This window comes from Streptomyces sp. NPDC041068 (assembly GCF_040647455.1).
Classification (GTDB): domain Bacteria; phylum Actinomycetota; class Actinomycetes; order Streptomycetales; family Streptomycetaceae; genus Streptomyces.
In genome coordinates this window covers 214,262-269,821 of record NZ_JBEZCG010000007.1, presented here as the reverse complement: position 1 = coordinate 269,821, position 55,560 = coordinate 214,262, and the positions used below count along the sequence as shown (strand labels likewise).

The following is a 55,560-nucleotide window of genomic DNA, read 5'->3' as shown; positions in this document are numbered from 1 at the left end:
GCGAGGGCGGCCGCTGGCCGGGCTCACCGAGACGACCGACGCCGTGCGGGCGGTGATGTGCGAGGGCTCGGACGTACCGCTCGCCCTGGTGCGGGACAGGCTCGTGGTCGGGGATGTGCTGGGGGAGGTGCCCGAGGCGGCGCCCGCGGTGCCGTTGCAGCGGGACCTCGCGCGCGTGCAGCGCAGGCTGCGGCTCAAACCGGAGGCGTTGGAAAGGGAGTTGGAGCTGGACCTCCGCAAGGACACGGACGCGGGGCGCAGCAGGCTGCTGCACCGGCTGCGGCTGCTCGGCATCGGGTGGGGCGAGCCGGTGGCGTCCCGGGGGAGCACGGGGACGTTCCGGGAGACGTGGCGGCTGCGGTGGGAGCCGGAGCTGTCCGTGCGGGTCGCGGAGGCGGGGGTGTGGGGGACGACCGTGCTCGGTGCCGCCACGGGCAAGGCGTCTTCCGAGGCGGTCGAGGCGGGGGGTCTCGCGGCTGTCACCGCGCTTGCCGAGCGGTGTCTGTTGGCGGAGTTGCCGGATGCGTTGCCTGTGGTGATGCGGGTGCTCGCGGATCGGGCGGCGTTGGACACGGATGTGGGGCAGCTTGCGCAGGCGCTGCCCGCGTTGGTGAGGGCGCTTCGGTACGGGGATGTTCGGGGGACGGGTACGGAGGCTTTGGGGGAGGTGGCTCTGGGGCTTGCCGAGCGGGTGTTCGTGGGGTTGCCGCCTGCGTGTGTGGGGGTTGACGCGGAGGCGGCGGTGGCTCTGCGGGGGTATGTGGACGGGGTTCATGGGGCGGTGGGGTTGCTCGGGGAGTTTCAGGCAGAGGGTGGCTTCGGGATTGAGGTGACGCCTCGTTCATCGGTACCCGGCAGTGGTGCGTTGTGCCCACCCTTCCCCAAGCTCTCGGCTTCGCTCGAGCAGGGGAGACCCCACTCGCCGTGCGGAACGCCTGCCCACAACGTGGACGGCCAGAAGGACATCCGGGGGCGCTGGGTTTCCGTGTTGAGGGTGCTCGCTCGGCGGGAAGGGGTTGCCGGAGTCGTCCGTGGGCGGGCCGTGCGGTTGTTGCTGGACGGTGGGGAGTTGGGGGATGAGGAAGTCGCTCGGCTCATGGGGCTTGCCCTGTCCCGGGGGAGTGATCCTGCCGAAGGGGCCGCCTGGATCGAGGGGTTCGTCGGGGGCGGGTCCGGGGGCGGGATGCTGCTCGTGCACGACGAGCGGCTGCTCGGCCTTGTCGACGACTGGCTGAGCGGGGTGTCGGACGGCGCCTTCATCGACGTACTGCCGCTGCTGCGCAGGACCTTCTCGGCGTACGAGCCAGGTGTGCGGCGGACGTTGGGGGAACTGGTGCGGCGCGGGAGGGGCGGGGCCGGGAGTCCGGTGGGCGGGGGCGGCGTGCCCGGGTTCGCCGAGGACATCGACGCCGCGCGTGCGGACGCCGTCGAGCCCGTCGTGCGCCTGCTGCTCGGGATGCCGCCGGCGCGGAGCGAGAGCAACGACCTTGTGGGGGTGGCCCGATGAGCGACATGACGGACGAGCGGCTGCGGCGGTGGCGGCTCGTGCTGGGCGGTGACGAAGGCGCCGACGGCACGGGGTGCGCACTCGCGGGGCAGGACGCGGCGATGGACGGCGCGCTCACCGCGCTGTACGGGAGGAGCGACGACAAGGGCGGCCGGGGGCGGGACCGTTCGGCGGGGCTCGGGGGGTCCGCGCCGTCCGTGGCGCGCTGGCTCGGGGACATCCGGACGTACTTCCCCTCGTCCGTCGTCCAGGTCATGCAGCGCGACGCCATCGACCGGCTCGGGCTCTCCACGCTCCTCCTGGAGCCCGAGATGCTGGAGGCCGTCGACGCGGACGTGCACCTGGTGGGCACGCTGCTCTCCCTCAACAAGGCCATGCCGGAGACGACCAAGGAGACCGCGCGTGCCGTCGTGCGCAAGGTCGTCGAGGACCTGGAGAAGCGGCTCGCGACGCGGACCCGCTCCACGCTCACCGGCGCCCTCGACCGCAGCGCCCGCGTCAGCAGGCCGCGCCACCACGACATCGACTGGAACCGCACCATCGCGGCCAACCTCAAGCACTACCTGCCGGAGCACAGGACGATCGTGCCCGAGCGCCTCATCGGGTACGGGCGGGCGTCGCAGTCCGTGAAGAAGGAGGTCATCCTCTGCATCGACCAGTCGGGGTCGATGGCCGCGTCCGTCGTCTACGCCTCGGTGTTCGGCGCGGTGCTCGGGTCCATGCGCTCGCTCAACACGCGGCTCGTGGTCTTCGACACGAACGTCGTCGACCTCACCGACCAGCTCGACGACCCGGTCGACGTCCTCTTCGGCACGCAGTTGGGCGGCGGCACCGACATCAACAGGGCCCTGGCGTACTGCCAGTCGCAGATCACCCGCCCCGCCGACACGATCGTCGTCCTCATCAGCGACCTCTACGAAGGCGGCATACGCAACGAGATGCTGAAGCGGGTCGCGGCGATGAAGGCGTCGGGCGTGCAGTTCGTGACGCTGCTCGCGCTCTCCGACGAAGGGACACCCGCGTACGACCGTGAGCACGCGGCCGCGCTCTCCGCGCTGGACGCACCGGCGTTCGCCTGTACGCCGGACCTCTTCCCGGACGTGATGGCCGCGGCGATCGAAAGGCGCCCTCTTCCCATACCGGACACGAGCGTGGGGAACCGGACATGAATACGCATCGGTAACAGGGGGCTTGCGCACGGGCGGGCATCCCGTGCGAGGATCGTCGCGCCTTGTCGGCGGAGCGATGAGTTCCGCCCCGCCGTCTTCTTCCTCCCCCCGATTCTTCTCCCTTCGATTCGTCTCCCCTCGATTCCTCTCCCTCCGCCCCAGAGGACCTTCTCCGCCTTGAGTTCAGCTTCCGCAGCCGTGCCGTCCGGTACCGCCCCGCGCTTCGTGCGCGCCGCGGCCGGGCGGCGTGCGCTGCAAGTGGTGCTGCTGGTCGGCGGGTTGTTCGTTCTCGGGCTTCTCTTCGGGGAGCGGGCGCAAGCGGCGGACGGGCTGCAGACGGATCCCGTCCGTGAGGTGACGCGGGCCGTGACGAAGGCGCCGGAGGCGCCTGCTGAACCGGTGACGTCTGCTGAACCGGAGGCGCCTGCTGAACCGGAGGCGCCTGCCGAAACGGTGGCGTCTGCTGAACCGGTGACCGAGGTGACCCGGCCGCTCACCCGCACCGTGCGTCCGGTCGTACGTCCCGTCGGCGAGGTCGTGCACGAGGCGACCGGAGCCCTGCGCAAGGCCCAGGACCCCTCCGAGGTGCTCCCCGAGCGGCCGCTGCCGGACTCCGGTGGAGAGCCCGGTCACGGCAGCGGTGCCGAGCCGGAGCCCGCCCCCGCTCACGAGGCCGAGCCGTCGCGTGACGGCGACTCCTCGGCGAGGCGGGAGCATCGCGCCGAGCGGCCGGCCGGGCCGAGGGCCGACTCCTCGTACACGGCCGTCGGTTGGCGCCCGGGGGCGGACCCGGGGCACCGTCACGCGCACGGCGACTCCACCGCGGGCGAGGTCGGCACGGGGCATCCGCCCCTGCCCGCGCCCGGGGAGCCGGGCGGCAGCATCGGCAACGCGACGGCGGGCGACGGCAGTTCCTCCCGGCAGGGCCACGGCGATCTGCACGCCGCCGCGCTCGGCGGCCGTGCGCCGATCCGCCTGGCTTCCGGCCCCGGGCTTTCCCCGGAGCCCGCGCCGACCCGTGACAGACAGCGGGACATCCCCGAATTCCCTGGCTAGGGCAGCCCTTTCCCCGCGACGACCTGCCGCGCGGGGGCGGAACAGGTCTGCCCGCCGGTCCCCGTACATCTGACGTCCGCGGACGTCTCCGAAGGACCGGGTCCACAGTCAGAGCTCGAATTCGAAGGATCCGAACCAGCATGAACAAGAACATCCGCCGTTCCATCGTCATAGCCGCCGGCGTCACCGGCGCCTGGGCGCTCGGCTCCGCCGTCGCCAGCGCGGACGAGCTGCCCCAGCACTCCATCGCCGTGCCGGACCAGGCGTCCGACACCGTCGCGGACGTCAAGGGCGGCGTCGATGACGTCAAGGGGGGCGTCGAGGGCGTCAAGAGTGGCGTCGACGGTGTGGACGTCGCCGACGCGCAGGGCAAGGTCGCCGAGGCCAAGGGCAAGGTGTCCGACGTCCGGGACACGGTCGGGTCCGTCGACCGCGACCAGGTCGGGAATCAGGTGCAGGACCAGGTGCAGGACCAGGTGCAGGACCAGGTCCGGAAGCACGCGCCGCAGCAGACCCAGGTCCAGGACCAGCTCCAGACCCGGCTCCAGGACGGGATCCAGCAGCGCGTCCAGGACCAGGACCTCGGTCAGAAGGACGTCCAGGACCGGCTCCCGGACGTCGACGGCGTCGACGGCGTCGGAGGCCTCGGAGGCGTCGACGACATCGACTACCTCTTCGGCCCTCTCTCCGCCTTCGCCCCGAACCTCGATGGCACCGTCGCGCAGGCCCCCGGCCAGGCCCAGGACGCCACCGCGACGGCCACCGCCGTCGCCACGGGGGCAGCCACGGGTGCCACCACCGCCGCCTCGCCGATCGTCGACGAGACCGCCGCCTCCGTGCTGCCGCCCGTCGCCGCCACCGCCGTCGACGGTGTCCTGCCGGTCGCCGGGCAGGCCGTCGGTGACGTGTCGTACCTCGCGCAGGGCGTCGTCGGTGACGTGCAGCCGTTTGTCCAGACGGTCGTGGGCGATGACGTCCAGCCCTTCGCGGGCGGCGTCGTCGGCTCGGTCACGCCGCTCGTGCAGGGCGTCACCGACCAGGTGCAGCCCGTCGTGCAGGGCGTGGGCGGCAGCGCGTACGGCCTGGCGCAGGGTGTGACAGGTGACGTGCGGCCGTTCGCGCAGGACCTGACCGGCACCGTCGCCCCCGACGCGCAGGCGCTCGCGGGCAACGCGGTCACCGGCGTCCAGGGCGTGACGGGTGACGTGACCCCGGAGTACCTGCCGACGTACGACTCCGTCGCCTCGTACACCCCGTACACCGCCTGATCGCGGGAGCAACCAGAGCAAACGGGCGGCCCCTGAAGCCACAGGGGCCGCCTGCCCGCGGCGGCGGCCGGGGGATTTTGCCGCGGTGACCGCGCGATCTGTGACCGTCATCACCGCCCAAATGTGATCTGCGATTTAGGGACCTACGTCCCACGGCGATAACCTGCGAGACGGACATGCCGCGTACCGGACTCCGTCCTACGCCTCCCTTGTGACAGCGCAGTCACGTTGCCCTCCGCGGCACGCCCACGCAGACAGCTGACACCAAAGCAGCGAGATCGCAGCGAGATCACGGAAAAGGGACGGACGCGCGTGGACCTGTTCGAGTACCAGGCGAGGGACCTCTTCGCCAAGCACGGTGTACCGGTGCTGGCCGGTGAAGTCATCGACACGCCTGAGGCGGCGCGTCAGGCCACCGAGAAGCTGGGCGGCAAGTCGGTCGTCAAGGCGCAGGTGAAGGTCGGTGGCCGCGGCAAGGCCGGCGGCGTGAAGCTGGCGGCGACCCCGGACGAGGCCGTCGCCCGCGCGACGGACATCCTCGGCATGGACATCAAGGGCCACACGGTCCACAAGGTGATGATCGCCGAGCTGTCCCCGGAGATCGAGGCGGAGTACTACGTCTCGTACCTCCTGGACCGCACCAACCGCACCTTCCTGGCCATGGCCTCGGTGCAGGGCGGCATGGACATCGAGGAGGTCGCGGAGAAGACCCCCGAGGCCCTCGCGAAGGTCCCGGTCAACGCCGTCGAGGGCGTCACCATCGAGAAGGCCCGCGAGATCGTGGCCCAGGCGAAGTTCCCGGCCGAGGTGGCCGAGAAGGTCGCCGAGGCCATGGTGACCCTGTGGGAGACCTTCGTCGCCGAGGACGCGCTCCTCGTCGAGGTCAACCCGCTGGTGAAGACCAAGGACGGCCGCATCCTGGCCCTGGACGGCAAGGTGTCCCTGGACGCCAACGCCGATTTCCGCCAGCCCGACCACGAGGCCCTTGAGGACAAGGACGCAGCCAACCCGCTCGAGGCTGCTGCCAAGGCCAAGAACCTCAACTACGTCAAGCTCGACGGCGAGGTCGGCATCATCGGCAACGGCGCGGGTCTCGTCATGAGCACCCTCGACGTCGTCGCGTACGCCGGTGAGAACCACGGCGGCGTGAAGCCCGCCAACTTCCTCGACATCGGTGGCGGCGCCTCCGCCGAGGTCATGGCGAACGGCCTGGAGATCATCCTCGGCGACCCGGACGTCAAGTCCGTCTTCGTCAACGTCTTCGGTGGCATCACCGCGTGCGACGAGGTCGCCAACGGCATCGTGCAGGCCCTGGAGCTGCTCGCCTCGAAGGGCGAGAAGGTCGAGAAGCCGCTGGTCGTGCGCCTCGACGGCAACAACGCGGAGCTGGGTCGCAAGATCCTGAGCGACGCCAACCACCCGCTCGTGCAGCGTGTGGACACCATGGACGGCGCGGCCGACAAGGCCGCCGAGCTCGCGGCCGCGAAGTAAGGGACGAGGGAAAGAACAGCCATGGCTATCTTCCTCAACAAGGACAGCAAGGTCATCGTCCAGGGCATGACCGGTGCCACGGGCATGAAGCACACCAAGCTCATGCTGGGTGACGGCACGAACATCGTCGGCGGCGTGAACCCGCGCAAGGCCGGCACGTCCGTCGACTTCGACGGCACCGAGGTCCCGGTTTTCGGCACCGTCGCCGAGGCGATGGAGAAGACGGGCGCCAACGTCTCCGTCCTCTTCGTGCCGCCGGCCTTCTCCAAGGCCGCCGTGGTCGAGGCGATCGACGCCGAGATCCCGCTCGCCGTCGTCATCACCGAGGGCATCGCCGTCCACGACTCCGCCGCCTTCTGGGCGTACGCGAAGTCGAAGGGCAACAAGACCCGCATCATCGGCCCGAACTGCCCCGGTCTCATCACCCCGGGCCAGTCCAACGCCGGCATCATCCCGGGCGACATCACGAAGCCGGGCCGCATCGGCCTGGTCTCGAAGTCCGGCACGCTGACGTACCAGATGATGTACGAGCTCCGTGACATCGGCTTCTCCTCGGCCGTCGGCATCGGTGGCGACCCGGTCATCGGCACGACGCACATCGACGCCCTCGAGGCGTTCGAGGCCGACCCCGAGACCGACCTGATCGTCATGATCGGCGAGATCGGCGGCGACGCGGAGGAGCGCGCGGCGGACTTCATCAAGGCCAACGTGACGAAGCCGGTCGTCGGCTACGTCGCCGGCTTCACGGCGCCCGAGGGCAAGACCATGGGCCACGCCGGCGCCATCGTCTCCGGCTCCTCCGGCACCGCGCAGGCCAAGAAGGAAGCGCTCGAGGCCGCCGGCGTGAAGGTCGGCAAGACGCCGACCGAGACGGCGAAGCTGGCCAGGGCCATCCTGGCGGGCTGACCTCGCTTCAGCGCTTCAGCGCTTCAGCAGGGTTGAAAGTGGGCCCGCACCTCTCCTGAGGTGCGGGCCCACTCTGTTGTTCGTCCGCGGGTTGCGGGGGTTGTTCGCGCAGTTCCCCGCGCCTCTTTCGGGGGCGCCCACGTGATGCCTAGTTCGGCTGGGGTGTCAGGCGTTCCGGGCCGTTCTGCAGTTCCTCGCGGAGCTTCCTGCGGAGTTCCGTCTCTTCGTACGAGAGCGAGCCCGGCCCCATCCTGGGCGGTACTCCGCTGATCGCCTTACCGGGGGACTGCGGGGGCTCGTAGTGGGTCGGGGCTGTTTTCAGGGTCAGGGCCGTCGCACCGATGATCAGCGTCGTGAACGCGATCGCCGCGCGGGTCCAGAAACGGGCGCGGTGCTCGCTCCCGGTGCGGACCCGGTCCGCCTTCGGCGTGCGCAGCTTCTCCGCCTCGCCGACCTCCCCGAGGCGGCGGTGCAGGGTCTCGGGGTCCGCCAGGTCGGGCAGTTGCTCGGCGATCGCCTCGCGCGCGTGCAGGAGGCGGTTCGCGGCGGCGGGTGTGCTCGCCTCCGTCTCCGCCGCGGTCTCGGGCAGGTCGAGGCCGACGCCGTCGTAGAGCAGCAGGGTGCGGCGCTGCGCAGGCGGCAGGCTCAGAAGTACGTCGAGGAAGGCGCGGTCGGCCGGTTCCGCGGGCGGGGCGTCGGGGTGGCGTTGGCTGGGGCGGAAGCGGTGCCAGGGAGACATCGCGTACTCGTACGCCGCCGCGCGGACCCAGCCTGCGGGGTCGCGGTCCACGGCCACCTCGGGCCAGCGTTGCCAGGCCGTCTGGAAGGCGCGCTCCACGGATTCCTGGGCCAGGGTGCGTCTGCCGGTGAGCAGGTAGGTCTGGCGGACCAGGGTGGGGGCGGTGCGGGCGCAGAGGGCGTCGAAGGCCTGGGCCGGGGTGAGGGGGCGGTCGTTCTCGACCGTGGCCGTGGTGACCGGCACCGTCACCGGCATCGCCACCGGCACCGGACTCCGTGGCTTCGCTGCCTGTTTCGCCGGGGGCTCGGGCCTTGTCTTCGTCGTGCCGCCGTCCGTGGGCACAACGGTTGCGACCACGGGTTCAGCAAGTGCCGGCTCGGCCCTTCCTTCTTGTTCCGCGGCGATCGTGTTCAGGAGTTTCGCGTACGCCTCGCGTTTGCGGCCCCTTGGGTTGGTGCGGCCCGTTTCCCAGGAGCGGACCGTTTCGCGGGTGACGCCCACCTTGGCGGCGAGGTCCGCCTGGCTCAGCGACTTTGCCTCGCGCAGCCTGCGTCGTTCCTTGGGGGACGGCAGCGGGATGGCGGGGATTTGGGTCATGTCTCAGCCGTTCCGCCGTACGAAAAAGTACATAAACGTATATTGAGCGACACATCCGGTATTCGCCTGTTACGAGGAGAAAGCGCGTGTCGTTGGGAGCATGGCCGTGTGACCCAAACGACCGACCACAGCGCCTCGTTGCCGCCCGTGAAGCCGCTGCGCGAACGGGCCCGTGACCGTTCGCCCGGACTGGCCACCTGCGTGGTGGGCGGGGCCGTCGCCGCGGGCCTGGGGCTCGGCTCGTTCGCGGTCCTGGTGATGGTGCTGTGGATCAGCTCGCCGTATCCGGACAGCGGGCCCGGCGGCGCGCTGCACGTCGCGGCGGGGCTGTGGCTCCTCGCGCACGGCACGGAGCTGATCAGGACGGACACGCTCTCGGGGGCGCCCGCGCCGGTCGGCGTGACGCCGCTGCTGCTCGTCGCGCTGCCCGCATGGCTGCTGCACCGCGCGGCGCGCGACGCGGCGGCTCCCGAAGGGCGCGGGCACTCCGTGCGGACGGCGTGGTGCGGGGTGGTCACCGGGTATCTGCTGTGCGGCGCGGCCGCGGCGCTGTACGCGGCGGGCGGCGAGCTGCGGCCCGACTGGGTCGGCGCGGCCGTCCATGTGCCGCTGCTCGCGGTGGGTGCGGCCGGGTTCGGGGTGTGGACGGCGCACGGGCGTCCGCGCGGGCCGCTGCCGGGGTTCCTGCGGCGGACCTTGACCGCGCTGCCCGGCGGGGCGCGGGCCTTGTTCGTACGGGGGTTCTTCGTGCGCCGCAGGGCGCTGGCCGTCGCACGGGCCGGGGCGGCGGGGACGGCGGTGCTCGTCGGCGGGGGCGCGCTGCTCGTCGCGGTGTCGCTCGTGCTGCACGCGGGAGCGGCGCAGGCGTCGTTCGCGCAGGTCACGGACGTGTGGTCGGGGCGGCTCGCGGTGCTTCTGCTGGCCCTCGCGCTGGTGCCGAACGCGGCGGTGTGGGGCGCGGCCTATGGCCTCGGTCCCGGCTTCGCCCTCGGCACGGCGACCGTCGCGGGGCCTCTCGCCGTGGACGCGGGACCCCTGCTGCCGCCCTTCCCGCTGTTCGCGGCGGTGCCGCCGGCGGGGCCCGGGTCGCCGCTGAGCTGGGCCGCGGGGGCGGTGCCCGTGGTGGCGGGCCTGGTGGTGGCGTGGTGCGCGGTGCAGGCGGCGGCGCCCGCCTTCGGGGAGCGGGACGAGGCGTGGTCGCGGGGTCGGACGGCCGCGGGCGTCGCGGGGGCGGCGGTGCTGTGCGGGGCGGCGATGGCGGGGCTCGCGGCGCTGGCGGGCGGGCCGATGGGCGTGGCGGTGCTCGCCGATTTCGGCCCGGTGTGGTGGCAGGTGGGGGCGGCGGCGGTGGCCTGGGTGGCGCTGGTCGGGGTCCCCGCGGCGCTGGGGCTGCGGGCGTGGCGGCTGCGGGAGCCGCCCGGAGCGGGGCGGTGGGCGTGGCTGCCGCGCGTCGCGCTGCCGAAGCTGCGGGTGCCGAAACTGTGGGTGCCGAGGCCGAGGCTGCCGCGTCCCCGGCTGCCGAGGGTGCCGCTTCCGTGGTCCGGGCGGAAGACGGCTGCGGGGGTCGCGGCCACGGAAGCCCCGGAGCCGCCCGAAGCACCGGGCTTCGAGCCGTACGACTTCCTGCCACCGCCCGAGCGCGACGCCGCGGCCCCGACCTGGTACGACGACGCGTCCCGAGAGGCCCGCTGGCAGGCACTGAAGGAGGCGGGCGAAGGCCGCCCACCGGAGCCGTCCTGAGCGGGGGACTCGGCTCTGTTCACCTTGCGGCGCGGGTGGCTGTGCCATGCCCGACGGCTCCGCCGAGCGGGCGCCCCGAAGGGGCGCGGGGAACTGCGCGAGCAGCCACGACGCTCCCGCACCCGGCACACCACACCAGCGCAACGAACAGGCTCCGCCCCCCGACGTACCCGCACCCGGCACCCCCGCGGCAGCGCAACGCACAGGCCCCGTCCCCCGCACCCCGCGGCAGCACAACGCAGCGCAACGCAACGCAAAGACCCCGTCCCCCGCAGCGCGCGGTGAACGGGGCCCGAGGCGTAGCAGAAGGGCTAGTCGTCCTGCTCGCCCAGCAGCGGGCGCAGCTGCTTCGGCAGGAGGTCCTCGCAGTTCTGCTTCGACGCGCTGGTCAGCGCGTCGTCCACGCACGTGTAGTAGTCGCGGTAGACCAGCTGGGCCGTGAACGTGCCCGCCACCATGACCAGCGCGAGCGCCCCCGTCACCAGGCCGCTGACCGCGGCCGTCGTCTGCGGACGCGTGGACGAGGGGCCGGACTGCGGCGCGCCGCCCTTGGCCACGGCCGGTGCCGGGGCCGTCGGATCCGGCGTGCGCGGCTTGGCGCGCAGCGACTGGACGGCCCACATCGTCGCGAGCGCGCCGAGCAGCAGCGCCACGTAGCGCCAGCCGAACAGGGCGAAGAAGAAGGCCCACATGCCGGAGAGCAGGGCGTAGCGCGCGCGGCGCTGGGCGGGGTCCGTCGGGTCCCAGCGCAGGCCGCCGCCGGGTCCTGAGGGCCCCTCCTGGCCGGGGCCGCCCTGCTGGCCGGGGCGTTCGCCGAAGCTGCCCGGGGAGCGGCCGGGCTGGCGGTCGCTCCACTGGTTGCCCCAGGGGGAGCCGTGCTCACCGCCCTGGGAACCGTCCGGGGAGGAGTCGCCCGAGGGGCGGCGCGGCTGCCACGGCCGGTCCGGTGTCCCCTCCGGCGGTGGCGCGAAGGGGTTGTCGTCGTCCTTGCCCGTTCCCTGGGCACCCGAGCCCCGGGACTCCGGCCCCTGGGAATCGGAGTCCTGCGGTGGAGACGAAGGGCGGCTACGGTCCGGCATCAGGTGTGCGTCTTCCCCTTGGTTGGGCCGTGGCGGAGCGGCTCGAAGGCTCTGCGGTACGGCGTTCGTCGGTATTCAGGCGCGTTTCCCCAGACGCTACCTCCCGCCCGCGCCCCCGTCCCGTGAGGGGCGGTTCCGTGTGCCGGTATCGTTGCTGACGGTCGGCCGCTTCGTAGAGTTCCCCGTATCGCGGGGCTCGAAGCCTTCGTACGACCGTACAAAGACGCACCTTCCGAGAAAGGGCCCCGCTGTGGCCGAGAGCGCTGTGGTCGCGCGCCCCAAGCGACTCGTCGTGCTGGTCTCCGGGTCGGGCACGAATCTTCAGGCCCTGATCGACACCATCCATGCCGAGGGCCCCGGGGCCTACGGCGCCGAGATCGTCGCGGTCGGCGCCGACCGCGCGGACATCGCGGGCCTGGAGCGCGCCGAGCGCGCCGGGATCCCGACCTTTGTGTGCCGGGTGAAGGACCACGAGACCCGTGACGAGTGGGACGCCGCCCTGGCGGAGGCGACCGCCGCGCACGAGCCCGACCTGGTGGTCTCCGCCGGGTTCATGAAGATCGTGGGGAAGGAGTTCCTCGCGCGCTTCGGCGGGCGGTTCGTGAACACGCACCCCGCGCTGCTGCCCAGTTTTCCGGGGGCCCACGGCGCACGTGACGCGCTCGCGTACGGCGTGAAGGTCACCGGCTGCACCGTCCACTTCGTCGACGACGGCGTCGACACCGGCCCGATCATCGCCCAGGGCGTGGTCGAGGTACGGGACGAGGACGACGAGAGCGCTCTGCACGAGCGCATCAAGGAAGTCGAGCGCACGCTGCTCGTCGATGTCGTGGGGCGTCTGGCCCGGCACGGCTACCGCATTGAGGGACGAAAGGTTCTTATCCCGTGACCGCCGAAGCTACGAACGCGAACGCCGCGCAGCGCCCCATCAAGCGCGCGCTGGTCAGCGTCTACGACAAGACCGGCCTGGAAGAGCTCGCGCGCGGGCTGCACGAGGCGGGTGTCGAGCTCGTCTCCACCGGTTCGACCGCCGCGAAGATCGCTGCCGCGGGCGTGCCCGTCACCAAGGTCGAGGAGCTCACAGGCTTCCCCGAGTGCCTGGACGGCCGGGTCAAGACCCTGCACCCGAAGGTGCACGCGGGCATCCTCGCCGACCTGCGCCTGGAGGACCACCGGCGGCAGCTCGCCGAGCTGGGCGTCGAGCCCTTCCAGCTCGTGGTCGTGAACCTGTACCCCTTCAAGGAGACCGTCGCCTCGGGCGCGACCCCCGACGAGTGCGTCGAGCAGATCGACATCGGCGGCCCGTCCATGGTCCGCGCCGCCGCCAAGAACCACCCCTCGGTCGCGGTCGTCACCGACCCGAAGCGGTACGCCGACGTGCTCACGGCGGTCAAGGCCGGCGGCTTCGACCTGACGGCGCGCAAGCGGCTCGCGGGAGAAGCGTTCCAGCACACGGCCGCGTACGACGTGGCGGTGGCCTCGTGGTTCGCGGACGACTACGCCGCCGCCGACGAGTCCGGCTTCCCCGAGTTCCTCGGTTCGACGTACGCGCGCAAGAACGTGCTCCGCTACGGCGAGAACCCCCACCAGGGCGCCGCGCTCTACGTCGACGGCACGGGCGGCCTCGCGGAGGCCGAGCAACTGCACGGCAAGGAGATGTCGTACAACAACTTCACGGACACGGACGCCGCGCGCCGTGCCGCGTACGACCACGACGAGCCCTGCGTCGCGATCATCAAGCACGCCAATCCGTGCGGTATCGCGATCGGCGGGAACGTCGCCGAGGCGCACCGCAAGGCGCACGCCTGTGACCCGCTGTCGGCGTTCGGCGGCGTGATCGCGGTGAACCGCCCGGTGTCGAAGGAGATGGCGGAGCAGGTCGCCGACATCTTCACCGAGGTCATCGTCGCGCCGGAGTACGAGGACGGCGCCCTCGAAGCCCTCACCAAGAAGAAGAACATCCGTGTGCTGCGGGCCCACCAGGCGCCGTCGAACGCCGTGGAGACCAAGCAGATCGACGGCGGCGCGCTGCTCCAGGTCACCGACCGCCTCCAGGCCGACGGCGACGACCCCGCCAACTGGACGCTCGCCACGGGCGACGCGCTGAACGCGGGCGAGCTCGCCGAGCTGGCCTTCGCCTGGAAGGCGTGCCGCGCGGTGAAGTCCAACGCCATCCTGCTCGCCAAGGGCGGTGCCTCGGTCGGCGTCGGCATGGGCCAGGTCAACCGCGTCGACTCCGCGAAGCTCGCGGTCGAGCGCGCGGGCGAGGAGCGGGCCCGCGGTTCCTACGCCGCCTCCGACGCGTTCTTCCCCTTCCCCGACGGCCTGGAGATCCTGACCGCGGCGGGCGTCAAGGCCGTGGTCCAGCCGGGCGGTTCGGTCCGCGACGAACTGGTCGTGGAGGCCGCGAAGAAGGCGGGCGTCACGATGTACTTCACGGGGACGCGGCACTTCTTCCACTGAGCGGGACCCGAAGAAGACATGAAGGCGGCCACGCCCCTCCCCCGAGGAGGGCGTGGCCGCCGGGCTTTCTCCTGTGAGTACGGTCAGCTCCAGGCCCAGGCGACGGACCTCATCCGGACGCCGCGCGGATTCGGGTCACTGGCGAGACCGGACTTGGCGCCCGGGACGAAGTGATGGCGTTCGCCGGTGTAGTCGTATCCGCGGTACGAGCGGACGTGTGCGGGCTCACCCGTGTTGGTCTTGGCGTTGTTGAAGACCGACATGAAGCGGTAGTCGTTGCACGCCGCCGTTGTCCAGCGCGGAATGTCCACGTCGACGTAGCAACGCGTCCCCTTGCCGCCGGCCTTGGTCCAGAAACACACGTACCCCTTCGGGCACTCCCAGGCCGCGCGCTCGACGTCGGCCGCCTGCGCGGTGCCCGGGGCGATCAGGAGCGCAGAGGCGGTGGCGGCGATGGCGCCGAGTGCGGTTCCCCACCTGTGTGTGACACGCATGAGCTCTCCCCCTGTGCGGTCGGTACCGGACCGATGACCCGGCCGGTGTCGTGCCGCTCCAGCCTCGGCTCGGGCGGCCACGGCCGGTACCTGGGACGTCGGAGGGTCCTCAACTGGCCTTGGGCGTGTACTCCTTGAGGTAAAGCTCGACGCGGTCGGCGTGGGGGCGGTACTTCGTCGGGACGCCGCCGGCTTTGTTGACGACCCCGACGGACGTGCGGTACCCGGTCGCGATCAGTGCGCCCCGGTTCCCCTTGAGCTTGTCGGGGCCGTAGAGCTGACGCGCGATGTCGCAGGTGTAGCGGCCCACTGCCGGGATCGACACGTCCGGCGGGAACGGAGGCTCAAAGTCCTTGATCTTCGTGGTGCGTTTCTTCGGGTCGATCCAGTACCGGAGGACGCTCGGGGTCCAGCGCGCGATGCCGAACTCGTCCTTCGCCGGGTCCGACAGGTCCGGGTCGAAGTTGCTCTCGAGCTTCAGGAGGGCCGCGATCAGGGCCGGGGTGACGTCCTTTTCCTTGCAGTCGTGGGCCGAGTCGACGATCAGCTTGCGGTAGGCCGCGGGGATGCCGCGGTCCGTGCGGAGTTCGTCGGCGCCGTACTGTGCGGGGTCCGGCGGGCGTTCGTCGTCGTCGCGCAGGGCCAGGGCCGCGCCCCTCCGCTCCCGTCCCGCCGCGCAGGAAGTCGTGGCGCGGTGCCCACACGTCGAAGTGCAGCAGGTCGCCGGCCGCGGGCAGGACCACCCGGGAGAACTCGAACGGTACGGGCGCGTCCAGGCGGCCCGGACCGATCTTGATGTGTTCGCCCGCGCCCTCTGGGTTCTCCACCACGTACGTCTGGTGGGCGCTGAGGTTGCTCAGTATCCAGAAGGCGCCGTGCGCGGTGATCTCGCCCGCCGTGCGGGAGACCCACTTGTGGTCGATCCGCAGGCCGTTGTCCTCGGCGGACCGGCCGAAGGCGAGCCGTTCGCCCGGACCGAGCCTGATCTGTGCGCCGCTCTCCCCGGGAGCGTCCGGCATGAGCGGTGGCACGACGATGATGCTGTACAAGGCTCCGTCCCCCGTTCGTCGGCAGCCGATGCGGCACAGGATAGGGGGACGACCAAGGGCCTTACCTCTCATACGCGGTGAGAGATAAGGCCCTTGGGAGGAAATGGCGTAAAGACGCCCAACCGGTGTGGTGGGGAGCCCAACTCGCTCAGTAGCGCGGGCGGTTGAACCACGCCGTGCCGCTCGGGACGACCGGGGCCATCGTGATGATGACGGCGAAGACGACCCAGATCAGCGGACCGATGATCGCGGTCGCGAGACCGGTGTCCAGGCCCACGAAGAGGTAGAGGAGGCCGACGACACCGCCGAGGGCGCCGTACACCACCGTGGTGATCCGCACGCCCTGGCCGCCGCGGCTGAACTTCACGCCCAGCGTGATCGACAGCGTGGCCAGAGCCGCGGCGATCAGCGCGAAGACCACGAAGATGCCGGCCGCCGCGTCACCGAAGTCGCCCGCGTCCGAGAAGCCGAACTCGTCGGCGCTGTCGGAGACGTCGTTGGCGACGGCGGCGCCGTAGAGGAAGCCGATCGTCGCCAGGATCTGCACCGCCGAGATCAGGAAAAGGAAGACCCGCGCCGTGACCAGGAGCCCCGGCATCGTCTGCTGCATCATGTTGCCGCCCGGGTAGCCGGGGTAGGCCGGCTGCTGCGGGTAGCCGTAGCCCTGCTGGGGCGGGACGCCGGGCGGGGCCTGCTGGGGGTAGCCGTATCCGGGAGCGGCCGGGGGCTGCTGGGGCGGCTGCCCGTAGGGGTTGTTCGGGTCGCCGTAACTCATGGCGGTCTTCCTCCGTCGGGTAGTGCGGGGACGACGCGGCACATCACGGAGGAAAGTTCTACAGATGCGGTCCGTCCCCCCGACACTGCCCGCGGCACTGTGCCGCATATCGTTCTTTAGCCCTGGCTTATTTGTCCAGCCGCATTCCGTATGTGTTGTGCAAGTGCAACCTCCTGAACAGCGGGTGGGCCGCAGGAGTGCCCTGATTGGTACCGGGCGGGGCTCATCCGGGAAGATGGGGGCATGACCGCCCAGATTCTCGATGGCAAGGCCACCGCAGCCGCGATCAAGTCCGAACTGACCGCCCGCGTGGCGGCCCTGAAGGAGAAGGGCGTCACGCCCGGACTCGGCACCGTCCTGGTCGGTGACGACCCGGGCAGCCAGAAGTACGTCGCGGGCAAGCACCGCGACTGCGCGCAGGTCGGCATCGCCTCCATCCAGCGCGAACTGCCCGCCACGGCCTCCCAGGAGGAGATCGAGGCGGTCGTCCGCGAGCTCAACGAGGACCCGGCCTGCACCGGGTACATCGTCCAGCTCCCGCTGCCCAAGGGCATCGACGAGAACCGCGTCCTGGAGCTGATGGACCCGGACAAGGACGCCGACGGCCTGCACCCGATGAACCTCGGCCGCCTCGTCCTGAACGAGCCCGCGCCGCTGCCCTGCACCCCGTACGGCATCATCCGGCTGCTCCGGCAGCACGACGTGGAGATCAAGGGCGCCGAGGTCGTCGTCGTCGGCCGCGGCGTGACCATCGGCCGGCCCATGCCGCTCCTTCTCACTCGCAAGTCCGAGAACGCCACGGTCACCCAGTGCCACACCGGCACCCGTGACCTCGCCGCGCACCTGAAGCGGGCCGACATCATCGTCGCCGCCGCGGGCGTGCCGCACCTGATCAAGCCCGAGGACGTGAAGCCGGGCGCCGCGGTCCTGGACGTCGGCGTCTCCCGCGACGAGAACGGCAAGATCGTCGGCGATGTCCACCCGGGCGTAGCCGAGGTCGCGGGCTGGATCTCCCCGAACCCGGGCGGTGTAGGACCGATGACCCGCGCCCAGCTCCTGGTGAACGTCGTCGAGGCCGCGGAACGCTCCGCGGGCTGAACCCGAACCGGAAAGGGACGAGGCCATGAGCGCAGAACGCGACCCGGGGAGCACCGGCACCCCGGAGGCTCCCCGGGCCAAGGGCGCCGTCAGCGCGCCGGGCCCGGACGGGCGGCCGCGGAAGGTGTCGCGCCGCTTCCCGCTGTTCACCCGTGACACCGCGAGGCCCGAGGGCGGCGGCCGCGCCGCGCCCGGTGACGCGCCCGCGCCGGCCCGCCAGTGGCCGCTGCTCGGCGTCGTCTCCCTGGTCGGGCTCGGGCTGCTGCTCACCGCGCTCGACGTGTTCCGCGTCGGCACGATGCTGATCGGCATCGCGCTGATCGGCGGCGCCGTGCTGCGCTGGGCGCTGCCGGACGTGGGCATGCTCGCGGTGCGCTCCCGCTTCACGGACATGGTCACGTACGGGGCGCTCGGCCTCGCCATCGTGCTCCTCGCGATGATGGCGCAGCCGAGCCCGTGGCTGGAGATTCCGTTCCTGGACGACACCCTGCACTACACGATCTAGGCGGTGCGGGTGCGGTGCCGGGCACCGCGCCCTCGCGCGACGGTGGCCCGTCCTCCCCCGAGGGGACGGGCCACCGTCGTACGGACCGGGTTCCCCCGCCGCTGCCTCCCCGCCACGGCCCGCGGTCCGGTTCCCGACGCTACGGTCCGCCGCCCGCCGTGACGTCGCACGCTCGGTTGAACTTCGTCTACCACTTGGGTGGTAGGCCTCCGGTTCCTACAACTTCCGCGGTACCGCGACCGGTTGACGTTCCCCCGCCCGCATGCGGGTTACGCTGCGGCGATGCGGATCCGCCCCCTTGCCGTCGACGCGCTCATCGCGGTCGCCCTGACCACGGTGGCCGTGCTGCTCGGGCAGGAGTCCGTCAAGCAGGGCTGGCCCGAACTGGACGCCACGGGCTATGTGTTGGTGGCGCTGGTCAACCTGCCGGTCGTGGTCAGGAGCAAGGCGCCGCTCACGGTGCTGCTCGTCGTGCACGCGGTGTGCGTCGTGTACATCACCGCGGGCTACTGGCCCGTCGTGAACACCTTCGGGCCCATGCTCGCCGTCTACACCGTCGCGTCCCTGCGGCCCCTGCGCGTCTCCCTGCCCTGCGCCGGGCTGATGTGCGCCGTCTGGATCTACGCCGGTCTGGTCAGCGAGAACTCCGTGATGGCCTCCGTCATCGGCCAGGCCGCCGGCTTCTCCCTCGTCCTGCTGCGCTTCGGGTACGTCGCCCGGCAAACGGCGGAACTGGCACGGCAGTTGAAGCGGGAGCAGGACGAGCGGGCCAGGCGTGAGGTCGCCGAGGAGCGGGGGCGGATCGCGCGCGAGCTGCACGACGTGGTCGCCCACCACATGTCGGTGATATCCGTGCAGGCGGGCCTCGCCACGTTCGTCTTCGGCTCCGACCCCGCCACCGCGCGCGCCGCGCTCGGCACCATCGCGGGGACCAGCGGCGAGGCCCTGGAGGAGCTGCGCCGCATGCTGCGGGTGCTGCGCGCCGAGGGCGGCGAGCACGACGGCGAGGCCCCCGCGGCGCCGATGCCGGGGCTCGCCCGCCTGGACGAGATGGTCGAGCGGGTGCGCGCCGGGGGCGTCACCGTCGAGCTGCGTGTCACGGGAACGCCGCGGCCGCTCGCGCCCGGCGTGGAGCTGTGCGCGTACCGCGTGGTGCAGGAGGCGCTGACCAACGTACTGAAACATGCCCACGGCGCCGCGGCCGCCGTCGAACTCGCCTACCGGAGCGGCCATATCGAGGTGTCCGTCACCGACGACGGAAAGGGGGTGATTCCGGCCAGAGTACGCACCGGTAGCGGGCATGGCTTGCTTGGGATGCGGGAGCGGGCCAAGCTCTACGGCGGGACGATCAGCATCGGCCCGCTGAGCGAGGGAGGGTTCGCCGTGCGACTCACCCTGCCGACCTCGGCACGGGCCGCGGCGCGGGGGGACGACGCATCGGAATGACCGGATGACCGCTTCCATCAAGGTGCTCGTCGTCGACGACCAATTCCTCATCCGTGCGGGGTTGGTGGGACTGCTGCGCGCCGCGCCCGGCATCGAGGTCGTGGGCGAGGCGGGCGACGGCGACGAAGCCGTGGAGCTCGCCGCGCGGACCAGGCCCGACGTCGTCCTGATGGACATCCGCATGCCCGGCATGAACGGCATCACGGCCACCGCGAAGATCCTGGAGCAGGCGCCCGAACCGCCTCCTCGCATCCTGGTGCTCACCACCTTCGACCTCGACGAGTACGTGTACGGGGCGCTGCGCGCGGGGGCCTCCGGGTTCCTGCTCAAGGACTCCGGGCCCGAGCGGCTGCTCGCCGCGGTGGCGGCCGTCGGCGGCGGCGACGCGCTCTTCGCGCCCAGCGTGACGCGGCGCCTGGTCGAGGCGTTCGCGCGGCAGACGGCGGGGCCCGAAGCCGACGACAGCCAACCGCCGCCGGACCTCGGGGTGTTGACCCTGCGCGAGGTCGAGGTCCTGAAGCTGATCGCGCGCGGTCTGACCAACGCGGACATCGCCGAGCGGCTCTACATCAGCGAGGCCACCGTCAAGACGCACCTCAACCGCACGATGAGCAAGCTCGACCTGGACAGCAGGGCGCAGGCGGTGGTGGTGGCGTACGAGACGGGCCTGGTGACGCCGGGTGCGGCGGGCGGCACGGGGGGCTGAGCGCGGCCTGAGCACACGACGCGCGGCCCGTCCTCTCCCCCGGGGGAGGACGGGCCGCGCCTCAGGAGCGTGCCGCCGGTGGTGCCGGTAGTGCCGGTGGTGCCGGTGGTGCCGGTGGCGCTCAGCGCTGGCAGAAGCTCTTGTTCGTGTCCGGGTGCAGCACCTTCCAGGTGTTCGGGCCCACCACGCCGTCCACGGCGATGTCGGGCTTGCGGGTCTTGTTGCAGTTCTGCTGGCTGACCTTCACGGCGTGCGCGGTCTTCTCGCCGTACCAGCCGTCGATCTTGACGTAGTCGCCCCAGCCCCAGACCTTGTTCAGGAGGCACTGGGCGTGCTTGATCGCCTTGCCCTCGTTGGAGCCGATGTACAGGGTCGGGTGGCCGCCCTTGTAGCCGCAGGGGGCGGCGACCTTGGCGGTGCTCTCGGGCTGGGCCGCGCCCGCCGGTGTGCTGGAGAGGACGCCGCCCGCGAGACCGCCCGCGAGGGCCAGGGAGGCGAAGCCTACGGTGAGGCGCTTGCGCGTGCTGATCATGATTCCCCCGGTGGTTGTCGGTGTGGAGGGCGGCGCGGAGTGGACCGCGCCGCCCGGTGTGCACCACTGACACTGCCGTGACGAACGGGTCAACGGCCAGAAGAAATGGCCGAGTTGGGCCCTTCGGGGACGTCCCACGGGCTGACCTGCGGGGATGTGCCGCCCGGTGACGCGATCGTGGGACGGGGCCGCGGGTCCGGGGAACCGGTGTGTCTGCATCCGCCATCCTTCGTGGGGACAAGGGCGCTTGTCGCCTCGGGGGAAGACGCGAATGGAGTGGAACATGTCGCGTTGGAAGGAACTGCCCGTATCGCTGGGGGACCGCGAGCGGGAACTCGTCGTCCAGCTCCGGCGGTTGAAGGACCGCAGCGGGCTGAGTCTGGCCTCGCTCTCCGCCAAGACCTCGTACAGCCGCTCCTCCTGGGAGCGCTACCTCAACGGCAAACTGCCCGTGCCGCGCGAAGCCGTCGAGGAGCTGGCGCGGGTGTGCGGGGCGGAGTCGACGCGGCTTCTGGTGCTGCATGAGGTGGTGGCGGCCTCGGGCGGGGGCGGTTCTGTCGGGGGTGCTGTCGGGGGTGCCGAGCTGTCGGGGTCGGAGTCGGGGCCGGAGTCGGCGCCGGTGGATGCGGGGCGGCGGCTTGTGCCGCTGCGGCTCGCGGTCGGCGGCGCCGCGCTCGCTGTGGCCGTGGCGTTCGGCGCCGGGCTGCTCGTCGGGGGCGCGTGGTGGGGCGACGATGAACAAGGGCGGGGCGTGTACTCGTATCAGAAGGGGCGTACGTACGACTGCGACGACGGCCGGGAGGACGGCGCGCGGTACGCCGGGTACAGCCTGACCCGGGAGGCCCTGCTCGACCGGGGCGGCAGCGGCTGGGAGGTCGTCGAGGCCCAATGCCTCCTGAAGCGGGCCGGGTTCGGGGCGGGTGCGGTCGACGGCGCGTACGGGGACGGGACGAAGAAGGCGGTCACGCGCTTCCAGCGGGCGCGCGGCCTGGTGGACGACGGGATCGTGGGTCCCGACACCTGGGGGGAGTTGCGCAAGTGAGTGTGGATCGGCCTGGTGGCGCCGCGTCGGCACCGCCCGCCGAGTGCGGGCAACTGAGCGCGGAGCTGAGGGAGTTGCGGGAGCGCACGGGGTTGAGCCTGGCGGCGCTCGCCCTGCGTACGCCGTACAGCAAGTCGTCCTGGGAGCGGTACCTCAACGGCAAGAAGCCCGCGCCGCGCCAGGCGGTCGTCGCGCTGTGCGGTCTCGCGGGCGAGGAGCCGGGGCGGCTGCTCGCGCTGTGGGAGCTCGCGGACGCGGCGTGGAGCGGGCGGGCGGCGCGGAGTGGGGTGGCGGTTCCGGGGGTGGGCTCGGGCGTGGGCGTGGGCGTGGGCGTGGGTGCGGGCGTGGCCGCCTCGGGCTCGGCGGAGGAGGTTTCCGGGGCTTCGGCGGACGCGGTCGGTCCGGTGGCCCGGCGGCGTCGGGGCGTCGTGTTCGCCGCGGGCGTCGCGGCGGCGGCCGTGCTCGCGGGGCTCGCCGTGGCGGCGGGGGTCGGCGCGGGGAGCGGGGCGCAGGGCGGTCCGGGGGCGGCGCGCGGGACCGCGCCCGCGCCGTACGAACCGCGCTGCGTCGGGCGGGCCTGCGAGGGCAAGGATCCGGTGCGGATGGGCTGCGGCGGTCAGGGTCAGGTGGCCTCGCTCGCCGTACGGGACTTCGCCGACGCCCGCCGCGTCGAGCTGCGGCACGGCAAGGCGTGCCACGCGGTGTGGGTGCGTGCCAGGGGGCTGCGGCCCGGGGACCGGGTCGAGCTGACGGTGCCGGGGGCCGCGCGGAAGACGGTCGCGGCGGACGAGGCACGGGATGCGCGGCGCTATCTGGCTACGCGGATGACGGCGACGGTGGACGGGGGCCGTGGATCCGGTGGGCCCTCCGGGGCGCGGGTGTGTCTGGTGACGGCGGGGAGCGAAGGGCGGCAGTGCTTTGGGGGGTGACGCCCTCTTGAGGGGTGGATCGCGGTGCGTATTGCGGTGCGGGTCGCGGTGCGTATTGAGGGGTGGATCGCGGTGCGGATCGCGGTGCGGGAAATGAGAGACGGCGCCCGTCCTCTCCCCCGTGGGAGGACGGGCGCCGCCGATTTGGGAGCGTGCTTCCTGCTGGATTCTCCCGATGTAAGCGGTGCGTTCCGCTCGAGATCCAGAGTCATGGACCCGCCAAGCGCGTTCAAGGGATGCCAAGCCCCTGTGGCACGGAAGTGACCATTCCGCAATGGTGTTCGGGGAGTGCTACGACCCTGGTCCGATGCCTGTGACGGAGTCGGGCGGGAGCCGGGCGGAACCATTCCGCCGTATCCCGCCGTCACTTCGGCCAAGCGGGCGGGACGGCCCGCCGAAGCGGGGCGGGCGAGGCTCGGGGGGTGGGCCATGGGTACGGGCTGGCAGCCTCTTCCAGAGGGACTTCCGCCGGAGGTGCAGCACTTCGTCGAACAGTTGAGGCTGCTCAAGGACCGCACGGGGCTCAGTCTGGTCGCCCTCGGTCAGCAGACCGCGTACAGCAAGTCCTCCTGGCAGCGTTACCTCAACGCCCAGCAGCCGCCGCCCCGCCAGGCGGTCGCCGCGCTGTGCCGGGTGGCGGGCGTCGACTGCGAACGCTTCGGTGTGCGCTGGGAGTTGGCGGTGCGCGCCTGGCCGCGGGGCGGGGTGGAGCGGGGCGGTGCGGAAGGCGCCGTGGCGAGTGTCTCCCCGGCGCGGGAGGGCATCGGCGGGCGTGACCGCGGCAGCCGTGACGGCGAGGAGCCGACTGTGCCCTGGTGGGAGCCGGTCCCCTCGCCGGCGCGGGAGGCGCGGGAGGCGCGGGAGGGGTGGAAGGGGTGGAAGGGGTGGGAGGGGCGGGAGGAATCGCGCGGGCACCGCGCCGGACCCTCCTGGCGGTTCGTCGCCTGCGTCGCGCTCGTCGGCGTGGCGGTGCTGCTCGTCGGGGTGCTGTGGCTCCTTGCGCGGAGCGCGGGCTGAGAGCACGCGCTGAGGGGACCGCCAACGCGTGGCGGTCCCCGGGGCGGTGCGGTGCGGCGCGTGCCGCCGTGGATCAGCTGCGCCAGTCGTACGCCGCCTTCTTCCACTGGCCGTAGACCTTCACGTAGTACGTGCCGCCGACCCTCTTGAACGTCACCTCGTGGTTGTAGCCGCTGTACGTGACCCATCCGCCGCTGCCGTTGGGCCCGTCCAGGAAGTCGTCCGCGGCCCCGAAGGTCTCCTTGCCCGCGATGCCGTCGACGTCCTCGAGGTCTTCGTTGTGCTGCCAGTACTTGGTGGCCGACTCGGTCCTCTTGCCGAAGCGGCCGTCGATGTCCGACTTCTTGAACGTGTGCCGCTGGCCGTTGCTGTCCTTCCACTTGGCGCCGTCCGCGTACAGAACCGTCTGCCACAGCCGCGTGGCGTTGCTGTCCGCGTGGCTCCAGCGCGACAGGTCGCCCTCGTCGCCCCAGTCGTTGTACGCGACGCCCTTGCCGTCGACGACGTGGGGCCCGGTGGCCTGGGCGAGCGGCGCGACGCCGCCGAGTGCGACGCCCGCCCCCGCCGCCACGGCCACCGCCGCCATGATGAGCCTCTTCGGCCTGCCCTGGGTGTTGCGCATGTGATCCCCCTAGTGGTGCGCTGACTGCCCTCGATGCTTCCGTGTCGGGGACCGTGGAAAAAGGGTCAACTCCCGCAATCGGGAAGCTTTGGGACGTCCCGGGCCGCAGCCTGGGGTTCTGCGTCGGGGAGCGGGACGGCGGTGGGACACTGGACCGGGGACCGCGGGTCGGGACCGCTGGGCCGGGGCCGCTGGGCCGGGCTCGCTGGGCCGGGGTCGCGGGCCACGGGGAGTGCGACCTTGCACGCCACTGGCCCGAATGCTCCCGTGCGCCCCTACTCCGGGAACTGACATCCTGGCTTTGCGCATCCCTCTGGGTAGTCCAGAACGGGCGACGCAGGGGCGGCGCGGGGTCGGCGCGGGGGCAGGACAGGCACGTACGGGGGGAATAGGGGGAGCAATGCCTCGTTGGAAGGCGCTACCGGATGAGCTCGATCCGCAGGTCAGGGAGTTCGCCAGTCAGCTGCGCAGGCTGGTCGACCGCAGCGGTCTGAGCATCGCGGCGGTTTCGGACAGGACCGGCTACAGCAAGACGTCGTGGGAGCGCTATCTGAACGGGCGGCTGCTCGCGCCGAAGGGGGCGATCGTCGCGCTGGCCGAGGTGACGGGTACGCCGCCTGTGCACCTCATCACCATGTGGGAGCTCGCGGAGCGTGCCTGGAGCCGCTCCGAGATGCGGCACGACATGACCATGCAGGCGATCCGCATCTCCCAGGCGCGGGCCGCGCTGGGGGAGTTGGGGCCCAACCCCGCCGGTTCCGCCAAGTCGGCCAAGGACTCGAAGTCGTCCAAGACGTCCAAGCCGTCCGATGAGCCCAAGTCGGCCGGTGCGGCGAAGCCTGGTGGCGGTGCCGCCGCCGCGCGCAATGGCTCCGGGGCCGCCGGGGGCTTCGGTGGCGTCGGGCGGGCGACGGGGGTGGCCGGGCCCGCCGGTGTGGTGCCCACCGTGCCGCCTCAGGCTTCCGGGCCTGCGGGTCCTGCCGGGCCTGCTTCCGGCTCCGCGTACGGGGCCTCCGCCTCTCAGGGGTCGTACGGTCCTCATGGCTCGTACGGCGATGTCTCCGCGTCCGCCTTCGGTGAGGGCGGGCGGGGTGTCGCGGGTGCGCCGCCGCCCGGCACGCACGAGCCGCAGCGGGGCGGGGACTCGCCCGACGGGCAGCGGCGGCGCAGGAAGCTGACCATGTTCCTCGCGGGGGTGGTCGGTGCCCTCGTCGTCATCGCGGCCGCGGTCTTCCTGACCGGCTTCGGCGGCGACGACAAGGGGGACGACGCGTCCAAGCCGTCCGTGGCGCCGACGACCAGTGACGACGACCTGCCCGCCGGGGTCGAGTGCAACGGCAAGGACTGCGCGGGCAAGGACCCCGAGAACATGGGCTGTGGCGGCGAGTTGGCGAAGACCACGTCCCGGGCCACGATCGGCAAGGCGTTGGTCGAGGTGCGGTACAGCAAGGCGTGCGGGGCCGCGTGGGCGCGGATCACGCAGGCGGCTCCGGGGGACGAGGTCACCATCACGGGGTCGGGCGGGGGAGCGTCCGCGAAGCAGAACGGCACGGTGAACGAGGACTTCGACGCGTACACCCCGATGGTGGCGGTCAAGAACGGCACGGCGGCGAAGGCCTGCGCGACGCTGACGTCCGGCCAGACGGGCTGCACGGAGTAGCCGCGGGCGGGCTGGGGTTCGTCTGCGGGTGTGTGGGGTGTGGGGGCTGGTTCGTCTTTTGGTGTGGGTGCTTTGCCCTGTGCGGGTCGTACGCCTTGTTTCTTTGGGTGCGGGGCCGCGGGGGTATGTCCGTACTCGCCATCTTTGTTGTGGGGTGTTGTTGCTGCGGCTGGGGTTGGCGTTGTGCTCGGTGCTCCGTGCGCACATACCCCCGCGTCCCCTCGCGTGCGTGCGCGGCTGCGGCCCGTCGCCGATTGCACTCCCTGCTTGTCCGTCCCCATGTCCACTACCGCGAGACGGGCGGGTGGGAGACATCCGCCGCGGAGCGTCGGCAAAGGAGATACCGCCCCGCGCAGAAAAGTCAGGGGGCAAGGGGAATGACCCGCCCCCCGGAGGGCAGGCGCACCGTACCCCCACGGGAGTGGTCACACCCCCACGGCGGCCGCCACGTTCCCTCTCCCGAGGTGGCGGCCGCCCCCGGGGGAAAGCTGTGGGCGGGGCCACACGGACCCGGCGGCCAGGGGTGGTCGGGGCGCGATAGCCTGACGGCGGATCTCTCTTGATGCCAAGAGATCGATCATCGAGAGGCGATCGAGGACTCGGCGTGGTGTCGGCGGGGATCCAGGAAATAGGGGATCCGGTACGAAGGACAGGGACCCCCACCGCCAGCTGTCTTACGGAGATCGCCATGACCCGCACTCCCGTGAATGTCACCGTCACCGGCGCGGCCGGCCAGATCGGCTACGCGCTGCTCTTCCGCATCGCCTCGGGCCACCTGCTCGGCGCGGACGTGCCGGTCAATCTGCGACTGCTTGAGATCACGCCCGCTCTGAAGGCCGCCGAAGGCACCGCCATGGAGCTCGACGACTGTGCCTTCCCGCTGCTGAACTCGATCGAGATCAGCGACGACCCGAACGTCGCCTTCGACGGTGCGAATGTCGCGCTGCTCGTCGGTGCCCGCCCCCGCACCAAGGGCATGGAGCGCGGTGACCTCCTGGAGGCCAACGGCGGCATCTTCAAGCCGCAGGGCAAGGCCATCAACGACCACGCCGCGGACGACATCAAGGTGCTGGTCGTGGGCAACCCCGCCAACACCAACGCGCTCATCGCGCAGGCCGCCGCCCCGGACGTACCGGCCGAGCGCTTCACCGCGATGACCCGCCTGGACCACAACCGCGCGCTGTCGCAGCTCGCGAAGAAGACCGGTTCGTCCGTCGCCGACATCAAGCGGCTCACCATCTGGGGCAACCACTCCGCCACCCAGTACCCGGACATCTTCCACGCGGAGATCGCTGGCAAGAACGCCGCCGAGGTCGTGGGCGACCAGGCCTGGCTCGCCGACGACTTCATCCCGACCGTCGCCAAGCGCGGCGCCGCGATCATCGAGGCCCGTGGCGCGTCCTCGGCCGCCTCCGCCGCCAACGCCGCCATCGACCACGTCCACACCTGGGTCAACGGCACCGCCGAGGGCGACTGGACCTCCATGGGCATCCCGTCCGACGGTTCGTACGGCGTTCCGGAGGGGCTCATCTCCTCCTTCCCCGTCACCGCCAAGGACGGCAAGTACGAGATCGTTCAGGGGCTCGAGATCAACGAGTTCTCCCGTGCGCGCATCGACGCGTCCGTCAAGGAGCTCGCCGAGGAGCGCGAGGCCGTGCGCGGTCTCGGCCTCATCTGAGTCGTACGACTTGTGCGCGACCGCCCCGGCAGCAGCTGCCGGGGCGGTCGTCGTTTCGGGTGGTGCTCACGACTTCTTGCCGTAGCCGAGCGCGACCAGGGCCGCCGCCGCGATCACCACGACCGCCACGAAGCGCAGCGCCGCCTCCATGCCGCCCAGGAAGCCGCCCGAGGTGTGCGAGGCGAGGGTCGTGCCGGTCACGGCCACGCCGAGTGCCGCGCCGACCTCGCGCGCCGAGGTGCTGAGCCCGGAGCCGAGGCCCGCCTGGTGGGGCGGGAGCGAGCCGACGACGCTCAGCGTGAGCGTGGGCATGCACAGGCCCGTGCCCGCCGAGATGATCAGGAGCCAGCAGGCGTAGACCGCGTAGGGGGTTGAGCCGGTCGCGGTGGATGCGCCGAGCAGGCCGAGGCCGATCAGGAGCAGGCCGCCGCCCGCCACCACGCGGGGCGGTCCCGACCAGCGCGCGGCGAGCTTGGGGACCAGGACCATGCCGATGGTGAGCGGGATGATCGCGAGGCCCGCGCGTGCGGCGCCGTACCCCTTCTCGTACTGCAGGTACTGCGAGTTGACGTAGAAGAGGGAGAAGAGGCCGAAGAAGCTTGCCGCCGTGCCGAGCGTCGCGGCGCGCAGGCGCGGCGTGGCGAAGACCCGGGGGTCGAAGAGCGGGGCGCGCGAGCGCAGGGCGTGCGCGACGAAGAGTGCGACGAGGGCCGCGCCGATCGCGAAGGCGGCCAGGATGCGCGCGGACGTCCAGCCGTACATCGGGCTCTCGATGATGCCGAAGAGCAGCGCGAGCAGGCCGCCGGTGAGCAGGAGCGTGCCGAGCGGGTCGAGGGACGGCGCCCGGTCTCCGACCGTGTTGTCGGTCCGGGGCGTCGTGCGGGCCACGGCGAGGGCGAGCAGCGCGGCGAGCGGCACCACCACCCAGAACAGCGCGCGCCAGGACAGGTACTGGCCGACGAGCCCGCCGCCGATGTTGCCCGTGAGGCCGCCGAGTCCGGCGGCGAGCGTCCAGGAGGCGACGGCGCGCGGCCGGTCCTGCTGTGGTGCGACGCGCATCAGGATCGACATGGTCGCGGGCATGATCAGCGCGGCGCCCGCGCCGGAGACGGCGCGTCCGGCGATCAGCATCGCGGGGGAGACGGCGAGCGCGCTGACGGTCGCGCCCGCGGCGAAGAGGCCGAGTCCGGTGAGCAGCGCGCCCTTGCGGCCGTACCGGTCGCCGAGCGCGCCGGCCGGGATGAGGAGCCCCGCGAAGACGATGACGTACGCGTCGACGATCCACAGGAGTTCGCTCGACGAGGGGTGCAGTCCGGACGAACTCAGCTGCGGGACAAGGAGGTTGATGGCGGCGACCATGCCTTGCGCGACGAGGACGCAGGCGCAGAGGGTGAACAGCGTCGACCGCTTCAGGGGGGATGGGGGCTTCGGGGGCGCGGAAGGGGCCGCTGATGTCGATTGCGGCGTCGGCGGCTTCAGGGCAGGCGAGGACAAGGCTCCTCCTCGGGAGCGTCGTGGTGTGGGATGCCCTGCCACCGTAGGCTCGGCCCTGACTTGCTTTCCAGTGCAACTTACACAAGGGATTGATGCGTGTGACGCAATCCAGTGGTGCCGGGCTCGACCTCAATCTGCTGCTCGCCCTCGATGTCCTGCTCGACGAGCAGAGCGTGTCCGGCGCGGCCCGCAGGCTGCATCTGTCGGAGCCCGCGATGAGCCGCACCCTCGGCCGCATCCGCAAGGCCCTCGGCGACCCCGTCCTCGTACGGGCCGGGCGGCAGATGGTGCCGACGCCGCACGCGCTGGCCGTGCAGGCCGAGGTGGGCGCGGTGGTGGAGCGGGCCCGCGCGCTCTTCGCCGGGCCCGGCGCCGTCGACCTGCGCACGGTCTCCCGCACCCTCACGATCCTCGGCTCCGACGCGATCGCCGCCGCGTACGGCCCCGCGCTCTTCGCCCGCGCCGCCGACGAGGCCCCCGGCGTGCGTCTCCGCTTCCTCGGCGAGAGCCACGTCGACGAACCCATGCTGCGGCAGGGCACCGCCGATCTGGAGCTCGGCGTGATCGACACGACGGCGCCCGAGGTGCGTGTGGAGAAGATCCGCGAGGACCGCATGATCGGCATGGCGAGGCCCGGACACCCTTTGCTGAAAGGGAAGCTGACGGCCCGTCGGTTCGCGGCGGCCGACCATGTGACCGTCTCGCGCAGGGGGCGCCTGTCCGGTCCGCTGGACGCCGCGCTCGCCGAACTCGGCCTGAACAGGCGGGTGGTGGGCAGCATGGCGACGTTCTCGTCGTCCGTCTTCGTGCTGCTGCGCACGGACCTGGTGGGCCTGGCCGCGTCATGGACCCGCCCTCTGGCGGAGGCCCTGGGCCTGGTCACCTTCGAGGCCCCGGTGGAGCTGCCGCCCCTCCCGCTGGGCATGGCCTGGCACCCGCGCCACGACGCGGACCCGGCGCACGCGTGGCTGCGGAGGTGTGCGCGGGACCTGCTGGCGGCTCAGGAGTGAGGGGTCCCCGCCGCCTGCAGCGCCGCCGCCTCCTTGGACAGCCGCACCGCCGACGCCAGGCTCAGGCCCGGCTCGGCCTGGCGCAGGGCCTTGATCGCGTGGACCGAGTCGGCGGGGCCCGTGTGCCCGGCGGCGGCGATCTGACGCAGGGCCCAGCGGCCGCGTACCTCGGTGTCCGGGACGGCGGCCGTGCGGGCGAGGAGTGCCGCGGCGCGCTCGAGGCCGGGGCGGTCCCTCTCGTCGGCCGTCGCGAGCGCCTCGCGCAGCTCGTCCGCGACCGCGTCCGTGTCGCGCAGGGCGATCACCATCAGTTCCCGCTTGGTGCCGAACATGTTTCCCGCTCCCTGGCCTCGTGGCTCGTGCCGGCGTGGTTCTGGCCGGCGTGGTCATTGCTGTTGTACTCGTGAATGTAGTACTTCTTATACATGAGCGAGCAAGTGCACAACAGGTTGGCGATGGTGCGCGCCGAGCGAAAGGTGTCGCGTCAGAGCCTGGCCGAGGCAGTGGGGGCCCACTACCAGACCATCGGCTACATCGAGCGCGGGCAGTACAACCCGAGCCTCGACCTCGCGCTGAAGATCGCGAAGTACTTCGAGCTGCCGGTCGAGGCGCTGTTCTCCCTCGAACCGTTTCGCCCGCTCACGGATCAGGTCTACGGGAGGAATCAGTGACGATGGCCGACGAACGCCCCATGACGGGCTACGACCGGCGGATGTACGCGCTCATGAACCGCCGCGAGGGCGCGCCGCTGCACGCGACCGCGGCCCGCAGGCGTCTCGCCGTCGGGGTGCACATCGCGCTGACCGGCGCCAGCGTCGCGGCCTGGCTCTTCGCGGTCGTCGGCGACGAGCGCTGGGCGGTGTTCGCGCTGCTCGCCCTGATTCTGCCGTGGTGCTTCACCACCGGAGTCATCAACGGCTCGGTCCGGGGGATGCTCGACCTGCGCGCCCGCGCCCTGGACGAGCGTCAGCGGGCGGAGAAGGCCCGGGTGGTCGCTCTCGCGCACCGCGTCATGCTGTGGGTGCTGCTCGCCGCCGCCGTCGGGGCGGGCGCGGTCTGGGCCACCGGGCACGACGCCGAGGGGCTGATCTTTCCCGTCCTGTTCGCCGTCTTCGTCACGCACTGGCTGATGCCCGTGTGGGTGGCGGGCCTCACGGCCGCCGACGAGCCCGCCGACGACGAGATCGACGAGGCCCGCTGACCGGCCCCCGCGGGGTCACACCTTCTGCAACCGTTCCCGCAGCTTCGACACGTCCACCGACTCGTCCGCCGACGGCGTCTTCGACGGGACCGGCTCGTCGTAGTCCGAGAAGGTCGTCGTCGTGTCGTCGCCGTCGCCCTTCTCCACCGCCTTGAGCAGATAGGGCTTGCCCTCGGTGGCGACGTACAGCGTGGTCTCCTTGCCGTCGTCCGTGCCGGTCAGGGTGATCGCGGAGGTGCCGTCGACCTTCGCGGCCCCGCCCTTCTCCAGTGACTTCGTGTCGTCGTCCGAGTCGTCCTCGATGTCCTTCTGGATCTTGCCGAGGTCGCAGACCTCGGCGACCTCCTTGAGCATCGCGTCACTCGTGCTGCCGTGGATGTAGCGGTTCTTGAAGAGCTCGGCCGCCGCCTCGCCCTCGCCGCCGGGGATCTGTGTCTTCCAGAAGGTCTCGTCCGGCTTCATCCACACCTTGTCGCCGCGCTTGACCAGTTCGAGCGTGGCGCCATTGGCCATTCTCATCGTGCCGGTGCAGTTCTCGTCCCGGTCGAGCGTCAGCTCCATGGACGTCGGGTCGTCCGAGTCCGACGCGTCCGAGTCCGAGTCGGAGTCCTTCGTGGCGTCCGCGCCCGTCGCCTTCATCGAGATGTGCACCGACTTCGCGTCCAGCAGTTCCTGCTTCGCCTTATCGGAGATCTCCTGGGCGCTCATGCCCGCGACGCCGTTGCTCTCGCCGCCCCCGTCGCTCCCGCCGTCGGCGCTGCTCGTGCCGCTTGCCTTGTCCTTGCCGTCGCCATCCGAGGAACATGCGGGCAGGATCAGCAGGGCCGCCACGCAGCATGCCGCGCTTCCCAAAGTTTGCTTACGGGACATTCCACTCATAGCGTCACCTCCGGTGACAAACCGTGTATCGAGCGTACGTTTTGCCCCGAGTGCCCGCATGCTCAGTGACACAGCGCACTTTCGGCCACTGGATGCGCATGGTTTCTCCACCTCAGGGCAGGTGCACCCGGCTACCGCGAGTGACAGGCGGGGCAAATGACAGGAACGGAAGGCAAACGGGACGTGTCCGCACAACAGACCATCCATGTGGGCGGAGAGTGGCTGAGCGCCGCCTCCGGCACCACCCGCGAGATCCTCGACCCGGCGGACGCGAAGCCGTTCGCCGTGATCGCCGAGGGCGGGGCGGAAGACGCGGACGCAGCCATCGCCGCAGCCCGCAAGGCCTTCGACGAGGGCCCCTGGCCGAGTACGCCGGTCGCCGAGCGCGCCGCGCTGCTGCGCCGCGTCGCCGATCTCCTCGTACGCGACCGCGAGGAGATCGGGCTCCTGGAGAGCCGCGACGCGGGCAAGACCCTCGAAGAGGGCCGCGTCGACGTGGACTGCGTCGCCGACGCCTTCCGCTACTTCGCCGACCTCGTGATCGGCGAAGGCGCGGGCCGTGTCGTGGACGCGGGCTCCGACGACATCCACAGCGTCGTCGTGCACGAGCCCATCGGCGTCTGCTCGATGATCACGCCCTGGAACTACCCCCTGCTCCAGGCCAGTTGGAAGATCGCGCCCGCGCTCGCCGCCGGCAACACCTTCGTCATCAAGCCCAGCGAGATCACCCCGCTGACGACGGTGGCCCTCATCGAGCTGCTGGTCGAGGCGGGCCTGCCCGCCGGTGTCGCCAACATCGTGACCGGCCCCGGCCACACCGTGGGCGCCCGGCTCGCCGACCACCCCGACGTCGACCTGGTCTCCTTCACCGGCGGCCTCGTCTCCGGCACCAAGGTCGCCCAGGCCGCCGCGCTCGGCGTGAAGAAGGTCGCCCTGGAGCTCGGCGGCAAGAACCCGAACGTGGTGTTCGCCGACGCCTGCGCCACCGACGAGGGCTTCGACACCGCCGTCGACCAGGCGCTGAACGCCGCCTTCATCCACAGCGGGCAGGTCTGCTCCGCCGGTGGCCGCCTCATCGTCGAGGAGTCCGTCCGCGAGCGCTTCGTGGCCGAACTCGCCCGCCGCGCCCAGAAGATCAAGCTCGGCCGCGGCACCGAAGAGGGCGTCGAGTGCGGACCGCTCGTCTCGGAGCAGCAGCGCGAGAAGACCGAGATGTACGTCGCCTCCGCCCTGGAGGAGGGCGCGGTCCTGCGCTCCGGCGGCAAGCGCCCCGAGCCCAGTGACGTCCGCCCCGCCGAGGGCTACTTCTACGAGCCGACCGTGCTCGACCAGTGCCACCGCGGGATGAAGGTCGTGCGGGAGGAGGTCTTCGGGCCCGTCCTGACCGTCGAGACCTTCACCACCGAGGACGAGGCCGTCGCGCTCGCCAACGACACCGAGTACGGCCTCGCCGGCGCCGTGTGGACCACCGACCAGGGCCTCGCCCGCCGCATGGCCCGCCGGATGCGCCACGGCACCATCTGGATCAACGACTTCCACCCCTACCTGCCGCAGGCGGAGTGGGGCGGCTTCGGCAAGAGCGGCGTCGGGCGCGAGCTCGGTCCCGCCGGGCTCGCCGAGTACCGCGAGTCCAAGCACATCTACCAGAACCTGGCGCCCGCGCCGGTCCGCTGGTTCGCGGGCTAGACCCCAGCCGCGTACGGAAGTCCGACAGTTCAGGAAGTTCAGGCACCCCCCGCTCATTACGCGCAAGCACCTTGGCACGACCTCGCAGGAAGAGGAGCACCACGCATGTCCCAGACCGAGTTCGACTACGTCATCGTCGGTGGCGGCACCGCAGGATCGGTGATCGCGTCCCGTCTCACCGAGAACCCGGACGTCACCGTCGCCGTCATCGAGGGCGGCCCCAGCGACATCGGCCGTGAGGACGTCCTCACGCTGCGCAAGTGGCTCGGCCTGCTCGGCGGCGAGCTCGACTACGAGTACACGACCACCGAGCAGCCGCGCGGCAACTCGCACATCCTGCACAGCCGCGCCAAGGTGCTCGGCGGGTGCTCGTCGCACAACACCCTGATCTCCTTCAAGCCGCTGCCGTCCGACTGGGACGAGTGGGAGGAGGCGGGCGCCACCGGCTGGAACGCCAAGGCGATGGACCCCTACTTCGGCAAGCTGCGCAACAACATCGTGCGCGTCGCCAAGAAGGACCAGAACCAGATCGCCACCGACTGGGTCGAGGCGACGAAGACCGCCCTCGGCGTCCCGGAGGTCGTCGGCTTCAACGACAAGCCCTTCGACGAGGGCGTCGGCTTCTTCGACCTCTCGTACCACCCGGAGAACAACAAGCGCTCCTCCGCCTCGGTCGCCTACCTCCACCCCCATATGGAGGCCGGTGACCGCCCCAACCTCGTTCTCTTCCTGGAGACCTGGGCCACCAAGCTGGAGCTGGACGGCAAGACCGCCCGCGGCGTCCACGTCCGCACCAAGGAGGGCGAGGAGAAGCTCCTCACCGCCCGCCGCGAGGTGCTCGTCTGCGCCGGCGCCGTCGACACGCCGCGGCTGCTCATGCACTCCGGCATCGGCCCGAAGAAGGATCTCGAAGCCCTCGGCATCCCGGTCGTGCACGACCTGCCGGGCGTCGGCGAGAACCTCATCGACCACCCCGAGTCGGTCATCGTCTGGGAGACCAACGGACCGATCCCCGGCAACTCCGCGATGGACTCGGACGCCGGTCTGTTCGTGAAGCGGGACCCGGAGCACAAGGGCCCGGACCTGATGTTCCACTTCTACCAAATCCCGTTCACGGACAACCCGGAGCGCCTCGGCTACGAGCGCCCCGAGCACGGTGTCTCCATGACGCCGAACATCCCCAAGTCCCGCGCCCGCGGGCGTCTTTACCTGACGTCGGCCGACCCCGAGGTCAAGCCCGCGCTGGACTTCAAGTACTTCGAGGACGAGGGCGACTACGACGGTCAGACCCTCGTCGACGGCATCAAGCTGGCGCGCAAGGTCGCGCAGGCCGAGCCGTTCGCCAAGTGGCTCAAGCGCGAGGTCTTCCCCGGTCCCGAGGTCACCGACGACGCGGAGATCAGCGAGTTGGTGCGCAAGGCCGCGCACACCGTCTACCACCCTGCGGGCACCTGCCGAATGGGCGCTTCCACTGATGAACTCGCCGTGGTCGACCCGGAGTTGAAGATCCGGGGTCTGACAGGAATCCGTATCGCGGACGCATCCGTCTTCCCGACGATGCCCGCCGTGAACCCGATGATCGGAGTGCTCATGGTCGGGGAGAAATGTGCCGAGATCCTTGGTGGTGACGGCCGATGAGCGAGGCCACCGTGACGAACACGGACACGGCGGACAAGAGCGCGGCGCCCGGTGACGGTCCCGTCTTCGCCGTCCAGAACCTCTGGAAGGTCTTCGGCCCCGGCGCCGAGCGAATACCGGACGACACCTCGCTGCACGGCCTGAGCCCGGCCGAACTGCGGGAGCAGACCGGCTGCACCGCCGCCGTGCGCGATGTGTCCTTCGAGGTCAAGAAGGGTGAGGTCTTCGTCGTCATGGGCCTGTCGGGCTCCGGCAAGTCCACCCTCGTACGCTGCCTGACCCGCCTCATCGAGCCGACCTCCGGCGCCCTCGCCATCGACGGCGAGGACGTCCTCGCCATGGACAAGTCCCGGCTGCGCGAACTGCGCCGCCACCGCGCCGCGATGGTCTTCCAGCACTTCGGCCTCCTGCCGCACCGCTCGGTCCTCGACAACGTCGCGTACGGCCTGGAGATCCAGGGCGTCGGCAAGGCCGAGCGCCGGGCCAAGGCACTCGAAGTCGTCAAGAAGGTCGGCCTCGAAGGCCTTGAGCAGCGCAAGCCGGGCCAGCTCTCCGGCGGTCAGCAGCAGCGCGTGGGCCTGGCCCGCGCCCTCGTCGTGGACCCCGAAGTCCTGCTGTTCGACGAGCCGTTCAGCGCGCTCGACCCGCTGATCCGCCGTGACATGCAGGAGGAGATCTGCCGCCTGCACGACGAAGAGGGCCGCACGATGGTCTTCATCACCCACGACCTCAGCGAGGCCCTCAAGGTCGGTGACCGCATCGCCCTGATGCGCGACGGCCGCGTCGTCCAGATCGGCACCCCCGAGGAGATCGTCGGCTCCCCGGCCGACGACTACGTCCGCGACTTCGTACGGGACGTGGCCCGCGCCGACGTGATGAGCGTGCGCAGCGCCATGCGCCCCGCCGACGCCGACGAGGAGACCCGCGGCGCGGCCCTCGCGCCCGACGCCAAGGTCGCCGAGGCCATCGAGGCCGTCGCGCGCTCCGGCTTCCCGGTGCGCGTGATGGACGGCAAGCGGTGCCTCGGCGTGGTGGACCACGCGGGGCTGCTCGCCGTCGTAGCGGGCACCGCGGCCCCCGCGGCCCCCGCGCCAACAGTCCCCGGCAAGGGTGAGGTGGTCGCCTGATGGCCACCGCCACCGCATCCAGCCCCGTACGAGATACGGGAATCGGCGCGCTGCTGCGTCACCGTGCCGTCGGCAAGCTCCTGCTGCTCGCCCTCGCCGCGGCGATCCTCGTGCCGATCGCGAACGCCAAGTGGGCCTCCGGCGCCTGGCCGGACGCCCTCACCGTCGACCTGTCCGAGCCGCTGGCCAGGACCACCGACTGGATCATCGACAACCGTGACAGCCACTGGCTGTTCACCTACTTCTTCGGGCACATCAGCAACGCCATCGTCCTGTCGGTGCGCGCCGTCTACCTGGTGCTCCTCGCGGGCGGCTGGGCCGGTGTCATCGCCGGTGCCGCTCTGATCGCCTGGCGGGTCGCGGGCGTGCGGCTCGCGGTCCTCACGGCCGCCGCGTTCGGCCTGTGCGGGCTGCTCGGCATGTGGGTGCCGACGATGCAGACGCTGGCCCTGATGGTCGTGGCCGTCCTCGCCTCCGTCGTGCTCGGCGCGCTCATGGGCCTCGCGGCAGGGCTCAACGACCGGATCTTCCGCATGATGCGCCCGGTGCTCGACACCATGCAGGTGCTCCCGGCCTTCTCGTATCTGCTGCCAGCCGTCCTGATCTTCGGCGTCGGCGTCCCCGCCGCGGTCCTCGCGACGGTCATCTACGCCGCCCCGCCCATGGCCCGCCTCACCGCGCTCGGCCTGCGGGGCGCCGACGGCGGTGTGATGGAGGCCGTGACCTCGCTCGGCACCACCGCACGGCAGCGCCTCGTCTCCGCGCGCCTCCCGCTGGCCCGCAAGGAACTCCTCCTCGGCCTCAACCAGACGATCATGATGGCGCTCTCGATGGCCGTGATCGCCTCGATGATCGGCGGCGCCGGTCTCGGTGACCGCGTCTACCAGGCGCTCGGCTCCGTCGACGTCGGCGCGGCCCTCGCCGCCGGTATCCCGATCGTGCTGCTCGCCGTGGTCCTCGACCGCGTCACGAGCGCGGCCGGTGAGCGCATGGGCGCGAGCCCCGTGGACCGGCAGACGCAGGGCGCCGCCTACTGGTGGGTGACCGGCGGGCGCGGCTCGATTCTCGCCGCCGTGGTGACCGCCGTCGTCGCCGTCGCCTTCCGCTACGCCGACCGCCTGGACTGGCCGGATACCTGGACGGTGAACATCGTCGAGCCGGTCAACACCGCCAAGGACTGGATGGTCGACCACATCTACACCGGCGTGCCCGTCCTCGGCGGCACCGCCGACTGGGCCGCGCACTTCACCACCTGGGTCCTCGACCCGGTCCGCGACGGCCTCCTCTGGATGCCCTGGTGGTCGCTGCTGCTCGTGGTCGCGGCCCTCGCCTGGCTGATCGGCACCTGGCAGACCGCGCTCACCGCCGTCCTCGCGATGGCGGGAATCGGCGTGCTCGGCGTGTGGGACAAGTCCCTCGACACGCTCTCACAGGTCCTCGCCGCGGTCGCCGTCACGATGGTCATCGGCTTCGCGATCGGCATCGCGACGGCCCGGAGCGCACGCTTCGAACGGCTGCTCCGCCCGGTCCTCGACATCTTCCAGACGATGCCGCAGTTCGTGTACCTGATCCCGGTCGTGGCCCTGTTCGGCATCGGCCGCGCCCCGGCCGTCGCCGCGGCCATCGTGTACGCGCTGCCCGCCGTCATCCGCATCACCACGCAGGGCCTGCGCCAGGTCAGCCCCGCCGCGATGGAGTCGTCGAAGTCCCTCGGCGCGACCAACTGGCAGCAGCTGCGCCAGGTCCAGCTCCCGCTGGCCCGCCCGGCGCTGCTGCTCGCCGTCAACCAGGCGGTCGTCCTCGTCCTCGCCGTCGTCGTCATCGGCGGTCTGGTCGGCGGTGGCGCACTCGGTTACGACGTCCTGTACGGCATCGCGCAGGGCGACCTGGCGTCCGGCCTGGTCGGCGGCGCGGCCATCGTCTGCCTCGGCCTGATGCTGGACCGGGTGACGCAGCCGACGGACCGCCGTGAACGCAGTGCGAAGAAGGGGGCGTGACATGCGAGTACGTACTACGCGTGTACTGAGCGCCGCGACCGCGGCCGCCGCCCTGCTCGCGCTGAGCGGGTGCGGCAAGGCCGACATGACCAAGCAGTCCTCCCCGTACGCGAACGCGGCGGGCGCCAAGACCGTGACGCTGTCCGTCCAGTCCTGGGTGGGCGCGCAGGCGGACGTCGCCGTGGCCGAGTACCTGCTCGACCACGAGCTGGGCTACCGCGTCGACAAGGTCCAGATCGACGAGGTCCCGGCCTGGGACGCCCTCAGCCAGGGTCGCGTCGACGCGATCATGGAGGACTGGGGCCACCCCGAGCAGGAACAGCGCTACATCAAGGACAAGAAGACGATCGTCCCCGGCGGCGACGTCGGCGTGACCGGGCACATCGGCTGGTACGTCCCGACGTACTTCGCCGAGAAGCACCCGGACGTCACCGACTGGAAGAACCTCAACAAGTACGCGGACCAGTTCCGTACGGCGGAGAGCGGCGGCCAGGGCCAGTTGATGGACGGCTCTCCGTCGTACGTCACGAACGACAAGGCCCTCGTGAAGAACCTCGACCTGGACTACAAGGTCGTCTTCGCGGGCTCCGAGGCGGCGCAGATCACCCAGATCGAGCAGTTCGCCAAGCAGAAGAAGCCGTTCCTGACGTACTGGTACAAGCCGCAGTGGCTCTTCGAGAAGGTGCCGATGACGGAGGTGAAGCTGCCCGAGTACAAGGAGGGCTGCGACGCCGACCCCGCCAAGATCAAGTGCGCCTACCCGCACACGCCCCTGCAGAAGTACTTCAACGCGGACTTCGCCAAGAACGGTGGCGACGCGGCCAAGTTCCTGAAGAACTTCAAGTGGTCGGAGGCCGATCAGAACGAGGTCTCCCTGATGATCGCGGACAAGAAGATGTCCCCGCAGGACGCGGCGAAGGCGTGGATCGACAAGAACGAACAGAAGTGGAAGGCGTGGCTGCCTAAGTAGCCCACACAACTGGCCCACACAACTGGCCCACCCAACTGGCCCACCCAACTGGCCCACCCAACTGGCCCACCCAACTAGCAGCCCGTCCAACTGCCGCTGTCCCCGGCCGCGGAGAGGCGTTCCGCACGCCTGCCTCGTCCACCTCGCCCACCCCGTCCGCGTTGTGGGCAGGCGTTCCGCGCGGCGGAACGGGTGGGCACAACACCAAGATGCCGGGTGCCTTTTCAACGAGGCGCCCGGCATCCCCACGTCTACGTCAGCTCATCAGCCATGCCCCGCAAAGCCCCCATGGCCCGCTTCAGCAAACCCGGCCCGAACGTCACCCTCGTGGCCCCGAGTTCCCCCAGCTCCCGCGGAGATGGCCCATCCGCCGTGGCCAAGAAGTTCAGCGGCCCCTCGATCCCCGCCCGCAGAACAGGAATCACCTCCGCCGGCGCCAGGATCGGATACACACAATCCACCCCCGCCGCCGCATAGAGCCGAGCCCGCTCAATGGCCCGCTCCGGATCCGCGACCCCTCGCACGAACGTATCCACCCGCGCATTGATGACGAGCCGTTCCCCCGCGACCTCCCGCACCTCCGTGAGCCACTCCGCCTGCTCCCGGGGATCCCGCAGAATCCCCGTCGCGCCCTTGCCCCCGTACGAGTCCTCCAGGTTGCAGCCGACGGCCCCCGCCTCCAGAATCCGGTCCACCAGCTCCTTGGCCGTGAGGCCGTAGCCGGTCTCGGCGTCCATCGTCACCGGCACGGACACGGTCCTGGTGATCCGGGCGACCGCCGCGAACATCTCCTTCGGCGGCACCTGCCCGTCCTCGTATCCGAGGGAGAGCGCGATCCCCGCGCTGGGCGTGGCGAGCGCGGGGCTGCCCGCCTCCTCGAAGACCCGGGCGCTCGCGGCGTCCCAGGGTCCGGGCAGGATCAGTGGATCGCCGGGCGCCCGGCCGTGGTGCAGGGCGCGCAGCGTGTCGACGGGGTTCACCATGCGGGACCTCCGGGGGCGATGCGGCGGCTGACCATCAGCCGGTTCCAGCTGTTGATGACGGTGATCAGCCCGATGAGATGGGCGAGTTCGGCTTCGTCGAAGTGCTTGGCGGCGGTCTCGTAGACCTCGTCCGGCACGAAGCCGTCGGTGAGCACGGTGATCGCCTCGGTCAGCGCGAGCGCCGCCCGCTCGCGCTCGTCGAAGAACTCCCCGGCCTCTTCCCAGGAGTTGAGAAGAGCGATCCGTTTCGACGTCTCGCCGTTCTCCGACGCGACGTCCACGTGCATGTCCAGACAGAACGCGCACGCGTTGATCTGCGAGGCCCGCATCATCACCAGCTCGGCGAGCACGGGATCGCCGAGCCCCTTCTTGGCGGCGGAGCTCAGCGCGCTCATCGCACCTGCGACGCCCTTGTCCAAGTGCGTGGTGCGAGGGGTCACTTGAGGTCCCCCGCCTTGTAGTGACCCGGCACCTGGCGGGTGGAGACGCCGAAGCGGTTCCACGCGTTGATGACGGTGATCGCGGCGATGAGCTGGGTGAGCTCGGCCTCGTCGAAGTGGGCGGCGGCCTTCTCGTACACCTCGTCCGGCACGAAGCCGTCGGTCAGGACGGTGATCGCCTCGGTCAGCTCGATCGCGGCGACCTCCTTGGCCGTGTAGAAGTGCTGCGACTCCTCCCACGCGCTGAGCTGGATGATCCGCTCGACGCTCTCGCCCGCCGCGAGCGCGTCCTTGGTGTGCATGTCGAGGCAGAGGGCGCAGTGGTTGATCTGCGAGGCGCGGATCTTGACGAGCTCGAAGATCACCGGGTCGAGTCCCTTACGGGCGGCCGTGTCGAGCTTGATCATGGCCTTGAAGACCTCGGGGGCGTGCTTGGCCCAGGCGAGGCGGGGGGTGTGCTCGTGGACGTACTCCTTGGCGGAGGCGCTCTCGGTGGTGCTCGATGCGGTGCTCGATGTGGTGCTCGATGTGGTGCTCGCGGTGGCGTTCTCGTTCGTCGTCATGGCAATGACACTATGGTCCCGGTAGCCCAAAGGTATGGTCCATTTCCATGGGAGAAACCTGGGCCACTTTGGGTGTCGACCTCCACCTGGAGACGGGCGGTGACGCCGCGCACGGCGGGGTCCGCAAGGGCCTGACCGACGCGCTGCGCGAGGCCGTGCGCGGTGGCCGCCTCGCCCCCGGCACCCGGCTGCCGTCGTCCCGTTCCCTCGCCGTCGACCTCGGCATCGCGCGCAACACGGTCGCCGACGCGTACGCGGATCTGGTGGCCGAGGGCTGGCTCACCGCGCGGCAGGGTTCGGGCACGCGGGTGGCGGAGCGTGTGATCACGCCGCCGGTGCGGCCGGCGCCGACCCGTAGGCCCGTCGGGGCACCGACGTACGACCTGAGTCCCGGCACCCCGGACCTCTCCTCCTTCCCGCGTGCGGAGTGGCTCAAGGCGGCCCGCCGTGCCATGGCGAAGGCGCCCAACGACGCGCTCGGGTACGGCGATCCGCGTGGCCGCGTCGAACTCCGCGAGGCCCTGGCCGGGTACCTCGCGCGGGCGCGGGGCGTACGCGCGGACCCCGACCGCATCGTCGTCACCGCGGGGTTCGTGCACGGCCTGTCGCTCATGGGCGCGGTCCTGCGTCGCCGCGGCCTGCGCGAGGTGACCGTGGAGTCGTACGGCCTGGACGTCCACTGGAACCTGTTGCACCGCGCGGGCCTGCGGACGGCACCGCTCGACTTCGACGAACTGGGCACGAGCACGGCCGGGTTGGGTTCGGGCGCGGGCTCGTCGAAGGCGGTCCTGCTGACCCCCGCCCACCAGTTCCCGATGGGCGTACCGCTGCACCCGGACCGACGGGCGGCGGCGGTCGACTGGGCGCGGCGTGAGGGCGGGCTGATCCTGGAGGACGACTACGACGGCGAGTTCCGCTACGACCGTCAGCCCGTCGGCGCGCTCCAGGGCCTCGACCCCGAGTGCGTGGTCTACCTCGGCACGGCCAGCAAGTCCCTCGCGCCCGGCCTGCGCCTGGGCTGGATGGTGGTGCCGTCAGGCGTGCGGGACGAGGTGCTCGGCGAGAAGGACGCCGCGGCCTTGTCCTGCGGCACGCTCGATCAGCTGACGCTGGCGGAGTTCCTCACGTCGGGTGCGTACGACCGCCATGTGCGCGGCGCCCGACTCCGCTACCGCCGCCGCCGCGACCAGCTCGTCGAGGCGCTGGCGGCACGGTCTCCCGAGGTCCGCGCCACGGGCATCGCGGCGGGCCTGCACGCGGTGCTCGAACTCCCGCCGGGCACGGAACAGTCCATCGTCCAGGCCGCCAACTGGGAACGCCTGGCGGTACAGGGCCTCTCCCGCTTCCGCCACCCCCGGGCGACGGTACGACAGAGGGACGCGCTGGTGGTGGGGTACGGGACTCCTGCGGAGCATGGGTGGGCGGGGGCGCTTGAGGCACTGTGCCGGGTGCTGCCGTAAGTCACCGGCTCCGCCGAGCCCGTACTCAACCGCCGGACAGGCTCAGCGGATCGATCCCGCCCGACACCAATTCTTCAACGCGTCCGGCGCCAGCTCTTCAGTTCGTCTGGCGTTAACTCTTCGGCCTGTCCGGCACGAGCTCTTCAGTGCTTCGGGCGCTGGCTCTTCGGCCTGTCCGGTGCTAGCTCTTCAGTGCCTCGGGCGTTAACTCTTCGGCACGTCCGGCACGAGCTCTTCAGTGCCTCGGGCGTTAACTCTTCGGCACGTCCGGCACGAGCTCTTCAGTGCCTCGGGCGCTGGCTCTTCGGCACGTCCGGCGCCAGCTCCTCAGTCCCTCCGGCACCAACCATTCAGCCCGCCGGTGCTAGCTCTTCAGTTCGTCTGGCGTTAACTCTTCAGTGCGTCCGGCGCCAGTCCTTCGGCCCGTCCGGCGCCAGCTCTTCAGCCCCCCCGGGCACCAATTCTTCAGCCTCTCCGGCGTTTGAGGAGCGGGGTCTGGGGCGGAGCCCCAGTTTCGGGAAGGGGCGGGCTTGGGGAAGGAACCGCCGGAGGCCTACCGAGCCCCATCCGCCGGCGCCTCTCCGAACCGGGCCAATGCCAACGCCCCCGCAACCGCCACCACAAACCCCAGCACCGCCAGCCACCCCAGCCCCTCCCGCGTCCGGTCACCAAGCCAGACCACGCCGATCAACGCAGGCCCGATCGTCTCCCCGATCACCATCCCCGCGGTGGCGGCAGTCACCGACCCCCGCTGCAACGCAGACGTAAGCAGCAGAAACGCCGCCCCACCCCCCACCACCAAGGCGTACACAGCCGGATTGGCGACCAACGCCCCCGGCGACACGTCATCGATGAGCCGCACCGCCACCTCGACCACCCCGAACCCGCACCCCGCCCCGAGCCCGAGCGCCAACGCCCGCCCCCGCCCCGGCAACCGCCCCGCCAGCGCCCCGAGCACCAACACGGCCACCGCGACGCCCAGCATCACGTACCGAAGCGCCGTCGAACCCCCGTGATCCCCCTCGTCCCCGGACGCGAGCCCCAGCATCGCGAGCCCTGCGCAGACGACCCCCACCGCCCCCCACTCGACACCGCTGAGCCGCACATGCAGCAGCCGCGCGGCGACCACCGCCGTGACGGCGAGGCTCGCGGCGAGCGCCGCCCCCACCGCGTAGATCGGAATGGAGCGCAGGGCGACGATCTGCAGCAGGAAACCGAGCCCGTCGAGGCCGAGCCCCGCGAGGTAGCGCCACTGGCGCAGCGCGCGCAGCAGCAGCGCCGGGTCGACGCCGGAGCCGGTGCCCGGCGCGGTGGCGCGCGCGGCGACCGCCTGCAGAACCGATGCGGTGCCGAAGCAGACCGCTGAGCCGAGTGCGCAAATCATCCCAAGAGACACGAAGTGACTTTAGATGAAGGTGAGTCAAAGGAGACCCAAGGGATATCCGGTGGAGCCGCCTGGCACGGCGCGCGGGTGCTTCCCTACGCTGATCGCTGATCGTGTACGCGACACCGCGTACGAAGCGCGGAGCAGCACGGGGGATCGGCACCACATGACACAGAAGCAACCACGGCGGCTGCGCTCCAGCACCGTCGTCCTCGGCGGCATGGGCGTCCTCGCGGCGGCCCTGACTTCCTGCGGCTCGGACCCGGACCGGCGCTGTGTGGACCGGGACAGCTACGACGCGATCCTCGGGTACAAGGTCATGGCCGACAAGAACTGCTCGTCGTCCTCGTCCTCGTCCTCGTCGTCTTCGTCTTCGTCTTCGTCGGGCAAGGCCCGCAAGAAGGGCTCGGGTTCGTACGGCACGGGTTCCGGTACGGGAACCGGCACCGGCAAGTCCTCCGGTCGCACCGACCCCGCCTGGTACTACGACTCCGAAGTCGACGGCCGCTACGCCGATTACGGCACCTTCAGCCGCAGCGAGGCCGTGGACCGCGACGGCTTCGGCTGCTCGGGCAGCGGCAGTGGCGGCGGCTGAGCCGGACCCGGACCTCGCATCGGGCCCGGACCTCGCATCGGACCCGGACCTCGCATCGGACTCGGAAGCGTACGACTCATGGAACGCCGCACCACGGACCCCCGCCCCGGCTGGCAGCAGACCGTCGAGGACCAGGGGCTGATCTATCCGCTCACCCGCTACCCCGACGACACCCTGCGCCCCTACTGGGACGAGAGCGCGTACTACGTCTTCTCGCTCCCCGAGGTCGAGGCGCTGGAGGAGGTCGTCGAGGAACTGCACGCGATGTGCCTGGCCGCCGCCGCGCACATCGTCGAGCACGACCGCCTCGCCGACCTCGGCATCACGGACCCCCGGGTTGCCGACGCCGTCACCGAGGCCTGGCGCCGGCGCGACGAACTCCCTTCCCTGTACGGCAGGTTCGACCTGCGCTACGACGGCACGGGCCCCGCCAAGATGCTGGAGTACAACGCCGACACGCCCACCTCCCTGGTCGAGGCGGCGAGCCCGCAGTGGTTCTGGATGGAGGAGCGCTTCCCGGGCGCCGACCAGTGGAACTCCCTGCACGAGCGTCTCGTCGACGCCTGGAAGAAGCAGGCCCCGCTGCTGCCGCCCGGCGGCCCGCTGTACTTCGCGCACTCCGCCGCCGACGAGCTCGGCGAGGACCTGATGACGGTCGCGTATCTGCGCGAGACGGCGGATCAGGCGGGCCTTGCCACGGAGTCCATCTCCATGGAGGACATCGGCTGGGACCGGCTCTCGCGCCGCTTCGTCGACAAGAAGCTCCGCTTCATGCGCAGTTGCTTCAAGCTCTACCCGTGGGAGTGGCTGACCACGGACCGCTTCGCGCCGCACGTCATGGAGACCCTCGACAACGGCGGCGGCACCGGATCGACGCTGTGGATCGAGCCGGCCTGGAAGATGCTCCTGTCCAACAAGGCGCTGCTGGCGGTGTTGTGGGAGCTCTACCCCGGGCATCCGAACCTGCTGCCCGCCTACCTGGACGGCCCGCGCGAACTGGCCGCGTCCACCGGGTACGTGGCGAAGCCGCTGCTGGGCAGGGAGGGCGCCGGGGTGACGGTGCACGAGCCGGGTTCCGCGTCAGGCTCCGCGTCAGGCTCCGCGTCAGGCTCCGCGTCAGGCTCCGTGTCGGGTTCCGCGTCGGGTTCCGCGTCAGGTTCCGTGTCGGGTTCCCCCGCACCGGTCCTGCGTGAAGAGGCGTGCTGCTATCAGGAGTTGGCGCCGCTGCCGGACTTCGACGGCAACCGGGTCGTGCTCGGCGCGTGGGTCGTGGAGGGCGAGGCGGCGGGGCTCGGCATCAGGGAATCGTCGGGGCTCATCACGGACGAGTACGCGCGGTTCATCCCTCACGTAATTCTGTGAATTCCGTATGACGGCCGAACTCGCCCTGTCTGCAGGGCGAGTTCGAATTCTGCAGATGCGGTGAACGTCACGTGAGTCGTCTCCATTCCCGGGTCGCTCACGCATCTGTGCAGAATCCGGTCGGTGTCCAGCTGGCCGGAATCACTTCTGTTCGCCCTGCGCGGGGCTCCGCAGACTGATGGCGCATTGCCCATTCGTTCACTCATGCCTCGCGGAAGGAATCCGAATTCATGGCGAGTGACAAGGCGCGTCTGCGCGTCGAGCTGGTCAACGTGCACTGTTACGACACCGAGGACAACCTCGGCGGCGACGAGTTCTACGTCGTGGGCGGCGTCATCGGCGGTGAGCAGCGCAATGTGGTGCTCACCAAGCCGATCGACATCAATGACCAGCAGACCAAGCCATTCAACCCGGCCGAGGCCGTGGTGTTCGAGGGGGAGATTCCCCTCTCGGAAACGCTGCACCTCGGAATCGCGGCGTTCGACGAGGACTTCGTCGCCGACTGGGGCAGGTATGGCCAGGCACTCAAGGAAATGCTGAACGCCGTCAACAACCTCACCCCCATTCAGGGACAGGTCGGACAGCAGCTGATCGACGTCACCATGACCGCGGCCTCCGAAGTCCTCAGGAAGGCCGACCCGGACGACGAGCTGGGCCAGCTCACCTTCAGCCTGCCCGTCTCGGAACTGCACAGCGGCGACAAGCCCTGGGCCTTCGAGGGCGGCACCTGGATGGGCAAGTGGAAGTACAAGGTCACCTACCGGATCACCAAGGTGGCAATGGCCTGACCTCCGCCCGTCCGCCCGTCTGCCTGCCCGTCCGCCTGTCCGCCCGTCAGGCGTCGGCGCCGGGCCGGACCAGCATCTTGCCGGTGTTCGCCCCGCGCAGCACCCCGAGGAATGCCTCCGGCGCCCGGTCGAGCCCGTCCACGACGGTCTGCTCGGTGCGCAGGCGGCCGTCGGCGAGCAGCGGTGCCGCCCGGCCGGTCCACTCCGGGAACAGGTCGAGGTGGCCGGTGACGAGCATGCCGCGCAGCGTCGCCTCCTGCTTGGCCGCCTGGAAGAGGTTGTTCGGCCCCGGCGCGGGGTCGGTCGCGTTGTAGGTGCTGATGGCGCCGACCAGTGCGATGCGGCCGCCGGGACGGATCGCGCCGATCGCGGCCTCCAGGTGGTCGCCGCCGACCGGGTCGAGGTAGACGTCCACGCCGTCGGGCGCGGCCTGCGCGAGCTGTTCGGGCAGGCCGCCCCGGCGGTAGTCGATGGCGGCGTCGTACCCGAAGATGTCCAGGAGCTTCTTCGTCTTCGCCGGGCCGCCCGCCGAGCCGATCACCCGGGAGGCGCCGAGCTCACGGGCGATCTGGCCGGCGACGCTGCCGACCGCGCCGGCCGCGGCGGAGACGAAGACGACGTCTCCCTCGCGCACCGGGGCGATGCGGGTCAGCGCGGCGTACGCGGCCAGACCCGTCGCGCCGAGCGGGCCGAGGTAGGCGGCGGCCGGTGCGATCGAGGTGTCGACGACCGTCACCGCGGCCGCGTCGAGCACGGCGTACTCCCGCCAGCCGAGGAAGTGCGTGACGGTCGCGCCGACCGGCACATCGGCGGCTTCGGAGGCGACGACCTCGCCCACCGCGCCGCCTTCGAGGGGGGCGCCCAGCTGGAACGGTGGGATGTACGACGGGGCGTCGTCCATGCGGCCCCGCATGTAGGGGTCGACCGACATCCAGGTGTTGCGGACGAGGACCTGCCCCTCGCCGAGCCGCTCGGGGACCTCGGTGGTGGCCAACTCGAAGTCGCTGGCGGTGGGTTCACCGGCGGGGCGGGCGGCGAGACGGATTTCGCGCGATGCGGTCATGGTGACTCCTCGGGGCGGCGCGGGGCGGGGCGGGGTGGGCCGGGCCTGGCCGCTCGGTCCTTTCGGTTTCCGTGACCGCGGTGTCGCGGTCACGGGAACGACTGTGCAGGGGAGCGCGCACGGAACACTGACGGTCCACGCACGGGCGACGTCCGGCGTCCGTAAGCCCCTGACGTCGGACGGTTCCAGGGCCCGAGCGAGTTCGCCGAGACGGGCCTCGCCATCGGCGCCCGCCACTGCGGTGACCTGGACACCGCGGAGGAACTCCTGCTGCCCTGGCTGGACTTCAACCGTCGCTTCGGAGTCGACTCCGGCACGGCCCTGATCCTGGCCCACCTCGGATACGTCGCCGAACAGCGAGGCGACGCGGCCCGCGCGGAGGACCTCCACCGCGAGGGCCTGGCGGTGGCCCGCACGACCGGCGACGAACGCGCCGTGGCCCTGGCCCTGGAAGGCCTCGCGGGCGCCCACTCCCCGGCAGGCGACCACACCCGCGCCGCCGGCCTCCTCGGCACGGCGCCCGCATCCGCGAGGCAGAGGGCGCACCCCTGCCTTCCGCGGAACGCAAGGACGTGGACCGCGCCACGCACCGCAGCCGAACGGCCCTGGGCGACACCCCCTTCAAAGCGGCCTACGAGAAGGGAGCCCACGAGAGGGGGGCCCACGAGAGGGGGGCCCACGAGAGGGGGGCCCACGAGAGGGAAGCGGAGGAACCGGAAGCCTGACCCGCCCTCTCCCTGTACTCCCCGCACCCGACGGGCAGCTGCGACGGGCAGCTCCAACGAGCAGCTACGACGAGCAGCTCCAACGGGCAGCTACGACGAACTGCTACGACGAGCCGAAGCGACGAGAGCCACCACGCCCACCGCTAACTCAGCTGCCGCCGCTGCCTCCGCTGCCGCCGCCGCTACCTCCGCTAACTCAACACCGCCCGCAACTGATCGAGCCCCCAGTCCAGATCCTCCTTGCTGATCACCAGCGGGGGAGCGATCCGAATCGTCGAACCGTGCGTGTCCTTGACCAGCACCCCCCGATCCATCAGCTTCTCCGAGATCTCCCGGCCCGTGCCGTACGACGGCGCGATGTCGACGCCCGCCCACAGCCCACGCCCCCGCACCTGCGTCACCTTGCCGGTCCCGGTCAACAGCCCCAGCTCGGCGTGCAGATGCTCGCCCAGCTCCGTGGCCCGCTGCTGGAACTCGCCCGTCGACAGCATGTCGATCACCTCGAGCGCCACGGCGCAGGCGAGCGGATTGCCGCCGAACGTCGACCCGTGCTCACCCGGCTTGAACACCCCGAGCACATCCGCGTCGGCCACGACCGCAGAGACCGGCACGACCCCGCCTCCGAGCGCCTTGCCCAGCACGTACATGTCCGGTACCACGCCCTCGTGCTCGGACGCGAACGTGCGGCCCGTCCTGCCGAGCCCCGACTGGATCTCGTCCGCGATGAAGAGGACCCCGCGCTCCCGGGTCAACTCCCTGACCCCCGCCAGATATCCGGCCGGCGGCACGAGCACCCCGGCCTCGCCCTGGATCGGCTCGATCAGCACCGCGACGGTGTTGTCGGTGACCGCAGCCCGCAGCGCCGCCAGATCGCCGTACGGCACGATCTCGAAGCCGGGCGTGTACGGCCCGAAGTCCGCCCTCGCGTCCTCGTCCGTGGAGAAGCTGACGATGGTCGTGGTCCGCCCGTGGAAGTTGTCGGCCGCGACAACGATCTTCGCCTGCCCGTCCGGCACCCCCTTGACCCGGTACCCCCACTTCCGCGCGGTCTTGACGGCCGTCTCGACGGCCTCCGCGCCGGTGTTCATGGGCAGCACCATCTCCTTGCCGCAGAGCGCGGCCAGGCGCGTACAGAACTCGGCGAACCTGTCGTGATGGAAGGCCCGCGAGGTCAGCGTCACCCGGTCCAGCTGCGCCTTGGCGGCCTCGATGAGCCGGCGGTTGCCGTGCCCGAAGTTGAGCGCCGAGTACCCGGCGAGCATGTCGAGATAGCGGCGCCCCTCGACGTCGGTCATCCACGCACCCTCGGCCGAGGCGACCACGATGGGCAGCGGATGGTAGTTGTGCGCGCTGTGCGCCTCGGCCGAGGCGATGAACTCCTCGGTGGCCGATGACGAAGACGACGACGCAGCTGAAGCGGCTGACGAAGATGAAGCAGCTGACGAAGATGATCCAAAGGGAGATGGCGTAGTCGACACGGGGTCTCCGATCGTCCTGCGGCGTGGGGCGGGTGTGGCGCCCAAGTTCTATCGTCGCTCGCATCGCGGACGAAGAAACATGCCGTATCGGCGTGCCAGCTATGGTGGCCCCTACAGCACGGCGACTGGCGTACGGGGAACGAACCCCGAGGAAGCCGTGCGAGGCAGAACCCTTCGAGGTGCCGCCCGCCTGGGCACCCGGGACCACGACCGGACACTCACCGCTCGCCCCGGAGGACGCCATGACTCTCCCTTCCTCTTCCACTCGGCACCATCCCGCCCTCGCCGCCGAGGACCCCGAACTCGCCGCCCTCGTCGCCGCCGAGGAGCAGTTGCAGGCCGACACCCTGCGCCTGATCCCCAGCGAGAACTACGTCTCCACCGCGGTCCTCGAAGCCTCCGGGACCGTCCTGCAGAACAAGTACAGCGAGGGCTATCCCGGCCGCCGCTACTACGAGGGCCAGCAGAACATCGACCCCGTCGAGCGCCTGGCCGTCTCCCGCGCCAAGGCCGTCTTCGGCGTCGAGCACGCCAACGTCCAGCCCTACTCCGGTTCCCCGGCCAACCTCGCCGTGTACCTCGCCTTCGCCGAGCCCGGCGACACCGTGATGGGCATGGCCCTGCCGATGGGCGGCCATCTCACCCACGGCTGGGGCGTCTCCGCCACCGGCAAGTGGTTCCGCGGCGTGCAGTACGGGGTGCGCCGGACCTCGGACCCCGAGACGAACGGCCGCATCGACCTCGACGAAGTCCGCGACCTCGCCCTCAAGGAACGCCCCAAGCTGATCTTCTGTGGTGGCACCGCCCTCCCTCGCACCATCGACTTCGCCGCCTTCGCCGAGATCGCCCGCGAGGCCGGCTCGGTCCTGGTGGCCGACATCGCGCACATCGCCGGTCTGATCGCGGGCGGCGCCCACCCCTCACCGGTGCCGCACGCCGACGTGATCTCCACGACCACCCACAAGACCCTGCGCGGCCCGCGCGGCGCGATGCTCATGTCCCGCGAGGAGCACGCCAAGGCCATCGACAAGGCGGTCTTCCCCGGCCTGCAGGGCGGCCCGCACAACCAGACCACCGCGGCCATCGCGGTCGCCCTCCACGAGGCGTCCCGCCCCTCCTTCCGCGACTACGCCCACGCGGTCGTCGCCAACGCCAAGGCCCTCGCCGACGCCCTGCTCGCCCGCGGCTTCGACCTGGTCTCCGGAGGCACCGACAACCACCTGATCCTGATGGACCTCACCCCCAAGGACGTTCCGGGCAAGGTCGCCGCGAAGGCCCTGGACCGGGCCGGGATCGTCGTGAACTACAACACCGTGCCGTTCGACCCCCGGAAGCCGTTCGACCCCTCGGGCGTCCGGATCGGCACCCCCTCCCTCACCTCCCGTGGACTCGGCACGGAGCACATGGCGACCGTCGCCGAGTGGATCGACCGAGGTGTCGCCGCCGCGCGCACCGGTGACGAGCACGCCCTGGCGAAGATCAGGTCCGAGGTCGCCGACCTGATGACAGCCCACCCGGCCCCGGGCCTGCCCACCGCCTGGGGCGTGTCCTGTCGATGACCTGGCGATGATCCCGCCACCGGCCACGACGCCCGTCGGAGCGCGGCATCAGCGGCAGGATCCGCGCCCAGGCCGCATCGGTCAATTCACCACGACGAACCATCCGACCATCATCGAACTCCCGACCTACCCCCCATGTCCTCAAAGGGCGTTCGGCCCCAGCCAGAGGCAGCGACGCGGCCTGTCCGATACCGCCGCCTGATCATTTTCAGGCGGCTCGGCTGACGTCCAGCCGTTCGGACGACGGCTCGTATCCAGCTGCCTTGTAGGTGGCGACGGCGGCAGCGTTCGAGCTCGGGGTGCTGACGAGTGCGCTTGATGCACCCAGTTCACGCAGCGCCGCCGCAGCGGCGATGCTGATCGCCGTCCCGTAGCCGCGACCGCGATGGTCGGCGTGCACGCCCAACGGCTCCAGCAGGCCGGGCTTGCCGGGCCCAGCCGACCAGACCGTCGCCGCGGCCACCGCGTTGTCCTGGTCGTCGTAGCCGATCAGGCAGCGGGCGTCGGCATAGACCGGCCCGGCCGCGAGGACGTGCCAGATCTCCTCGGTGAACTTCGGGCTGCCGAACGCCGAGCGGTGGACTGCGGTCCGCACCCCCGCCGTCTCCGGACCGGCTACCTCGATCCGCAGGCCGGAGTCCGCCACCGGCTCGGCGAGGTCGCGGCGCAGCGGCGTCCACGGCTCGTCCGGATTCCAGCCCGCCTCCAGGAGGACCTCGCGGAGCAGGGCGCCGTTGGGGATTTCGAGGCCGACCTTCCCCGGTGGCAGGAGCCCGCGCTCCGGATCATTGAGGTCCGCCAGCAGCTGACGCGCCAGAGCCTCGTCCTGTCGCAGGTCCGGCGCGGTCGTCAGGCGCAGCACATCAGGGCCGTCCAGGTATCCGACGGCAATGATCCGTCCGTCCACGCTCCACGTGCGGACGGCCGCGGCCAGCCTCTTTGCCCCCAGTGCCCAGGCCCAGCCGAGGTCTCCCGGATGGAGTTGCAGCGGCGTGCGGTCGTCCTGCCATACGCGGAGGGCATCCACGGCCCCGGTCAGCCCGTCGACGCCGGGCTGGTTCAGAACGATCGTCATGTCCCGCATCTCACACCAGCGCGGCGACCGGCCGCACCTGGTTTTACTCAGCCGGCCAGATCGACAGGACACTCCCTGGCCGAAGCCGCAGCCCCACCGCCCCTGTCCTGCCCCCGTGGCGGGGCAGGGGCAGCGGGGCGGCCTTCGATCAGATGTCCCGCAACTCCTGCCGCGGCCCCGTCTCCCGAGGCCGACGGCGCCAGGTCTTCGCTGCCGTCCAGCCCTCGGTCACCGGCCCCCGCAGCAGCAGTGCGGCGGCGGCACCTGCTCCGGCGCCCGGTATCGCCCACCACCACTCCGTGCCGTCACTGCTTGGTCCGCCGCCCCCTGTGGCGGCCGCCTGCTGGTCCTTGTTCTCCTCGGAGGCCGTGGGCTCCGGGCTGGTCTCCGTGCGCGGTGCGATCCCGGAGCTTCCCTCGTCGGACGCCTTGCCGAGGAGTCCGAGCTCCTTGAACAGGGAGATCAGGTGCTTGGGTTCCTTGGCGCGATACCACTCGCCTTGCAGCGATTCGATGTCCGTCGACCTGTGCACCCAGACGTCGTCTCCCTTGCCGTTCATTGGTGGATAGGCCCGATCCACCCGCCATGGCTGTACGTCGTGGACCATCCATGTGATGTTGATCTGTCGGCTGCCGTCGCCGATGTTCAGTCCCGGCGGATTCTCGCCCCGCTTCTTGGTGCCGTCGGCGGGCTCCATCCAGCGCTCCAGCTGGCCGTATTCCTCGGCGTTGTAGTAGAGCGACGCGCTCTTCGTGCTCTCCGGTGAGACCAGCAGCACGCTCGTCGGGCCGCCGGCCGATGCCTGCGGTGCGCCGAGCATCAATAGAGCCGTCGCGATCCCCAGTCCGGCCGCCGATCCGCGCAGTCCCCTTGCCGTCCGCATGTCCGATCCCCCAGCCGCCCGTCGGCGCGGCCCCTCCGCGTCGATTCACTTCTGGTACACCGCCCGAGGCCTTCAGGTTCCCGATCCGGGCCGACCACTTGGAACGGATTCCGCGATCTCCAGCGCCCGCTCCTTCGACGCCACCCCTTCGAGCCGCAGCGTCAGCTCCTGCCCGCGCGTCCACAGCAGCGTCGGCCCCGCCGTCCGCTCGGTCCGACGCCAGCGGTCGCCGTCCTCCTCCACCAGCCAGAGCGTGAGCCGATGCGGCCGCGCGAACCACAGCCCCGTCTCCTCGCCGACCTCGACCCAGTCGGGCAGCACCGGCACCGTCTTGGCGAAGCCGGGGTCCAGCAGCGCCCCGTACTCATCCAGGCGTATCGTCCGGTCGCCCTCGCGCCAGCAGAGGCTGACCAGGACACGGGAGCCCGGCTCGCGCGTCACCGACACCGCGTCCGGTGCGCCGAGCGCCTTGGGCACCGCGGGAGTGAACCCGGCCAGGCGCCGGGCCTGCGCAACGGACACCGGATCGGCGCACCCGGGCGCGCCCGGACCGGCCGACGGTGTCGCCGACGGGTCGTACCGCACCTCGACGCCGCCGAAGTCGAACCAGTCGAAGACCGCTGCCCGCACCGGAGGCGTGAGCGCGAGCACCGTCAGCAGTCCGCACAGCGCCGCCGTCACCGTCCGCCACCGCATCCGAAGACCGCGCCGCAGCCGGCGCAGCCGCTCGACGGCGCCGGGCGGCTCGGCCACCGGGACCGGCGCCCGCTCCGCGAGTATCTGCGCGATGACCCGCTCGGCCATCGTCTCCCCGCCCGGCTCCCGCGCGTCCATCGACCGGCCGAGCGCGCGCAGTTCCTCGCGCAGCCGCGCCGCCTCGTCCGCGTCGGCCGGCTCGCCCTCGTGGTGCCGCTCACTCATGTCCCTCACCTCCCTCCCCGGGAAGCAGTCGTTCCAGCTTGCGCAGCGCGCGGTTCAGCCGGGACTTCACCGTGCCCCGCGGCCAGCCGAGCGCCTGGGCCGTCTCCGTCTCGTCCATCTCCAGGAGATAGCGGTAGGTGACGACCAGGCGGTGGTCGTCGCCGAGCTGGTCCAGGGCGGCGAGCAGTGCCGTCCTGCGCTCGTCCCGCAGGGCCGCGACCGCCGGGTCCGCCGATTCCGGTATCAACGGCTCCGCTTCCGCGAGCGCCGCCTCCCGGCCGACGACCGAACGCTGCCGGACCGCCGAACGCACTGTGTTCCTCGTCTCATTGGCGACGATCGCGAGCAGCCACGGCTTGAACGCCGAGCCGTCCCTGAACCGCCCCAGCGAGCAGTACGCCTTGAAGAAGGCCTGCTGCACCACGTCTTCCGCGTCCGATCCCGCGCCGAGTGCCACCGCCGCCCTGAGTGCGATGCCGGTGAACGCGCGCACCAATTCCGCGTACGCCTCCGCTTCTCCGGCGCGCACGCGGGCGATCACCGCACCCTCGTCGACGACGCGGCCCCCCTCCAGGACCTCCCCCTGTGCCCTCACACCTTTGATACACCGGCCGTGCCCGATCGGTTCCCACCCGTCACACACCTGTTTCCGAGCTATGAGAGTCACCTGAGAGAATGGGGACCATGGCCTCTGAACGTCCTCGTGTGCTC

The 55,560-nt window shown here is 71.2% G+C and carries 52 protein-coding genes, 2 pseudogenes and 1 riboswitch (2 of these 55 only partly in view); of the genes and pseudogenes, 32 read left to right on the top strand and 22 right to left on the bottom strand.

Annotated elements, in window-relative coordinates; translation table 11 throughout:
- The 6 genes from AB0B50_RS18365 to sucD all read left to right on the top strand — a co-directional run.
- On the top strand, window positions 1-1,507 hold the 3' portion of the coding sequence (locus AB0B50_RS18365) for a DUF5682 family protein (protein ID WP_362332385.1). Its footprint begins 962 nt before the window's first position; the window shows 1,507 of its 2,469 coding nt (coding positions 963-2,469); the start codon falls outside the window, past its left edge; it ends in the stop codon at window positions 1,505-1,507.
- Window positions 1,504-2,676 (top strand): VWA domain-containing protein, encoded by a 1,173-nt coding sequence (locus AB0B50_RS18360; protein WP_362332382.1) that lies wholly within the window; start codon window positions 1,504-1,506, stop codon window positions 2,674-2,676. The genes AB0B50_RS18365 and AB0B50_RS18360 overlap by 4 nt, the downstream gene beginning before the upstream one ends.
- A 177-nt stretch (window positions 2,677-2,853) precedes the next feature.
- The gene (locus AB0B50_RS18355) at window positions 2,854-3,732 is read left to right on the top strand and encodes a hypothetical protein (RefSeq protein ID WP_362332379.1); all 879 of its coding nucleotides are present in this window, start codon (window positions 2,854-2,856) and stop codon (window positions 3,730-3,732) included.
- A 140-nt stretch (window positions 3,733-3,872) separates the two neighbouring features.
- Window positions 3,873-5,000 carry a hypothetical protein gene (locus tag AB0B50_RS18350; protein ID WP_362332376.1) on the top strand — a complete coding sequence of 376 codons (1,128 nt, stop codon included), beginning with the start codon at window positions 3,873-3,875 and terminating at the stop codon, window positions 4,998-5,000.
- Window positions 5,001-5,312: 312 nt separating this feature from the next.
- Window positions 5,313-6,491, top strand: coding sequence for an ADP-forming succinate--CoA ligase subunit beta (sucC, locus tag AB0B50_RS18345; protein ID WP_362332373.1), 1,179 nt, complete (start codon window positions 5,313-5,315; stop codon window positions 6,489-6,491).
- Window positions 6,492-6,512: 21 nt separating this feature from the next.
- On the top strand, window positions 6,513-7,397 hold the full coding sequence (gene sucD, locus AB0B50_RS18340; protein WP_362332370.1) for a succinate--CoA ligase subunit alpha: 885 nt from the start codon (window positions 6,513-6,515) through the stop codon (window positions 7,395-7,397).
- A gap of 148 nt (window positions 7,398-7,545) precedes the next feature.
- Here sucD and AB0B50_RS18335 read toward each other — a convergent pair whose 3' ends face one another.
- Window positions 7,546-8,733: a helix-turn-helix domain-containing protein gene (locus AB0B50_RS18335; protein ID WP_362332367.1), complete on the bottom strand. Its 1,188-nt coding sequence runs from the start codon at window positions 8,731-8,733 to the stop codon at window positions 7,546-7,548.
- Between the two features lie 147 nt (window positions 8,734-8,880).
- Between AB0B50_RS18335 and AB0B50_RS18330 the strand changes: the two genes are divergently transcribed.
- Window positions 8,881-10,473 (top strand): DUF6350 family protein, encoded by a 1,593-nt coding sequence (locus tag AB0B50_RS18330; protein ID WP_362332814.1) that lies wholly within the window; start codon window positions 8,881-8,883, stop codon window positions 10,471-10,473.
- Window positions 10,474-10,784: 311 nt separating this feature from the next.
- On the opposite strand, the gene AB0B50_RS18325 is transcribed toward AB0B50_RS18330, so the two are convergent.
- Window positions 10,785-11,552 (bottom strand): hypothetical protein, encoded by a 768-nt coding sequence (locus tag AB0B50_RS18325; RefSeq protein WP_362332364.1) that lies wholly within the window; start codon window positions 11,550-11,552, stop codon window positions 10,785-10,787.
- Between the two features lie 250 nt (window positions 11,553-11,802).
- Here AB0B50_RS18325 and purN point away from each other — a divergent pair, with 250 nt between their 5' ends.
- Together purN and purH are read left to right on the top strand one after the other, a co-directional pair.
- A complete protein-coding gene (purN, locus tag AB0B50_RS18320) occupies window positions 11,803-12,441 on the top strand; it encodes a phosphoribosylglycinamide formyltransferase (protein ID WP_362332361.1) in 639 nt (212 codons plus the stop codon).
- Window positions 12,438-14,015, top strand: a complete 1,578-nt coding sequence (gene purH / locus AB0B50_RS18315) for a bifunctional phosphoribosylaminoimidazolecarboxamide formyltransferase/IMP cyclohydrolase (protein WP_362332358.1) — start codon at window positions 12,438-12,440, stop codon at window positions 14,013-14,015. Before purN ends, purH begins: the two co-directional genes overlap by 4 nt.
- A gap of 83 nt (window positions 14,016-14,098) precedes the next feature.
- Here purH and AB0B50_RS18310 read toward each other — a convergent pair whose 3' ends face one another.
- From AB0B50_RS18310 to AB0B50_RS18295, 4 genes and pseudogenes are all read right to left on the bottom strand, one after another.
- Window positions 14,099-14,509, bottom strand: coding sequence for a peptidase inhibitor family I36 protein (locus tag AB0B50_RS18310; protein ID WP_362332355.1), 411 nt, complete (start codon window positions 14,507-14,509; stop codon window positions 14,099-14,101).
- A gap of 109 nt (window positions 14,510-14,618) precedes the next feature.
- Window positions 14,619-14,834, bottom strand: coding sequence for a hypothetical protein (locus tag AB0B50_RS18305; RefSeq protein ID WP_362332353.1), 216 nt, complete (start codon window positions 14,832-14,834; stop codon window positions 14,619-14,621).
- Window positions 14,835-15,183: 349 nt separating this feature from the next.
- Window positions 15,184-15,558 (bottom strand): annotated as a pseudogene (locus AB0B50_RS18300) (FHA domain-containing protein); the annotation flags it as partial.
- Window positions 15,559-15,706: 148 nt separating this feature from the next.
- Entirely contained in the window at window positions 15,707-16,333 is a 627-nt protein-coding gene (locus tag AB0B50_RS18295; RefSeq protein WP_362332351.1) for a hypothetical protein, read from the bottom strand.
- 243 nt (window positions 16,334-16,576) lie between these two features.
- Between AB0B50_RS18295 and AB0B50_RS18290 the strand changes: the two genes are divergently transcribed.
- From AB0B50_RS18290 to AB0B50_RS18275, 4 genes are all read left to right on the top strand, one after another.
- Window positions 16,577-17,431, top strand: coding sequence for a bifunctional methylenetetrahydrofolate dehydrogenase/methenyltetrahydrofolate cyclohydrolase (locus AB0B50_RS18290; protein WP_362332349.1), 855 nt, complete (start codon window positions 16,577-16,579; stop codon window positions 17,429-17,431).
- Between the two features lie 25 nt (window positions 17,432-17,456).
- The gene (locus AB0B50_RS18285; RefSeq protein ID WP_362332346.1) at window positions 17,457-17,936 is read left to right on the top strand and encodes a DUF3017 domain-containing protein; all 480 of its coding nucleotides are present in this window, start codon (window positions 17,457-17,459) and stop codon (window positions 17,934-17,936) included.
- A 282-nt stretch (window positions 17,937-18,218) separates the two neighbouring features.
- Window positions 18,219-19,382 (top strand): sensor histidine kinase, encoded by a 1,164-nt coding sequence (locus tag AB0B50_RS18280; RefSeq protein ID WP_362332343.1) that lies wholly within the window; start codon window positions 18,219-18,221, stop codon window positions 19,380-19,382.
- 4 nt (window positions 19,383-19,386) lie between these two features.
- Window positions 19,387-20,088: a response regulator transcription factor gene (locus AB0B50_RS18275; RefSeq protein WP_362332340.1), complete on the top strand. Its 702-nt coding sequence runs from the start codon at window positions 19,387-19,389 to the stop codon at window positions 20,086-20,088.
- Window positions 20,089-20,209: 121 nt separating this feature from the next.
- Here the strand turns inward: AB0B50_RS18275 and AB0B50_RS18270 are convergent, their stop codons facing one another.
- Window positions 20,210-20,620, bottom strand: a complete 411-nt coding sequence (locus tag AB0B50_RS18270) for a peptidoglycan-binding domain-containing protein (RefSeq protein WP_362332337.1) — start codon at window positions 20,618-20,620, stop codon at window positions 20,210-20,212.
- Window positions 20,621-20,903: 283 nt separating this feature from the next.
- Here AB0B50_RS18270 and AB0B50_RS18265 point away from each other — a divergent pair, with 283 nt between their 5' ends.
- The 3 genes from AB0B50_RS18265 to AB0B50_RS18255 all read left to right on the top strand — a co-directional run bounded on the left by AB0B50_RS18265 (window position 20,904) and on the right by AB0B50_RS18255 (window position 23,608).
- A complete protein-coding gene (locus AB0B50_RS18265; protein ID WP_362332334.1) occupies window positions 20,904-21,662 on the top strand; it encodes a peptidoglycan-binding protein in 759 nt (252 codons plus the stop codon).
- Entirely contained in the window at window positions 21,659-22,591 is a 933-nt protein-coding gene (locus AB0B50_RS18260) for a helix-turn-helix domain-containing protein (protein WP_362332331.1), read from the top strand. The genes AB0B50_RS18265 and AB0B50_RS18260 overlap by 4 nt, the downstream gene beginning before the upstream one ends.
- A 429-nt stretch (window positions 22,592-23,020) precedes the next feature.
- The gene (locus tag AB0B50_RS18255; RefSeq protein WP_362332328.1) at window positions 23,021-23,608 is read left to right on the top strand and encodes a helix-turn-helix transcriptional regulator; all 588 of its coding nucleotides are present in this window, start codon (window positions 23,021-23,023) and stop codon (window positions 23,606-23,608) included.
- Window positions 23,609-23,681: 73 nt separating this feature from the next.
- On the opposite strand, the gene AB0B50_RS18250 is transcribed toward AB0B50_RS18255, so the two are convergent.
- Window positions 23,682-24,230, bottom strand: coding sequence for a peptidoglycan-binding domain-containing protein (locus tag AB0B50_RS18250; RefSeq protein WP_362332325.1), 549 nt, complete (start codon window positions 24,228-24,230; stop codon window positions 23,682-23,684).
- A gap of 400 nt (window positions 24,231-24,630) precedes the next feature.
- Between AB0B50_RS18250 and AB0B50_RS18245 the strand changes: the two genes are divergently transcribed.
- Complete coding sequence (locus AB0B50_RS18245) at window positions 24,631-25,890, top strand: DUF2690 domain-containing protein (RefSeq protein ID WP_362332323.1); 1,260 nt, start codon at window positions 24,631-24,633, stop codon at window positions 25,888-25,890.
- Between the two features lie 688 nt (window positions 25,891-26,578).
- Window positions 26,579-27,568, top strand: a complete 990-nt coding sequence (locus AB0B50_RS18240) for a malate dehydrogenase (protein WP_362332321.1) — start codon at window positions 26,579-26,581, stop codon at window positions 27,566-27,568.
- Window positions 27,569-27,634: 66 nt separating this feature from the next.
- On the opposite strand, the gene AB0B50_RS18235 is transcribed toward AB0B50_RS18240, so the two are convergent.
- A complete protein-coding gene (locus tag AB0B50_RS18235; RefSeq protein ID WP_362332811.1) occupies window positions 27,635-28,981 on the bottom strand; it encodes an MFS transporter in 1,347 nt (448 codons plus the stop codon).
- A 173-nt stretch (window positions 28,982-29,154) separates the two neighbouring features.
- Here AB0B50_RS18235 and AB0B50_RS18230 point away from each other — a divergent pair, with 173 nt between their 5' ends.
- Window positions 29,155-30,072, top strand: a complete 918-nt coding sequence (locus tag AB0B50_RS18230; RefSeq protein WP_362332318.1) for a LysR family transcriptional regulator — start codon at window positions 29,155-29,157, stop codon at window positions 30,070-30,072.
- Here AB0B50_RS18230 and AB0B50_RS18225 read toward each other — a convergent pair.
- On the bottom strand, window positions 30,063-30,404 hold the full coding sequence (locus tag AB0B50_RS18225; RefSeq protein ID WP_362332315.1) for a hypothetical protein: 342 nt from the start codon (window positions 30,402-30,404) through the stop codon (window positions 30,063-30,065). The two genes, AB0B50_RS18230 and AB0B50_RS18225, sit on opposite strands and share 10 nt — an antisense overlap.
- A gap of 93 nt (window positions 30,405-30,497) precedes the next feature.
- Between AB0B50_RS18225 and AB0B50_RS18220 the strand changes: the two genes are divergently transcribed.
- Both AB0B50_RS18220 and AB0B50_RS18215 read left to right on the top strand, forming a co-directional pair.
- The gene (locus AB0B50_RS18220; protein ID WP_055699457.1) at window positions 30,498-30,743 is read left to right on the top strand and encodes a helix-turn-helix transcriptional regulator; all 246 of its coding nucleotides are present in this window, start codon (window positions 30,498-30,500) and stop codon (window positions 30,741-30,743) included.
- Window positions 30,744-30,745: 2 nt separating this feature from the next.
- Complete coding sequence (locus AB0B50_RS18215) at window positions 30,746-31,273, top strand: hypothetical protein (protein ID WP_362332312.1); 528 nt, start codon at window positions 30,746-30,748, stop codon at window positions 31,271-31,273.
- 15 nt (window positions 31,274-31,288) lie between these two features.
- On the opposite strand, the gene AB0B50_RS18210 is transcribed toward AB0B50_RS18215, so the two are convergent.
- The gene (locus tag AB0B50_RS18210) at window positions 31,289-32,143 is read right to left on the bottom strand and encodes a hypothetical protein (RefSeq protein WP_362332310.1); all 855 of its coding nucleotides are present in this window, start codon (window positions 32,141-32,143) and stop codon (window positions 31,289-31,291) included.
- A gap of 165 nt (window positions 32,144-32,308) precedes the next feature.
- Between AB0B50_RS18210 and AB0B50_RS18205 the strand changes: the two genes are divergently transcribed.
- From AB0B50_RS18205 to AB0B50_RS18185, 5 genes are all read left to right on the top strand, one after another.
- Window positions 32,309-33,838 carry an aldehyde dehydrogenase family protein gene (locus AB0B50_RS18205; protein ID WP_362332307.1) on the top strand — a complete coding sequence of 510 codons (1,530 nt, stop codon included), beginning with the start codon at window positions 32,309-32,311 and terminating at the stop codon, window positions 33,836-33,838.
- A gap of 105 nt (window positions 33,839-33,943) precedes the next feature.
- A complete protein-coding gene (locus AB0B50_RS18200; RefSeq protein ID WP_362332304.1) occupies window positions 33,944-35,476 on the top strand; it encodes a GMC oxidoreductase in 1,533 nt (510 codons plus the stop codon).
- Window positions 35,473-36,603, top strand: coding sequence for a glycine betaine/L-proline ABC transporter ATP-binding protein (locus tag AB0B50_RS18195; protein WP_362332301.1), 1,131 nt, complete (start codon window positions 35,473-35,475; stop codon window positions 36,601-36,603). Before AB0B50_RS18200 ends, AB0B50_RS18195 begins: the two co-directional genes overlap by 4 nt.
- Window positions 36,603-38,600, top strand: a complete 1,998-nt coding sequence (locus AB0B50_RS18190; protein WP_362332298.1) for an ABC transporter permease subunit — start codon at window positions 36,603-36,605, stop codon at window positions 38,598-38,600. Before AB0B50_RS18195 ends, AB0B50_RS18190 begins: the two co-directional genes overlap by 1 nt.
- 1 nt (window position 38,601) lies before the next feature.
- Window positions 38,602-39,570: an ABC transporter substrate-binding protein gene (locus tag AB0B50_RS18185; RefSeq protein ID WP_362332296.1), complete on the top strand. Its 969-nt coding sequence runs from the start codon at window positions 38,602-38,604 to the stop codon at window positions 39,568-39,570.
- 251 nt (window positions 39,571-39,821) lie between these two features.
- On the opposite strand, the gene AB0B50_RS18180 is transcribed toward AB0B50_RS18185, so the two are convergent.
- From AB0B50_RS18180 to AB0B50_RS18170, 3 genes are read right to left on the bottom strand one after another with little or no spacing between them, the layout of a single operon-like run.
- A complete protein-coding gene (locus tag AB0B50_RS18180; RefSeq protein ID WP_362332293.1) occupies window positions 39,822-40,553 on the bottom strand; it encodes an isocitrate lyase/phosphoenolpyruvate mutase family protein in 732 nt (243 codons plus the stop codon).
- Entirely contained in the window at window positions 40,547-40,993 is a 447-nt protein-coding gene (locus AB0B50_RS18175; protein ID WP_362332290.1) for a carboxymuconolactone decarboxylase family protein, read from the bottom strand. The genes AB0B50_RS18180 and AB0B50_RS18175 overlap by 7 nt, the downstream gene beginning before the upstream one ends.
- Entirely contained in the window at window positions 40,990-41,556 is a 567-nt protein-coding gene (locus AB0B50_RS18170; RefSeq protein WP_362332287.1) for a carboxymuconolactone decarboxylase family protein, read from the bottom strand. The genes AB0B50_RS18175 and AB0B50_RS18170 overlap by 4 nt, the downstream gene beginning before the upstream one ends.
- A gap of 47 nt (window positions 41,557-41,603) precedes the next feature.
- Between AB0B50_RS18170 and AB0B50_RS18165 the strand changes: the two genes are divergently transcribed.
- Window positions 41,604-43,016, top strand: coding sequence for a PLP-dependent aminotransferase family protein (locus AB0B50_RS18165; RefSeq protein ID WP_362332284.1), 1,413 nt, complete (start codon window positions 41,604-41,606; stop codon window positions 43,014-43,016).
- Between the two features lie 553 nt (window positions 43,017-43,569).
- On the opposite strand, the gene AB0B50_RS18160 is transcribed toward AB0B50_RS18165, so the two are convergent.
- Window positions 43,570-44,400, bottom strand: coding sequence for a hypothetical protein (locus AB0B50_RS18160; RefSeq protein ID WP_362332808.1), 831 nt, complete (start codon window positions 44,398-44,400; stop codon window positions 43,570-43,572).
- Between the two features lie 166 nt (window positions 44,401-44,566).
- On the opposite strand from AB0B50_RS18160, the gene AB0B50_RS18155 reads away from it, so the two are divergent.
- The 3 genes from AB0B50_RS18155 to AB0B50_RS18145 all read left to right on the top strand — a co-directional run bounded on the left by AB0B50_RS18155 (window position 44,567) and on the right by AB0B50_RS18145 (window position 47,145).
- Entirely contained in the window at window positions 44,567-44,995 is a 429-nt protein-coding gene (locus AB0B50_RS18155) for a hypothetical protein (RefSeq protein WP_362332281.1), read from the top strand.
- A gap of 78 nt (window positions 44,996-45,073) precedes the next feature.
- The gene (locus tag AB0B50_RS18150) at window positions 45,074-46,357 is read left to right on the top strand and encodes a glutathionylspermidine synthase family protein (protein WP_362332278.1); all 1,284 of its coding nucleotides are present in this window, start codon (window positions 45,074-45,076) and stop codon (window positions 46,355-46,357) included.
- Window positions 46,358-46,587: 230 nt separating this feature from the next.
- Window positions 46,588-47,145 carry a hypothetical protein gene (locus tag AB0B50_RS18145; RefSeq protein ID WP_362332275.1) on the top strand — a complete coding sequence of 186 codons (558 nt, stop codon included), beginning with the start codon at window positions 46,588-46,590 and terminating at the stop codon, window positions 47,143-47,145.
- Between the two features lie 46 nt (window positions 47,146-47,191).
- Here the strand turns inward: AB0B50_RS18145 and AB0B50_RS18140 are convergent, their stop codons facing one another.
- Window positions 47,192-48,754: an NADP-dependent oxidoreductase gene (locus AB0B50_RS18140; RefSeq protein WP_362332273.1), complete on the bottom strand. Its 1,563-nt coding sequence runs from the start codon at window positions 48,752-48,754 to the stop codon at window positions 47,192-47,194.
- A gap of 370 nt (window positions 48,755-49,124) precedes the next feature.
- Window positions 49,125-50,306, bottom strand: coding sequence for an ornithine--oxo-acid transaminase (gene rocD / locus AB0B50_RS18135; RefSeq protein ID WP_362332806.1), 1,182 nt, complete (start codon window positions 50,304-50,306; stop codon window positions 49,125-49,127).
- Window positions 50,307-50,522: 216 nt separating this feature from the next.
- Window positions 50,523-50,614: riboswitch (ZMP/ZTP riboswitch) on the top strand.
- A 39-nt stretch (window positions 50,615-50,653) separates the two neighbouring features.
- Between rocD and glyA the strand changes: the two genes are divergently transcribed.
- Window positions 50,654-51,970, top strand: a complete 1,317-nt coding sequence (glyA, locus tag AB0B50_RS18130) for a serine hydroxymethyltransferase (RefSeq protein WP_362332270.1) — start codon at window positions 50,654-50,656, stop codon at window positions 51,968-51,970.
- Here the strand turns inward: glyA and AB0B50_RS18125 are convergent.
- The 5 genes and pseudogenes from AB0B50_RS18125 to AB0B50_RS18105 form a co-directional block, all read right to left on the bottom strand.
- Window positions 51,963-52,073, bottom strand: a pseudogene (locus tag AB0B50_RS18125) (IS5/IS1182 family transposase); the annotation flags it as partial. The gene glyA and the pseudogene AB0B50_RS18125 sit on opposite strands and share 8 nt — an antisense overlap.
- A gap of 105 nt (window positions 52,074-52,178) precedes the next feature.
- Entirely contained in the window at window positions 52,179-53,045 is an 867-nt protein-coding gene (locus tag AB0B50_RS18120) for a GNAT family N-acetyltransferase (RefSeq protein ID WP_362332267.1), read from the bottom strand.
- Between the two features lie 148 nt (window positions 53,046-53,193).
- Complete coding sequence (locus tag AB0B50_RS18115; RefSeq protein ID WP_362332264.1) at window positions 53,194-53,928, bottom strand: hypothetical protein; 735 nt, start codon at window positions 53,926-53,928, stop codon at window positions 53,194-53,196.
- Between the two features lie 72 nt (window positions 53,929-54,000).
- The gene (locus tag AB0B50_RS18110; protein WP_362332261.1) at window positions 54,001-54,849 is read right to left on the bottom strand and encodes a hypothetical protein; all 849 of its coding nucleotides are present in this window, start codon (window positions 54,847-54,849) and stop codon (window positions 54,001-54,003) included.
- On the bottom strand, window positions 54,842-55,390 hold the full coding sequence (locus AB0B50_RS18105) for an RNA polymerase sigma factor (protein ID WP_362332804.1): 549 nt from the start codon (window positions 55,388-55,390) through the stop codon (window positions 54,842-54,844). The genes AB0B50_RS18110 and AB0B50_RS18105 overlap by 8 nt, the downstream gene beginning before the upstream one ends.
- A 143-nt stretch (window positions 55,391-55,533) precedes the next feature.
- On the opposite strand from AB0B50_RS18105, the gene trpS reads away from it, so the two are divergent.
- On the top strand, window positions 55,534-55,560 hold the 5' end (the start) of the coding sequence (gene trpS / locus AB0B50_RS18100) for a tryptophan--tRNA ligase (protein WP_362332259.1). It continues 987 nt past the right edge of the window; only the first 27 of its 1,014 coding nucleotides appear in the window; its start codon is at window positions 55,534-55,536; its stop codon lies beyond the right edge, outside the window.

Coding starts and splice junctions, on each gene's coding strand:
- AB0B50_RS18360 (WP_362332382.1), top strand. CDS start 1,504: ATGAGCGACATGACGGACGAGCGGCTGCGGCGGTGGCGGCTCGTGCTG.
- AB0B50_RS18350 (WP_362332376.1), top strand. CDS start 3,873: ATGAACAAGAACATCCGCCGTTCCATCGTCATAGCCGCCGGCGTCACC.
- sucD (WP_362332370.1), top strand. CDS start 6,513: ATGGCTATCTTCCTCAACAAGGACAGCAAGGTCATCGTCCAGGGCATG.
- AB0B50_RS18335 (WP_362332367.1), bottom strand. CDS start 8,733: ATGACCCAAATCCCCGCCATCCCGCTGCCGTCCCCCAAGGAACGACGC.
- AB0B50_RS18325 (WP_362332364.1), bottom strand. CDS start 11,552: ATGCCGGACCGTAGCCGCCCTTCGTCTCCACCGCAGGACTCCGATTCC.
- AB0B50_RS18310 (WP_362332355.1), bottom strand. CDS start 14,509: ATGCGTGTCACACACAGGTGGGGAACCGCACTCGGCGCCATCGCCGCC.
- AB0B50_RS18295 (WP_362332351.1), bottom strand. CDS start 16,333: ATGAGTTACGGCGACCCGAACAACCCCTACGGGCAGCCGCCCCAGCAG.
- AB0B50_RS18290 (WP_362332349.1), top strand. CDS start 16,577: ATGACCGCCCAGATTCTCGATGGCAAGGCCACCGCAGCCGCGATCAAG.
- AB0B50_RS18285 (WP_362332346.1), top strand. CDS start 17,457: ATGAGCGCAGAACGCGACCCGGGGAGCACCGGCACCCCGGAGGCTCCC.
- AB0B50_RS18280 (WP_362332343.1), top strand. CDS start 18,219: ATGCGGATCCGCCCCCTTGCCGTCGACGCGCTCATCGCGGTCGCCCTG.
- AB0B50_RS18275 (WP_362332340.1), top strand. CDS start 19,387: ATGACCGCTTCCATCAAGGTGCTCGTCGTCGACGACCAATTCCTCATC.
- AB0B50_RS18270 (WP_362332337.1), bottom strand. CDS start 20,620: ATGATCAGCACGCGCAAGCGCCTCACCGTAGGCTTCGCCTCCCTGGCC.
- AB0B50_RS18265 (WP_362332334.1), top strand. CDS start 20,904: ATGTCGCGTTGGAAGGAACTGCCCGTATCGCTGGGGGACCGCGAGCGG.
- AB0B50_RS18255 (WP_362332328.1), top strand. CDS start 23,021: ATGGGTACGGGCTGGCAGCCTCTTCCAGAGGGACTTCCGCCGGAGGTG.
- AB0B50_RS18250 (WP_362332325.1), bottom strand. CDS start 24,230: ATGCGCAACACCCAGGGCAGGCCGAAGAGGCTCATCATGGCGGCGGTG.
- AB0B50_RS18245 (WP_362332323.1), top strand. CDS start 24,631: ATGCCTCGTTGGAAGGCGCTACCGGATGAGCTCGATCCGCAGGTCAGG.
- AB0B50_RS18240 (WP_362332321.1), top strand. CDS start 26,579: ATGACCCGCACTCCCGTGAATGTCACCGTCACCGGCGCGGCCGGCCAG.
- AB0B50_RS18230 (WP_362332318.1), top strand. CDS start 29,155: ATGCGTGTGACGCAATCCAGTGGTGCCGGGCTCGACCTCAATCTGCTG.
- AB0B50_RS18225 (WP_362332315.1), bottom strand. CDS start 30,404: ATGTTCGGCACCAAGCGGGAACTGATGGTGATCGCCCTGCGCGACACG.
- AB0B50_RS18220 (WP_055699457.1), top strand. CDS start 30,498: ATGAGCGAGCAAGTGCACAACAGGTTGGCGATGGTGCGCGCCGAGCGA.
- AB0B50_RS18215 (WP_362332312.1), top strand. CDS start 30,746: ATGGCCGACGAACGCCCCATGACGGGCTACGACCGGCGGATGTACGCG.
- AB0B50_RS18210 (WP_362332310.1), bottom strand. CDS start 32,143: ATGTCCCGTAAGCAAACTTTGGGAAGCGCGGCATGCTGCGTGGCGGCC.
- AB0B50_RS18205 (WP_362332307.1), top strand. CDS start 32,309: ATGACAGGAACGGAAGGCAAACGGGACGTGTCCGCACAACAGACCATC.
- AB0B50_RS18200 (WP_362332304.1), top strand. CDS start 33,944: ATGTCCCAGACCGAGTTCGACTACGTCATCGTCGGTGGCGGCACCGCA.
- AB0B50_RS18195 (WP_362332301.1), top strand. CDS start 35,473: ATGAGCGAGGCCACCGTGACGAACACGGACACGGCGGACAAGAGCGCG.
- AB0B50_RS18190 (WP_362332298.1), top strand. CDS start 36,603: ATGGCCACCGCCACCGCATCCAGCCCCGTACGAGATACGGGAATCGGC.
- AB0B50_RS18185 (WP_362332296.1), top strand. CDS start 38,602: ATGCGAGTACGTACTACGCGTGTACTGAGCGCCGCGACCGCGGCCGCC.
- AB0B50_RS18180 (WP_362332293.1), bottom strand. CDS start 40,553: ATGGTGAACCCCGTCGACACGCTGCGCGCCCTGCACCACGGCCGGGCG.
- AB0B50_RS18170 (WP_362332287.1), bottom strand. CDS start 41,556: ATGACGACGAACGAGAACGCCACCGCGAGCACCACATCGAGCACCACA.
- AB0B50_RS18165 (WP_362332284.1), top strand. CDS start 41,604: ATGGGAGAAACCTGGGCCACTTTGGGTGTCGACCTCCACCTGGAGACG.
- AB0B50_RS18160 (WP_362332808.1), bottom strand. CDS start 44,400: ATGATTTGCGCACTCGGCTCAGCGGTCTGCTTCGGCACCGCATCGGTT.
- AB0B50_RS18155 (WP_362332281.1), top strand. CDS start 44,567: ATGACACAGAAGCAACCACGGCGGCTGCGCTCCAGCACCGTCGTCCTC.
- AB0B50_RS18150 (WP_362332278.1), top strand. CDS start 45,074: ATGGAACGCCGCACCACGGACCCCCGCCCCGGCTGGCAGCAGACCGTC.
- AB0B50_RS18145 (WP_362332275.1), top strand. CDS start 46,588: ATGGCGAGTGACAAGGCGCGTCTGCGCGTCGAGCTGGTCAACGTGCAC.
- glyA (WP_362332270.1), top strand. CDS start 50,654: ATGACTCTCCCTTCCTCTTCCACTCGGCACCATCCCGCCCTCGCCGCC.
- AB0B50_RS18120 (WP_362332267.1), bottom strand. CDS start 53,045: ATGACGATCGTTCTGAACCAGCCCGGCGTCGACGGGCTGACCGGGGCC.
- AB0B50_RS18115 (WP_362332264.1), bottom strand. CDS start 53,928: ATGCGGACGGCAAGGGGACTGCGCGGATCGGCGGCCGGACTGGGGATC.
- AB0B50_RS18110 (WP_362332261.1), bottom strand. CDS start 54,849: ATGAGTGAGCGGCACCACGAGGGCGAGCCGGCCGACGCGGACGAGGCG.